Genomic DNA, 56,383 nt, shown 5'->3' with positions numbered 1-56,383 from the left:
GCAGGCGGTAGGCGTTGCGCAGCCGGTGCTGGCCCTCCTTGTCGAGCCCGCGCCGGCGCAGGCCGACGATGTTGAGCCCGTGCAGCCGCGCGCGGTTGCCGATCACCGAGCCATAGGGGATCACGTCCGCCTCGACGCCGGAGGCGCCGCCGACCATCGCGCCGGTGCCGATCCGCACGAACTGGTGGATCGCGGTGGCGCCGCCGATGATGGCGCGGTCGGCGATCTCGACATGGCCGCCCATCACCACGTTGTTGGCGATGACGATGTTGTCGCCGAGCGCGCAGTCATGCGCGACATGGACCACCGCCATCAGCAGGCAGCCGGCGCCCACGCGGGTGATGCCGTGCCCGGTGACGGTGCCGCGATGGATCGTGCAATGCTCGCGGATGGTGCAGCCCGGGCCGATCACCGTTTCGGTCGGCTCGCCCCGGTATTTCAGATCCTGCGGCGCGAGGCCGATCGTGGCGAATGGGAACACCTTCGTTCCCGCGCCGATCCGCGTGTGGCCGTCCGCCACCACGTGGGAGACGAGTTCGACGCCGTCTTCGAGGACGACGTCCGGGCCGACGACGCAGAACGGGCCGACATTGACCCCCGCGCCGAGCGAGGCCCGCGGATCGACTGACGCTGTGGGGTGGATCATCCCTCGCCGGCTTTCTTGTCCATGATCATCGCGGCATAGGTCGCCTCGGCGACGGCGACGCCATCGACCCGCGCGACGGCGTTGAACTTCCACACATTGCCGCGGTTGCGCTCCTTCGCGACATGGATGCGCAGCACGTCGCCCGGCACCACCGGGCGGCGGAATTTCGCGCCCTCGACCGACATGAAATAGACCACCTTGCCGGCTTCCTCGGGGCCGAGGGTTTCCACCACCAGCACGGCGGCGGTCTGCGCCATGCTCTCGATGATGAGCACCCCGGGCATGACCGGGTGGCCGGGGAAATGGCCCTGGAAGAAGCTCTCGTTGACGGAGACGTTCTTCACCCCGATGGCCGAGACGTTCGGCACCAGCTCGACCACGCGGTCGATCAGCAGGAACGGGTAGCGGTGCGGGATCGCGCGCATGATGCCGGCGATGTCGACCGTCCGTCCTTCCGCCTGTTGCGCGCTGGTGTCCGTCGAGGTTCCGTCCATGTCAGAGCGTCCGCGTCCCGTTCCTGTTGTGAATGATCCGGTCAGGATTCCGCATCCCGCTCCGGCTCCGATTGGGCCGGAGAATGCCTCAAACCGCCGCGCCGTGCAAAGCGCCGCACCGCCGCGACCTCGCGCATGAAGTCCTTCGCCGGCTGGGCCGGGCTGCCGAGCATGTCGATCCCCGGCTTCACGTCCGACATCACGCCGGCCTGCGGGCCGATGCGCGCGCCCTTGCCGAGCGTGACGTGGCCGGAGATTCCGGCCTGGCCGGCGAGGACCACGAAATCCTCCAGCGTGGTCGAGCCCGATATGCCGACCTGCGCGACGATCACGCAGCAGCGGCCGATGCGCACGTTGTGGGCGATCTGCACGAGGTTATCGATACGCGTGCCGGCGCCGATCACGGTGTCCTGCGCCGAGCCGCGGTCGATCGTGGTGTTCGCGCCGATATCGACGTCGTGCTCGATGATGACCCGGCCGAGCTGCGGGACGGAGAGAAACCCCTGTTTCGTGGTCGCGAAGCCGAACCCGTCCTGGCCGATGCGCACGCCGGGGTGGATCGTCACCCGGTCGCCGATCAGGGCGAAGCCGATGCTGGCACCCGCGCCGACGCTGGTTCCCGCGCCGATCTCGACGCCGGGGCCGATGACGGCGTGCGGGCCGATGCGGCTGCCGGCGCCGATGCGGCTGCCTGCGCCGATCACCGCAAAGGGGCCGATCTCGGCCGAGGGGTGGATCTTCGCGGCGTCGGCGATCACCGCGCTCGGGTGGATGCCGGGTACCGCCTCGGGCGCGGGGTGGAACAGGGCGCAGGCCCTGGCCCAGGCCTCGTAGGGCGCGTCGGTGGCCAGCGTGGCGGCGCCGGCGGGGGAAGTGGCCGCCATGTCGCCGCGCAGGATGACCGCGCCGGCCTTCGTCGCCGCGAGGAGGGGCAGATATTTGCGGTTGTCGAGAAAGCTGACATCCGCGGGGCCGGCGGTTTGCAGCGGGGCGACGCCGGTGAGCTCGCGCGCGGCGTCGCCGGCCGGCTCGGCCCCGGTCGCGGCGGCAAGCTCCGCCACCGTGAAGGGGCCGCGACGGGCGAAGAAGCGGGGGTCGCCCGGCCGCGGGTCCGCCGTGCCGCTCATCCGGCCTACTTCTTCTTCTCGCCCTTCGACAGGTTCGGCACCACGGAGGGCGGCACCGCGACCGAAGGCAGGATCTTGTTCAGCTGCTCGGTGACTTCCTTGGTGATGTCGAAGGCGTTCACGTTCAGCGCGACCTGCGAGCGGTGCAGCACCAGGTTCATGCCGTGCGCCTGCGACACCTGGCGGATCACCGCGATCAGCGAGCTTTCGATCTTGCCGAGCGCCTTGCGCGCCGAGAGCTCGATGGCGACGTTGCGGTTGTGGAAGTCGACCTGCGCCTGCTCGATCTCGGCCTGCAGGTGCTGCTCGCGCGCGGCGAGCGTGGCCTTGGAGAGCTTGCCCTTCTCGGCGGTGATGGTGTGCTGCTCCTGCTCCCAGCGCTTCTGGTCGGCCTGGGCTTCCTCGGCCAGCTTCTTGCGCCGGGCGTTGATGATCTTCTCGACACCCTGGGCGGCGGTCGAATTCTGCATGACGTCGGGCACCGAGAGCACGCCCATCACGGCGGCGGGCGGCGACTTTTCCTTGGGCAGCGGGGCGAGCTGCGGGATGGGCGGGAGCTTCTCGGGCGGAATCTGCTGCACGCCGGGCTGGCCGACGGGCGCGGGCTGCGGCTTGGGCAGCGGCGCGTGGATCGGGGCGGTGTGCGGCGCCTCGGCCTTCGGCTTCGGGATGAAGTAGCCCTTGCCGTTCTCCGACTGGGCGTGGCCGACGCCGAGGCCGGCGCCGAACGCCATGATCAGGGCCGGAAGCGCCAGACCGGCGCGGATTTTCGCGATGCGTGTCACGTGATCAGAACCTCGTACCGAAGGAAACGCGGAATTGCTCGACCTGGTCGTATTTGTATTTCTTGATCGGCTGGGCATAGGACAGGTCGATGAGCCCGAACGGGGTGTTCCAGGCCACGCCGACGCCGGCGGAGATGCGCGGGGCCGCATTGTCGTAGACCCCGAGCGTCTGGCCGTTCACCGTGATCGGCGAGACGCCGGTCAGGCTGCCGATATCGGTGAAGGCGAAGCCGGAGACGCCGAGATCGGGGCTGACGGGCAGCGGGAAGTGCAGCACCGTGTCCTGCGTCCAGATGAAGTTGCCGCCGATGCTGTCGCCATATTGCGTGTCGTGCGGGCCGGCGCCGCCGGTCTGGAAGCCGAGCATGCTGTCGCCGCCGAGGAAGAAGCGGTCGGCCAGGGTGGTGCGGTAGCCCTCGATGCCGAAGATCTTGCCGACATGGCCGTCGAACTCCAGCACCCAGGCCTTGTCGCCGAAATAGCGCTCGAGCGGGATGTAGTAGGCGCCGCGCGCCTCGAGGCGGATGTATTTCGCGGTGCCGCCGAGACCGGCGAAGTCGCCGGACAGCGCGAGGATCTCGCCGCTCGAGGGATCGATGCGGTTGTTGCGGTAGTCGAAGGTGAGGGTGGTGCCGAGCTGCGAGAGCGTGGTCTTGCCCTCCTCGCTCAGGATGTAGAGGCTCGCCGAGCTGGCGATGTTGTAGATGTCGCGCGTGCTCAGCGTGTAGGTGAAGGCCTGGCTGACATGGTCGTTGTAGCGGAAGCCGAGCCGCAGGTCGCCGCCGATCGAGCGCTCGCTGAACACGTAGGCGGTGGAGTTGTAGGTGTCGGTGCGGAAGAGGTCGAAGCCGGCGATCAGGTTGCGGCCGAGGAAATACGGGTTGGTCACGCCGAGATTGAACTGCGTGCCCTTCTGCGCCAGCAGCGCCGAGATCGAGGCGCTGATGCCGGTGCCGAGGAAGTTGTTCTGGCTCAGCCCGATATTGGCCAGCGCGCCGAGATCGGTCGAGTAGCCGCCGCCCAGCGAGAACTGGCCGGTCGCCTGCTCGGCGACATCGACATCGAGGTTGACGCGGTCGGGCGTGCTGGTCGGCGAGGTGGCGATCTTCACCCCGTCCTGCTTCTTGAAATAGCCGAGATTCTCGAGGTTCTGCTTCGACTGGTCGACCGCGTCCTGGTTGTAGGCATCGCCGGGGGCGAGTTCGACCTGGCGGCGGATCACCTGGTCCTCGGTGCGGGTGTTGCCGCGGATCACCACGTCGTTGACGTAGACCTTCGGCCCCTCGACCACGCGGAAGGTGAGGTCGATCGTGTGGTTCGCGTGGTTCTCGTGCACGTCCGGCACCACCTGGGCGAAGGCGAAGCCACGGTTCTGCGCGGCCTTCGAGATGTTCTTCACCGCGGTCTGGATCGCGTCGCCGTCGAAGATGTCGCCCTTCTCGATCGGCACCAGCGCGCGCAGCGACTTCGCCGAAAGGTTCGTCACGCTGCTTTCCACCTTCACCGAGGCGATGTGGTAGCGCGGCCCCTCGTCGACGACGAAGGTGAGGAAGAAGGACTTGCGGTCCGGCGCGAGCTGGGCGGTGGCGCTCTTCACCTTGAAGTCGGCATAGCCGTGGTGGAAGTAGAAGCGGCTGAGCAGCGCCTCGTCGTATTTCACCCGTTCGGGGTTGTATTCGTCGCTGCTGGAGAGGAAGCGGAACCAGGCGTTCTCGCGGCTCGAGATCACCTCGCGCAGGCGGGTCTGGCCGTAGTGGCGGTTGCCGATGAAGTCGATCCGGCTGATCAGCGTCTCCGGCCCGTCATGGCAGCGGAACACCACGTTCACCCGGTTTTCCGGCAGCTTCACGATTTCGGGGGTAACGGTCGCGCTGTAATGGCCCTGCTTGGCGTACTGGTCGAGGATCGTCCGCGTGTCGGCCGCCGCCGCCGCCGGGGTGAACACCGAGCCGGGCTTGAGCGAGACCACCTTTTTCAGGTTGGCGTCGGTCAGCACCGAGTTGCCGCGGAAGAACACCTGGTTGACCACCGGGTTCTCCTGCACGTCCACCACCAGGTCGTTGCCCTGGCGGGTGAGCGAGACGGTGTGGAACAGGCCGGTGGCGTAGAGCGTCTTCAGGCTCAGGTCCATCCGCCGCTGGCTGAAGCGGTCGCCGGGGCGGAGCAGGATGTAGGAAAGGATGGTGCTCGCATCGATGCGCTGGTTGCCGCGCACCTCGATGGCGGCGATGCGCCCGCCCGTCGCCGCCGCCGCGCTGTGCGGCAGGGTCGCGGCCGGGGCGACCGGAGCCAGGAACACCGGAGCGAGGCACGCCGTGGTCATCAGAGCCAACCGCAGTCGCCGCAAGGACTGTCTCCCCATCACACGAAGTCACCAACCGGACGCGGGCCTCTCCCGCATCCGCACAGACAAGCGGCCTAGCCGCAACCGCTCCGCGCCGCAAGGGCAGCGCCGGGCTAGCGTCCGGTCCATCGCGCCTCGATGACGCGCGCGCCGGGCGGAATCGGCATGTCCGCCACCTGCCTTTCCTCGCTCTTGCGGACGGCGTGCAGCAGCACGAAGAGCACGGCGGTGTTCAGCATTCCCGGCGGAATCCACTGGATGATGCCGCCCAGCATCTGGTCCTTCATCGGCGAGACCGAGGGGTAGAGCCGGCCGCAGAGATCGTAGAAATTGTAGAGATTGGTCGAGGTCAGCGCGATGTAGGACGAGGCGGCGATCTGCGGGAACATCGGCAGGAAGCCGGCCGCCATCCGCGTGAGGTAGGAATAGCCGGCCTCGGCCCGGGGCCGCGGGTCGAGCACCACCAGCCAGAACAGCAGGCCGGAGAGGATCATCGCGATGTTCATGAAGGCGTAGAGCGGCGGATTGATCATCGAGGCGAAGTTCACCCCGGGGATCAGCCAGACATCCGTCGTCACCAGCATGATCACGATGGCGACGGGCGGAAAGCGCAGCGCCCGCAGCGCCGCCCGCGCGGCCGGCCGCTCGCAGAGGCGGATCAGCCCGGCCGGCACGCCGGCGGCGAGCACGTCGCGCGGCCAGGAGAAGGCGATCAGGAACGGCGCGAACACGCCGAACGTCGTCTGCTGCACGCGGTTGAGGAAGAACATGTGCTGTGCCGCGTATTCGAACCGCGTCTGCCCGACGAAGTAGATCGCCGCCACCCCGGCATAGAAGGCGAGGATGCGCCAGCGCGCCGGCCGCGTTTCGCACCGGGCGAGGCCGCGGCCATACCAGAAGGCGGCGAGCAGCGTTCCGGCGAAGATCGGGGCGTTGAAGATGTAGGGCGCGAGATAGGGCAGGCCGGCGGGCACCATCCGCTCCGCGAGATCGAGGGCGGCGCCGAGCACGGCGATGGCGATCAGCCCGCGCGCGTCGGTGCGGTCGAATTCATGCCGGGTCGTGTTCATGCGCCGGGTATGGTCTCAGATCGGCACCCCGGCAAGCACCTTGCTGGTGCGGATGGTCTGCAGGGTCTGCACGCGGGTGACGTTGGGGGCGGCGGTCAGCCGTTCGGTGAGCTGGTTCTCGTGCGCGGCGTCGCGCGCGACCATGCGCAGCAGAAAGTCGCCGCCGCCGCGGATCATGTGGCACTCGCGCACTTCCTCCCAGCCGCCGACCAGCGCCTCGAACGCGTCGAGCACCGCCTGGCGCTGGCTGTCGAGCCCGACGATGGCGAAGAGCTGGATCTGCCAGCCGAGTTTCAGCGCGTCGGTCTCGGCGTGATAGCCGCGGATCAGCCCGGCCTCCTCCAGCCGGCGCACCCGGCGCAGGCAGGGCGGCGGCGAGATGCCGGCGCGGCTCGCCAGCTCCACGTTGGTCATCCGCCCGTCGGTCTGCAGCTCGGCGATGATGCGGCGGTCGATGTCGTCGAGGGGAGGGGCCTCGGCGGCGGAACGCGGCAGGGGCTGGCTGGCCGGGGCATGCGGCATGGATTTCACCGGTGGAAAGAGTTGATCGCGTGACAGAGATAAACGGGTAATATAATTGCATTGCTTCGGAGTGTGAATGCGGTGCGACGAAAGGTGGAATTCCCGCCATCGCGCCCTTAACTCCGCATCAGAGGTGCATGAAATGGCGGATCAGGCTACGATCGAGACGAAACTGCTGATCATCGGCGCGGGGCCGGCCGGCTACACGGCGGGGATCTACGCCGCGCGGGCGAACCTCGCCCCGGTGATCGTGGCCGGGCTGCAGCCGGGCGGGCAGCTCACCATCACCACCGATGTCGAGAACTATCCCGGCTTCGCCGACGTCATCCAGGGCCCCTGGCTGATGGAGCAGATGCGCGCCCAGGCCGAGCATGTCGGCACCCGGATCGAATACGACATCATCACCGAGATCGATCTCTCCGCCCGCCCGTTCACCGCGCGCGGCGATTCCGGCGCGCTCTACCGCGCCGACGCGGTCGTGATCGCGACCGGCGCGCAGGCCCGCTGGCTCGGCCTGCCGTCCGAGCGGCAATACCAGGGCGCCGGCGTCTCGGCCTGCGCGACGTGCGACGGGTTCTTCTATCGCGGCCGCGAGGTCGCCGTGGTCGGCGGCGGCAACACCGCGGTCGAGGAGGCGCTCTACCTCACCAACCACGCCACCAAGGTCACGCTGATCCACCGCCGCGACGCGCTGCGCGCCGAAAAGATCCTGCAGGACCGGCTGTTCGCCCATCCGAAGATCGAGGTGATCTGGGACCATACGGTGGAGGAGATCATCGGCGCGGGCACGCCGGCCGTCGTCACCGGGGCGCGGCTGCGCGACGTGAAGACCGGCGCGGAGCGCACGATCGCGGTGGAGGGCGTGTTCGTCGCCATCGGCCACGATCCGGCGACGGCGCTGTTCCGCGGCAAGCTCGACATGGACGAGGAAGGCTATATCCGCACCGTGCCGGGCACGGCGCAGACCTCGGTGCCCGGCGTCTTCGCCGCCGGCGACGTGCAGGACCGCGTCTACCGCCAGGCGGTCACCGCCGCCGGCACCGGCTGCATGGCCGCGCTGGAGGCGGAGAAATTTCTTGCGCACCACGCGCAAATCGAACAACAGGCTGCATGAGACGATATAAAAGACGGCCCCGAACGCGGCCGGGAAAGGGAAGCTCACCGTGACAGGCAATCACATGGACTGGGACAAGTTGCGCGTGTTTCACGCGGTCGCCGAGGCGGGCAGCTTCACCCATGCGGGCGATGTGCTCAACCTCTCGCAATCCGCGGTGTCGCGGCAGATTTCGGCGCTGGAGGAGGCGCTGGCGGTGCCGCTGTTCCACCGCCACGCGCGCGGGCTGATCCTCACCGAGCAGGGCGAGCAGCTCAACCGCACGGTGCGCGACGTCTTCGCCAAGCTCGCCATGACCGAGGCGCTGCTGGCCGAGAGCAAGGAACGCCCGGCCGGGCGGCTGAAGGTGACGACGACGCACAGTTTCGGCGTGGTCTGGCTCGCCCCCCGCCTGCGCGCCTTCCTCAAGCAGTATCCGGACGTCAGCATCTCGCTGCTGCTCGACGATGTCGATCTCGACCTCGCGATGCGCGAGGCGGATGTCGCGATCCGCATGCATCCGCCCCGCCAGCCCGACCTGGTGCAGCGCAGCCTGGGCGAGATTCGCTGGCAGATCTTCGCCTCGGAGGACTATCTGCGCGAGGTGGGCAAGACCCCCGAGCGGCCGGAGGATCTCGACGATCACCGCCTGATCCTGTTCGGCGACCGCAAGCCGCCGGTGGCCGACGTCAACTGGATCGCCAGCATCGGCCGGCCGGATGGCGCCGCCCAGCGCGCCGGCGCGCTGGAGGTGAACTCGCTGCAGGCCATGCTGGTCGCCATCCGCAGCGGCATCGGCATCGGCGCGGTGCCGGACTACCTGACGGAAGACACCACCGGCCTCGTCCGCATCCTGCCGGAGGTGAAGGCGCCGAAGATCGACATGTATTTCGTCTATCCCGAGGAATTGCGGAACTCGAAGCGCGTCTCCGTCTTCCGGGACTTTCTCGTCACCGAGATCGGCCGCCGCTGAGCGCGCCGCCGCCCGCCGCGCGCGGGCGGCGGGCCATTGTCCTGGCCTCATGGGTGGGGCGCAAGGCGGGAACTGGCGGGATCTTCCGCCCGGTGCCAGAGTTTCCGCCATGCGAATGGCACCCGACCTGACGTTTCTACCGGCATGTTCATGAGGGTCCCGCGCCAGGCGGCGGCATCGCGCTGGGCCTTGCTCGCGCTTGCGACCGTGGCGCTGTCCCTTCTGCTGGCGCGGGTGGGGGTGCCTTCCGCGGCGCTGTTCGCGGCGCTGTTCGTCGCCACCGCGCTTGCCCTGGCCGGGCTGGCGCCCGAGGGCGTGCCGCGCGGCGCGACGCTCGCGGCGCAGGCGGTGCTCGGCGTCGTCATCGGCGCGCTGGTCCGTGCCTCGACGCTGCGCGCGCTCGCCGCCCATGCGGTGCCGGTGGTGATCGTCACCTTCATCACATTGCTGGTCTCGATCGGCGCCGGGCTGCTGATGGGGCTGCGCCGCGATGTGGACGCGACGACGGGGGCGCTGGCGCTGACCACCGGCGGCGCCTCGGCCGTCGTGGCGCTGGCCGCCGAACTCGGCGCCGACATCCGCATGGTCGCGGTGGTGCAGTATCTGCGCGTCGGCTTCGTCACCGCGACGATGCCGCTGGTCGCCGCCTTCGTGTTTCATGCCGCCGGGCATCCGGCGGCGGCGCCGCGGCCGGCCGGGCTGGCGGGGCTTGCCCTCGTCGCCATCGCCGCGCCGGCCGGGCTGGTGCTGGCGCGCCTCACCCGCATGCCGGCCGGGCCGCTGCTCGCCCCGCTGATCGTCGCCGCCGGGATCACCCTCACCGGCCGCACCGGCGGCGCGAGCGTGCCGTTCCCGATCGTCGATCTCGCCTATGCGGCGATCGGCTGGCAGGCCGGGGTGCGCTTCACCCGCGGCCGGCTCGCCGAGATCGGCCGCGCGCTGCCGACGGCGCTGGCGCTCATCCTGCTGGTGAACGTGATCTGCGCCGGGCTTGGCGTTCTGCTCGCGCATCTCGCCGGCGCCTCGGATTTCGACGGCTATCTCGCCACGCTGCCCGGCGGCATCTATGCCGCGCTGGCGATGGCGATCGCCGCCCGGACCGACGTGACCTTCGTGCTCGCCGTGCATGTGCTGCGGGTGGTGCTGGTGATGTTCACCATGCCGCTCTTCGCCCGCCTGCTGCGCCGCCGTGCCGGCTTGAGCGGCTGACTATTCCGCCGCCGCCGGCAGTCGCGGCGCGGCTGCCGGGGCCGGCGCGATGAAGGCGGCCTCGCGCTCCGCCCAGCGTGCCCCGGCGGCGGCGAGGTTGCGCGCCTTCACATGGCCGAAGCCGCGGATCTCGGCGGGAATCGCGGCCAGCGCCAGGGCGGCGGCGAAGTTGTCCTCGGCCAGCATCAGCGCGATCCGCCGCGCCGTGGTCTCGTAGCGGCCGATCAGCGCGCGCTCGCCCCGCCGCTCGGCGCTGTGGCCGAACGGGTCGAGCACCGTGCCGCGCAGCACCTTTAGCGGCGCCAGCGCGGCCAGCGCCTTCAGCATCCAGGGGCCGTATTCGCGCTTTTGCGGCAGGCCGGTCACCTTGTCGCGCCGGGCGAGCAGCGGCGGGGCGAGGTGCAGGCGGATATCCCGCGTGTCGGTGAAGGTGCGCGCGAGCTCGGCGCGGAATGCGGGACGGGAATACAGCCGGGCGACCTCGTATTCGTCCTTGTAGGCCATCAGCCGGTGCAGCGTGCGCGCCACGGTTTCGGCGAGTTCCGTCGAGTCCGGCCGCACCGCCCGCTCGGCCTCGCGCACGGCGGCGACCGTCTCGGCGAAGCGCGCGGCGTAGCGGCGGTTCTGGTAGGCGGCGAGATCGTCGCGCAGCATGTCGAACAGCGCGTCGAACCCGGAAGGCTCGGCCCCCGGCGGTGCCGCCACCGCCGCAACGGTGCTGCGGTCATGCGCCGCGGCGCGGCCCCAGGCGAAGGCGGCGAGGTTGAGGGCGACCGCCCGCCCGTTCAGCTCCACCGCCTGCGCGATCGCCGCCCGGCTCACCGGCACGAGCCCGCGCTGCCAGGCATAGCCGAGCAGGAACAGGTTGGTCGCGATCGCGTCCCCCATCAGCGCGGTGGCGATGGCGGTGGCCTCGATCGTGTCGAGATGCGCCTCGCCCACCCGGCGCGCGAGGCTCTGCCGCAGCCGCGCCATCGGCAGCGAGAAGGCGGGGTTGCGGGTGAACTCCCCGGTGATCGTCTCGTGCAGGTTGACCACCGCCCGGGTCTGTTCGCCGAGGCAGTCGAGCGTCTCCCGCTCGCCGGCGACCAGCGCGTCGCAGCCGAGCAGCAGGTTGGCCCGGCCCGCCGGCACCCGCAGCGCCTGCGCCGCCCCGGCCGCCGCCCCGAAGCGCAGATGCGAGACCACGGCGCCGCCCTTCTGCGCGAGGCCGAGCACATCGACCACCGAAACCGGCGTGCCGTCGAGATGCGCGGCCATGCCGAGCAGCGCGCCGATCGTCACCACGCCGGTGCCGCCGATCCCGGCCACCACCATGTCCCATTCCGGCGGCGGCAGCGCGGGTTCGGGCAGGTCATCGGGCGGGGCGGCGCGGGTCGCCTCCGGCCGCTTCAGCCCGCCGCCATGCACGGTGACGAAGCTCGGGCAGAACCCCTCGACGCAGGAGAAATCCTTGTTGCAGGCGGATTGGTCGATCGCCCGCTTGCGCCCGAACGGGGTTTCCACCGGCACCACGGCGATGCAGTTCGACACCAGCGAACAGTCCCCGCAGCCCTCGCAGACGCGCTTGTTGATGAAGGCGCGCTTCGCCGGGTCGGCCATCGTGCCGCGCTTGCGGCGGCGGCGCTTCTCGGTCGCGCAGGTCTGGTCGTAGACGATCGCGGTGACACCGGGGATCTCGCGGATGGCGCGCTGGATCGCGTCCAGCTCGCGGCGATGGGATACGGTGACGCCGGGCGCGAGATCGGCAACACCCTGGTATTTTTCCGGCTCGTCGGTGACCACCTCGATCCGCTTCACCCCCTCGGCGGCGAGTTCGCGGGTGATCTGCGGCACGCTCAGCGGCCCGTCGACATGCTGGCCGCCGGTCATCGCCACCGCGTCGTTGAACAGCACGCGATAGGTGATGTTCACCCCGGCGGCGATGGCGGCGCGGATCGCGAGCAGGCCGGAATGGTGATAGGTGCCGTCGCCGATATTGGCGAAGACGTGCCGCTCGGTGGTGAACGGCGCCTGGCCGATCCAGGCCGCGCCCTCGCCGCCCATGTGGGAATAGACATCGGTCGCGCGGTCCATCCACGTCGCCATGAAATGGCAGCCGATGCCCGCCATCGCCCGCGAGCCCTCGGGCACTTTCGTGCTGGTGTTGTGCGGGCAGCCGGCGCAGAAATGCGGCACCCGGTGGGCGCCGAAATCGAGCGCGTGGCCGGCCTCGATCGTCGCGGCGAGGTGCGCGAGCGCCGCCTCCCGCGCCTCGTCCGGCAGGAGGCGCTGCGCCCGCCGGCCGAGCCCGAGCGTCACATCGGCGGCGGAGAGGTCGCTCTCGGCGCGGAACAGCGTGGCCCCGGTCTCGTCGCGCTTGCCGACGATGCGTGGCGCGCCGGCCATGCCGTAGAGGATCGCCCGCAGCTGGTCCTCGATCACCGGCGCCTTTTCCTCGACGACGACGATCTCCTCCAGCCCGCGCGCGAACTCCCGCACGATCCCGGGCTCGACCGGCCAGGTCATGCCGAGCTTGAGCACGCGGGCGAAGCCGAGCCCGAGATCGGCCCGCGCCTGCTCGACATCGAGAAAGGATTTCCCGGCGGTGACGATGCCGAGCCGCGCGCCGGGGGCGGGTTCGACGATGCGGTTGATCCGGTTGGCGGCGACGAAATCCATCAGCGCCGGCCGGCGCAGGCCGAGCACCCGCGCCTCCTGCGCAAGTACCGGCTCGTGCAGCCGCATCGCGACGCTGTCGGGGTCGATGTCGGGCAGGATGATCGGGACATCGAGGCCGGTCTCGACCGAGGCGGTGCAGTCGATGATCTCCTCGACCGTCTTGAACCCGACATAGAGGCCGGAATGGCGCGAGGCCGCCCAGCCATAAAGCCCGAGTTCGAGAATGTCCGCCACCGAGCTCGGCGCCAGCACCGGCACGCCGGCGGCGATCAGCGCCGGCTCGCTCTGATGCGCGACGGTGGAGGATTTCGCCGCGTGATCGTCGCCCGCGACCACCAGCACGCCGCCGTGGCGCGTGGTGCCGGCGTAATTGGCGTGCTTGAGCGCGTCGCCCGAGCGGTCGACGCCCGGCCCCTTGCCATACCACATGGCGAACACGCCCTGGTGTGTGGCGCCGGGGAAGAGCGGGACGATCTGGGTGCCCCAGATTGCGGTCATCGCCAGGTCCTCGTTCACGCCGGGGCGGAAGACGATGCCCTCCGCCGCCAGCACCGCGGCGGCGGCATGGGCCTGGATGTCCACCGCGCCGAGCGGCGAGCCGCGATAGCCGGAGAGAAACCCCGCCGTGTTCAGCCCCGAGGCCGCATCGCGCCGGCGCTGCGCCAGCAGCAGGCGGATCAGCGCCTGGGTTCCGGTCAGGATCACCCGTCCGGGGCCGGGGCGGTAGCGGATGTCGAGCATGGTGTCGGCGGTCTTCATGCGGAATTTCCCCCGCCCGGCCTTTGCGCCGGGCTTTTTATCCGCCGCGAACTATGCGCCGCGTGATCGAAATTTGCGAGCAAAATCAGGTTTTTGTCCGGATCGTAACGGCTTGCCGATCGCTGCGCGCGGCGGCGCCGCGCGGCCATCCCGCTGCCCTCGCGCCGCGTGGATCGCGAAATTTTATTGCGCGGGGGACGAGGCGGCCCGGATGCCGCGCCGCATCATCACGGAAACGTGATTTCGTCCGCGCCGCGCGGCGCGGGGGCAAAACGTCAGTGGCCGATCGCGGCGGGTTCGGCGTCGGCCTCGTCGGTGTCGGTGCCGTCGGTTGCCACGGTTTCGCGCAGCGGCGTGTCCTCCACCCGGATAGCCGCGACGAGGCCGAGCAGGGCGAAGCCGGCGGTGATCAGGAACGCCGCGTGGAATGCCGCCGGCAGCGCCGGGTTCGCCGCCATCGCGCGTTCGGCCGCGGCGCCCGGCGCGTCGATCTGCCGGCCGAGGCGCAGCAGCAGCACCGCGCCGGCGATGGTCGCGCCGAACGCGCCGCCCATCGCCCGCAGCAGCAGCAGCGTCGCGGTCGCGGCGCCGACATCGTGCCGGGTCGCCGCATTCTGCACCGCGACGAGGTTCGAGGGCAGGACGAAGCCGATTCCGAGCCCCATGACGAAGCAGTTGAAGACGACGAGGCCGAGCGGGGTCGCACGCGGCAGCAGGCCGAGCAGGACGAAGCCGGCGGTACCGACGACGAGGCCGCCGATGAGCAGCTTGCGCGTCCGCCCGGTGCGCCGCGCCACCTGGCCGGCGGCGTAGGCGCCGATCGTGCTCGCGATCATGAACGGCATGATGTCCCAGCCGGACTGCGCGGCATTGGCGCGGTAGACCAGCTGGAAGAACAGCGGCAGCAGGAAGATCGCCGAGAACATCGCCAGCGCCGTGAGGAACCCGATCCCGACCAGCCGCACGAAGGAGGCGCTGCCGAACAGCCGCATCGGCAGCAGCGGGACGGCGGCGCGCGCCTCCCACCGCCAGAGGGCGGCGATCAGCGCGAAGCCCGCCGCGAAAATGCCGATCACCGGCGCCGAGAGCCACGGATAGTTCCGCCCGCCCCAGGACAGGCCGATCAGGAAGGCGGTGACGGCGCAGGTGAGCAGGGCCGCGCCCTCGTAGTCGATCCGCCCGCCGCGTGCCACCGTCCTGAGCTGGCGCAGCCCGATCTGGCTCAGCACCAGCGCGGCGAGGCCGAGCGGCACGTTGAACCAGAAGATCCACTGCCACGAGAGATGATCGGTCACCCAGCCGCCGACCACCGGCCCCGCGGTCGAGGCGACGCCCCAGGTCCCGGCCATGTAGGCTTGGTACTTGCCGCGCTCGCGCGGGCTGACCACGTCGGCGATCGCCGCCTGCGCGATCGCCATCAGCCCGCCGCCGCCCACCCCCTGCAGCGCCCGCCCGGCGATCAGCCAGGGCAGGGTTTCTGCCGTGGCGCAGACGCAGGAGGCGAGGACGAACAGCGCGATCGAGGGGATCAGGGTCTGCCGCCGGCCGAACTGGTCGGACAGGCGGCCGTAAAGCGGGGTCGTCGCCGTCGAGGTCAGCAGATAGGCCGTCACCACCCAGGAGAGATGGGAGAAGCCGTGCAGCCCCGCCGCCATCGCCGGCACCGCGGGGATCACCACCGTCTGGTCGATCGCCGCCAGCAGGATGCACAGGATGATACCGGAGATGACCTGAAGCCGTTGCCTGTGCGTGTATTCCATGGGTCCGTTCGGGTGGCGCCGGGAGGGGCGATGAAAACGAGGCGCGACAGATTGCGCCGGTCTCGCGCGGCAGACAACCGCGCGCGAGGGGCAGCAACCCTGTCATGCATCGCGCCGGAGCATTTGCAAGCCGTCCGGGCAGCGCTTAACCTATTCGTCAACATCGAGATCAGGGAAAGTTTTCGCTCCATGCCCCTCAGCCATGCCGAATCCCGGCAACTGCTCCACCTGCGCGACATCGCGATCCGCGGCTATCTGCGCGCCGACGGCCTCGTGGACATCGAAGCCCACATGAAGGACACCAAGACCTACAGTTTCGGCAATCACGACCGCGGGCGGATCAACGCCGGCGAGGCGCTGCACGGGATGGGTCTGCGCCTGACGATCGACGACAAGCTCACCGTCGTCCGCGCCGAGGCGGCGATGGACGACACGCCGCACGCGATCTGCCCCGGGGTGGCGCCGAACTTCGCCGCGCTGGCGGGGCTGACGATCGGCAAGGGCTTCCTCAAGGGGGCGATGGAGCGCGTCGGCGGCACCGCCGGCTGCACCCATCTGCGCGAGCTGCTCCAGCAGGTCGCCACCACCGCGATCCAGACGATGTTCTCGATCCGCGCCCACAAAGCGGCGCGCGAGGGCGGCACCACCGAGGACCGCTGGGACATCCCGAGCGCCCTGCTCAATTCCTGCCACGCCTATAACGAGCAGGGGCCGCTGGTCGCCAAGGTTCGCGCCCGGGCGGAGGAGCGCCGGCGCGAGGCCGAGGCGGCGGCCGAATAGAGCGATGCACGCCGTCATCTTCGAGGTCAGGCCGAAGGACGGCCGGCTGGACGACTATTTCGGCCATGCCCGGCTGCTGCGCCCCGAACTCGAAGGGATCGACGGGTTCATCGAGAACATCCGCTATCGCAGCCTGACCCGGCCGGGCTGGCTGCTCTCGGTCTCGCTCTGGCGGGACGAGGCGGCGCTGATCGCCTGGCGCCGCCACGCCCTGCATCACCGCGCCCAGGAAGAGGCGCGGCGCGCGCTGTTCGCGGATTATCGCCTGCGCGTCGGGGTGGTGGCGGAGGCGGACTCCGCAGGCGTTTCGCTCCTCACCGCGCGGCGCGAGGGGGCGGCGGGCATGACGGCGGAGGCCCTGGCCCGCGACCTCGGGCTTGACCCCGCGGTGCCTGGCCTCGTCGGCTGGGACGTGTTCGAGGCCGTCCTCACCCCGGGCGATGTTTTGCTCCTCAGGAGCGGAACGGGAGCCGGGGCGGGCGAGGGGGCGTCGCACCGGCTGGTGCGCGTCATCCGCGACTATGGCATGACCGACCGGCGCGAGGCGCCGCAGCATTTCCCCGACGAAGCCGGCCGGGCCTGACGGCGGGGAAGGGAATCAGACCCCGAATTTCGCCCGCACCGCCGCCTGCTGCTCGGGCGTCAGCAGCCGCGGGTTGAGCCCGCGGGTGAGCAGATGCAGCTTCGCCGTCTCCTCCAGCTCCTCCATCGCGAACACCGCCGCCTGGAGCGACGTGCCGGCGACGACCGGGCCGTGATTGGCCAGCAGCACGGCGCTGTGCTTGCCGGCGAGCCCGCGAATGGCATCGCCCACCGCCGGGTCGCCCGGCACGTGGAACGGCACCAGCGCCACCTTGCCGACGCGCATCATCACATACGGCGTCAGCGGTGGCAGCGCCTCCGCCGGGTCGATCTCCGGCAGCATCGAGACGGCGACGGCGTGGGTCGAATGCAGATGCACCACCGCGCCCGCTTCCGGCCGCGTGTCGTACAGCGCGTCGTGCAGCGGGATTTCCTTGGTCGGCTTGTCGCCGGAGACGAGCCGGCGGTTCGCGTCGAGCCGGGCGATGCGCGCGGGGTCGAGAAAGCCGAGCGAGGCGTCGGTCGGCGTGCAGAGCCAGCCGCCATCCTCCAGCCGCACGCTGATATTGCCCGAGGAACCGGGCGTCAGCCCCCGCTCGAACAGCGACCGGCCGAAGCGGCAGATCGCCTCGCGCAGCGCGCTCTCGCTCATTCCGCCCGTTTCACCCCGTTGGCCTCGGCGATGAAATCGGCCAGCATCGGCACGAAATCGTCGCCCCGCCCGGCGCCCACCGCCTGGGCATAGGAATTGCGCACGGCGGCGGCGAGCGGGTTGGCCGCGCCCTGCGCCACCGCGAAGGCGTTGAGATAGGCGGTGTCCTTCAGCGCGTTGTTCAGCGTGAACTTGTGGGCGTTGCGGTCGCGCCCGACCACGTATTGCATGAAGGTCTGGTAGAAGCCGCAATCCATCCGCCCGCCGGCGATCACGCTGTGGAAGGTCTCGGCCGAAAGCCCGGCCTTGGCGCCGAGCATCAGCGCCTCGGCATAGAGCGCGCCATAGCCCATCGAGAGGAAGTTGTTCAGCAGCTTCATCGTGTGGCCGGTGCCGGTCTGCCCGGTATGGATCACGCGCTGGGCGAAGGTGTCGATCACCGGGCGCACGCGGGCGACATCCTCGGCGGCGCCGCCGATCATCACGTCGAGCGTGCCTTCCCAGGCGTCCTTCGGCGTGCGGCCGAGCGGGGCGTCGAGCAGGGTGATGTTGCGCGCAGCGAGGCTCTCGGCGAGCGGCACCGTGACCGACGGATCGGAGGTCGAGCAGTCGACGATGGTGAGCGTCCGGCCGGCGGCGGCGAGGCCGTTTTCCCCCTCGGTCACGGCGCGCACCTGCGGGCTGCCGGTGACGCAGAGGAACACGATGTCGCTCGCCTCGGCGATCTCGCGCGGGGTTTTCGCTTCCTTCGCGCCGCGGCCGATCAGGTCCTCGACCGGGGCGCGGTTGCGGTGCGCCATCACCGTGAGGGCGTAGCCGGCCTCGACGATGTTCTTCGCCATGCCGTGGCCCATGAAGCCGACGCCGATGAAGCCGATGGAGGGTTTTGATCCGCTGCCCGACATTCCTGTTTCTCCCGATATCCGACCGCTCCTGTATAGGAGCGGCGCGGTGGTAGCGCAACCAGGTTCTGACAGCGCTACCATCTTGCATGGGACGCCGATCTCCGCGATAGTCGCGGCATGAGAGGAACCCGCGCACGCGGTGCCACGGCCGATGAAGCGAAACAGGCGACGGGCGAGGCCTGCGCGGCGCCGCGCCGCACCCGCCGCCGGCGCGCCGCCGTGACGCTGAACGAGGTCGCGGCGGGCGCGGGGGTTGCGCCGATCACCGTCTCCCGCGCGCTCAACAATCCGGCCTCCGTCTCCCCGGCCCTGCGAAGCCGCATCGAGCAGGCGGTCGAGCAGCTCGGCTATGTGCCGAACCGCATGGCCGGCGCGCTCGCCTCGGCGCGCACCCGCGTCATCCCGGTCATCGTGCCCTCGCTCTCCAATGTCGTCTTCGTCGAGGTGATCGAGGGCATCCAGGAAGCGGTCGAGGCGCAAGGCTACCAGATGCTGCTCGGCAGCACCGGCTACGATCTCGGGCACGAGGCGGCGCTGGCCGCCACCCTGCTTGGCTGGGCGCCGCCGGGCATGATGGTCGCCGGCCTGCGGCACGAGACGCGCACCGCGACGCTGCTGCGCAACGCCGGCATCCCCATCGTCGAATTCATGGAAACCGGCCGCGCGCCGATCGACATGAATGTCGGCCTCTCGCATGTTCGGGCCGGTGCCGCGATGGCCGAGCACCTGCTCGCGCGCGGCTACCGGCGCATCGGCTTCGTCGGCCTGCGCATGAAGGACGATTACCGCGCCCGCCAGCGCTATGACGGGTTGCGCCGCCAGCTCGCCGGGAAGGCGGCCGTCGTGCTGTTCGACCGCGAGGGCGGGGCCGGGCAGGGCGGCGGCCAGCAGGTCGGCTGGGACGCGCTGCCGGACCTGCTCGCCATCACCCCGGCGCTCGACGCGCTGTTCTTCGCCAATGACGAAATGGCCGTCGGCGCCCTGCTGCGGGCGCGGCGCGACGGGACCGACGTGCCCGGCCGCATCGCCATCGCCGGCTTCAACGGCCTGCCGATCGCGGCGCTGACGACGCCGACGCTGACCACCATCGTCTCGCCCCGCAAGCAGATCGGCCGCGAGGCCGCCGCCATGCTCCTTGCCCGGATCGCCGGGCGGGAGCCGACCACCCGCCGCCTCGATGTCGGTTTCACGCTCGAGGCGGGCGGCAGCACATGAGATTCAGGAGAACGGCATGACCATCGCTTCAGCGGACGGACGGCAATGAGCGCGGGCGAGGGCAGGGCGGCCGCCGTCATCGGCCTCGGCTCGATGGGGGGCGGCATGGCCGCCGCCCTGCTGCGCGCCGGATTCTCGGTCCGCGGCTTCGACGTCGTTCCCGCCAATCTCGAGCGCCTCGCCGCCGCCGGCGGTGCGCCGGCCGCATCCCCCGAGGCCGCCGCGCGCGGTGCGGAGATCGTCGTCAGCGTCGTCGTCAATGCCGAGCAGACCGAGGCGGTGCTGTTCGGCGCGGCCGGCTGTGCCGCGGCGATGGCGCCGGGCGCGGTCTTCATCTCCTGTGCGACGATGGCGCCGGAGGCCGTCCGCGCCCTGGCCGCCCGGCTGGAGGCGATGGGCATCCACTATCTCGACGCGCCGATCAGCGGCGGCACCGCCCGCGCGGCGGAGGGAAAACTCACCATCATGGCCTCGGGGAGCAAAGCGGCCTTCGCCGCTGCCCGCCCCGCGCTCGACGCGATGGCCGCCACCATCCACGAGCTGGGCGACGAGCCGGGCACCGGCGCCGGCTTCAAGATGGTCAACCAGCTCCTCGCCGGCGTGCACATCGCCGCCGCCTGCGAGGCCGTCGCCTTCGCCGCCTCGATGGGCCTCGACCTGCGCCGCGTCTACGAGGTGATCACCGGCTCCGCCGGCAACAGCTGGATGTTCGAGAACCGCGTCCCCCACATTCTCGATGCCGACTACGCCCCGCGCAGCGCGGTGGACATCTTCACCAAGGATCTCGGCATCGTGCTCGACATGGCGCGGCGCGGCCGGATGCCGGTGCCGATGGCCTCCGAAGCGCTGCAACTCTTCCTGATGACCGCCGCCGCCGGCATGGGGCGGGACGACGATGCCTCCGTCGCCCGGCTCTTCGCCCGTATCGCGCCGATCTCGCTGCCCGAACCGTCCTGACCCCATCTGCCTGATCCGGAGGGCCCCATGCCCCGCTTCGCCGCCAATCTCTCGATGATGTTCAACGAGGTTCCGTTCCTCGACCGCTTCGCCGCCGCCGCGGATGCGGGGTTCGATGCCGTCGAGTTCCTCTTTCCCTATGAACACCGGCCGGAGGAAATTGGCGCCCGCCTCGCGAAGCACGGGCTGACCCAGGCGCTGTTCAACCTCCCGCCGGGCGACTGGGCGGGCGGCGAGCGCGGCCTCGCCGCACTGCCGGGCCGCGAGGAGGAGCTTGCCGCCGGCACCGCCCGCGCGCTCGACTATGCGGCGGCGACGGGTGTGACCCGCCTGCACCTGATGGCCGGGATCGCCGACCCCGCCGACCCCGCCGCCCGCGCGCGCTATCGCGACGCCGTCATCCGCACCGCCGAGACGCTGGCCCATCACGGCATCGACCTGCTGCTGGAGCCGATCAACGGGCGCGACATGCCGGGCTATTTCCTCAACGATGTCGACGCGGCGGCCGCGTTCATCGCGGGCCTCGGCATCGGCAATGTCCGCCTCCAGTTCGACATCTATCACTGCCAGATCATCCACGGCGACGTGACGATGCGGCTGCGCCGGCTGATCCGCCAGATCGGCCATGTGCAGATCGCCTCGGTCCCCTCGCGCCACGAGCCGGATGGCGAGGAGCTGAACTATCCCTTCCTCTTCGACGAGCTGGACCGGCTCGGCTATGCCGGCATCGTCGGCTGCGAATACCGCCCGCGCGGCCGCACCGAAGACGGCCTCGCCTGGTTCGCGGGGCGCGGACGATGAGCCTGCGCCTCGCCTGCATCGCCGACGACTATACCGGCGCCTCCGACCTTGCCAACACGCTGAGCCGCAACGGCCTGCGCACGGTGCAGACCATCGGCATCCCCGCCGATGGCCTTGCCCTGCCGGAGATCGACGCCATCGTCGTCGCCTTCAAGATCCGCTCGGTGCCGGCGCGGGAGGCCGCCGCCGCCGCCCTCGCCGCCGCCGAATACTGCACGGCCCGGGGGGCCGGGCATGTCATGTATAAAATCTGCTCCACCTTCGATTCGACCGACGCGGGCAATATCGGCCCGGTGACCGAGGCGCTGGCGGCCCGTGCCGGCGGCCTCTGCGTGCCGGTCTGCCCGGCCTTTCCCGAAACCGGCCGCACCGTCTACCAGGGGCATCTCTTCGTCGGCGCCGTGCCGCTCGCCGAAAGCCCGCTCAAGGACCATCCGCTCAACCCGATGCGGGATTCCAACCTCGTCCGCGTGCTCGCCCGCCAGTCATCCCGCCCGGTCGGCCTCGTGCCGTTCGACACGGTCGAGCGCGGGGCGACGGCGATTTCGGCGGCGCTCGATGCGGCTTTGGGCGAGGGCAGGGGGGCCTGCATCGTCGATGCCATCGCCGAGCGCCATCTCCTCGCCCTGGGCGAGGCGGCGCTGCGCCGCCCGGTCTCGACCGGCGCGTCCGGCCTCGGCCTCGGCCTCGCCCGCGCCATCGCCGGCGGCGCCGCACCGGCCGCCGCCCCCGATTTCCCCGCGCCGGAAGGGCCGGCCGCAATCATCGCCGGCAGCTGCTCGGCGGCGACGCTGGACCAGATCGCGGCGGTGAGGGGGCGGATACCGATCTGCCATCTCGACGCCGACTCCCTGCTCGCGGGCGACATGTCCGCCGCCCTCGACTGGGCCGGTGAACTGCTCGATTCCGGCCCCGTCCTGCTCGCCAGCTCGGCGACGCCGGAGGCGGTCGCGGCGCTGAAATCCGCCCATGGCGCCGAGGTCGGCGCGCGGATCGAAGCCGCCCTCGCCACCCTCGCCGCGGGGCTCGCCGATCGCGGTGTGCGCCGCCTGATCGTCGCCGGCGGTGAAACCTCGGGCGCGATCGTCGACCGTCTCGGCATCCCCGCCTTCGAGATCGGCGCCGAAATCGCCCCCGGCGTGCCGCTGCTGCGCAGCATCGAGCCCGAGCCGCGTCTCTTCGCCCTCAAATCCGGCAATTTCGGTGGCCGCGATTTTTTCCCCCGCGCCCTCGCCGCCATGGGAGTTGCGCCGACGCCCGGCGCGGACTAAATCTCGGCTCGCGCCATGCGGGTATGATGTAATGGTAGCCTGTCAGCTTCCCAAGCTGAACGCGCGGGTTCGATTCCCGCTACCCGCTCCAGTGTCCCGTCTGCCGATGTCTGCCGATGGTTGAAAAATCCGCAGAAATCCGCTATTTTCTGGCAGTTATCGGTTGTCGATGACTGCCCTTGTCTGTCTGCAACTGTGGAAGATGGGGGCCTGAATTGGGGGCCTTGAAAGGCCCCCACCTAATACGAGGCCCCCAAATGCCGCTGACTGATACAGCGATTCGCAATGCCAAGCCCAAGGATAAAGCATACAAGGTAGCCGACTCTCAGGGACTGTACCTTTTGGTCAATCCTGGCGGCAGTAAGCTTTGGAGGGTCAAATACCGCATTAACGGCACAGAGCGTAAGCTCTCGCTGGGGGCATACCCTGAAATCACTCTTGCCGAAGCCCGCACCGCGCGCGATGCGGCGCGCAAACAACTCGCCCATGCCGTCGACCCCAACGCGGCCAAGCGCCAAGCCAGGATTGAGGCGAGTATTCGGGCGGGCAACACCTTTGCCAGCGTGGCTGACGAGCTGATCGAGAAAAAGGGCCGTGAGGGGCGGACTGCTGCGACACTGGAGAAACAACGCTGGCTACTGAAATTGCTGGGGCAGGATTTTGGAAAGAGGCCGGTAGCCGACATTACGCCTCAGGAACTGCTTCACGAGCTGAAAAAACACGAACGGCGCGGGCGGCTGGAAACAGCAAAGCAACTGCGAGCCTTTGCGGGGCAGGTTTTCCGCTACGCAGCAGCAACCGCACGGGCCGAACGCGACCCGGCGCAGCTCTTACAAGGCGCGCTGATCTCCCCGACCGTTAAGCATTTCGCCGCGATTACCGATACTGCACAGTTTGGTGCGCTCTTGCGAGCGATAGACGATTACCAGGGCGACCCCGCTGTAATGTACGCCTTGAAGCTCACGCCGCATGTGTTCCAGCGTCCCGGCGAGATACGCCAGATGGAATGGGTAGAAATCGACTTTAACAAGGCCGTCTGGACGATACCCGAGGCCAAGATGAAGATGCGCCAGCCCCATGTCGTGCCGCTGTCAAAGCAGGCTCTGGCGCTTCTCCGCGAAATGCGTGGGTTGTCGGGGACGGGGCGCTATGTTTTTCCCTCGGTGCGCACCAAAGCCCGACCAATCAGCGATAACACCGTTAATGCTGCACTGCGGCGAATGGGCTACTCCAAGGACCAGATGACGGCCCACGGCTTCCGCACCTCAGCGTCATCTCTACTCAACGAATCAGGAAAATGGAACCCTGACGCGATTGAACGCGCCCTGGCCCACATGGTTCCGGGCATTATCCGGCGTATTTACAACCAATCGGCTTATTGGGCTGAGCGGGTTGAGATGGCGCAGTGGTGGAGCAATCATTTGGACCAGATGAAGGATATTGAAATTCAATAATGGAAAAAGATCTTAATAAAAACGGCATAACAAAAAATAAAAATTCAGAAGAGGAATGGAGCGGGGAGACAGATGTACTATTAAGGCATGCTTTAGAAACATTCATGCCTGACGATTCGAATGAAAATTATAAAAAAATAGATTTCAAAATCAGAGATATATCAAAAAAATACTATAAATATTTTCTATTGAAGCGTATTATTACCTACTTTGGTTTAATATTGTTGGTTTCATCTGGAGGCATGCTATTTTTATCTGTCTTCTCGGATCCTTCAAAAGAAGGAGAGATTTTGTATTTTACCATTATAATTTCATGTTTTACTTTTATTCCTTCTTTTGTATGGCATATTTATGAATATGGCCTGAAATGGTCCTCCTTACCTTTGAAAATTCCTTACCAATCTGATGATATGTTCGAAAAATTCCTAGAAATTTTGCAAAAAGAACCCAGTGGAAAGGATAAAAAAACAAGAATTTATTCATTTTCTGCTACCGATGATAAACCTATACCGATAGATCGACGAATATTTTACAGTAGGTTCCGATATTTATTATTTTCAGACAATCCAAAGGATCGGCAATTGGTTACCCTACCTACTGGTTTGATAGCGGTCCCGGCGAATATATATATCCACTATGAAGATCTATACAAAATTATACAGCAGGACAGACCGCGTCGCAGAGGAGTTGGGGGACGCTCACTATCACCGAGAAATGCAGAGATGATCGTGAATATGATCGGTGATCCCCGTTTAGAGAGTCTGAATTTAACCAACATAGACATAGCAGTCGGGAACCTGATCGCATGGCTCGTGCAACCGTATCACGAGTCTCCGGGTGAGGATGGCTGGACCCCGCACCCTGATCAAGTGAAATCTTACGCGAAATTAATCTATCAGCGGTTGAAAAGTTTGCGCGATGCAAAGTGAACCGCCCCGGTCAACATTCTTGCGGACGACCGGAGCGATTTTTCTGGGCTAATTTGAGTTTTTGAAGTTCGGTTTTTTGGCCGATTTCTGGCGATTTTAGTTTTTGGACGACACAGCAGTGTCCCCATGCAATTTGACATGCCTCCCCACGATCACTCGGAGGCACTCTTGGAAATTCAACCCCTCGTTCTTTCCGTGGACGGCACCGCACGGGCCCTCGGCATCGGTCGCTCGTCAGTTTACCTACTGCTCAGACGCGGCCAACTCGATGCAATTAAAGTTGGGCGGCGCACTCTGATAACGACTGCGTCGGTTGAACGGTTGGTCTGTGAATCACAGGACCCCCAACACAATCAGTTCGCCAGCCCTGCCGCATCGGTGAACCCGTGACCGCGTCCCGCAATCGAATCCCTAACGACAACCGAAAAATCTGAGGGTCTTGAAAGGACAAACGATGAATCATGCACACCCCACAAAAACAAGGAACAGGGGGCGAATACATCCCGCCGAGGCAGAACCGCGTTTAAAAGCCAGGAGTAGTATACTCATACCCCAGCTCCCCAAACAATATCTGTCATTTTTTTGCCTAGCTGCTTCGCAGCCAGGCAAGGGTATACAGACACACCGCACGCACTGGCCTGCGGCTGAACTGCTCGACTTTTCGCGGATGCGATCCGGGTGCGTGTGTAATCCGCGTTCGATATCGCGCGCCACGCCTTGGCAGGCTGAGGATGCGCGCCGGATGCGGGGGGAGTATGGGCTGTGAAGTTCGTTCAGCACTCGGTGCGCCTCCCTTTAGTGCTCGATAAGGCATTGCGGAGCGCCGCCCAAAGCCGCCAGACGACCCCCTATGCGCTATTGCAACAATGCGTGCGGGCCGGACTTGCCTCCCTCTCCGGCGCGCAGACATCGCCGGAGAGGGAAGCCGAGCTTGTCCAAGAGATCGGTGCGCTGACCGTCAGGCTGGCCCAGGTCGAGCGCCTGACGGAGCGGGCCTTATTTGTCGCCTGCGCCGCCTACACCTATGCACGCGCCACGGCCGGTCCCCGCGTTGATGAACCCGCCCTAACGGCCGAAATCAACGCCGCTTTTGCGCGGCAGCTTAAGCAAGCCGGAGTTCAATAATGTCAAACTACACCAAACTGGCGCATGCCGGGGCCCGCCTCACTCGCAAGCGCGAGATCGACCGCAACAAATTTTACGCCAGCGTCGGCGGTCTGCTCGCGAGCGCGCTGATCGGCGCCGCCGCTGCTGGATACTTGATGACCTCGCCGACACAAGCGGTTCAGGTTGTTGACTATATGGCGGCCGACGTCGCTGCCAATCTTATGAAGTTCGTTCCCATCAATCCGGAAATGACAATCGAATGGCGTGGTCGATCCTACCGTACCGGAGTGAAAGAGTGGGCTGCGTTTCCGCCCCTGCGAGATCAGACGTTTGACGCTCTTGAGAATCTAGCGGCAGGCGGAGCAATTGGATTAGCAGCGGGTTGGGTCGGCTTGTGGCTGAGTGCCGGGAGGCGCCGCCGCCAGATGGAGGCCATACTGGCTGATAGGGTCGTGCGCGGCACAAAGCTCGTTACTGAAGCCGAACTAGCGAGACTAAATGCTAATCACGCAACAAAGCCTCTCCTAAAATTCGGCAGCGTCACTCTGCCAAGTCAATTGGAAAATCGGCACATTGCCATCATCGGCACGACCGGGGTTGGCAAGACGACGGTGCTCCGGCAGCAACTGGATGTGATCGAGGCCAGGGGCGAGGCAGCGTTGGTGTACGACACCAGCGGCGAGTTCTTGGCGAATTATTACAATCCGGCACGCGGTGACATCATTTTGAACCCGTTCGATCAGCGAGGGGTGTTTTGGAGTCCCTTCGCCGAGATCATCCACCCGGCCGACTGCGACCGGATTTCCCGTTACCTTATCACTGAGACCGGCGATGAGGATAAGGACATCTGGCTGGAAACATCCCGAAACCTGGTTGCCAATATGATTCGCAACCTGTGGCGGGAAGGGAGGGGCACGCTGGAAGCCTTGCTGAACGCGCTCCAGGCGATGCCGCGCCAGGAACTGGAGCGCTGGCTCGCCAACACATCATCGGCCCGTACTTTCGAAAAGGATGCCGAGCGCGCGACCGCCAGCGTGCTGTTCATGTTGGTCAAGGCCGTCAACATGCTCATGTTCCTGCGCAAGGCGCCTCGCGATGGTGAACTTGCCTTTTCGATTTCGAGTTTTTTTAAGCATATCGGCCAAAACAAAGGACGCAAGCCTTGGATATTCGTCCCCAGAAAGGAGGATTATTTCGAGTCCATGAAGCCTTTGATGGCGTTGTGGCTGGAATGTGCGGCCAGTGCCATGCTTGGCTTGTCAACCAGCCCCACCCAAAGGGTCTGGTTCCTGCTGGATGAGTTGGCCGACCTTCCGCGTGTCCAGAACCTCGAACGCCTCTTGCCGCAAGGGCGCAAATTCGGCGCTTGTGCCGTCCTCTCCTTCCAGTCCATCGGCCAAATGCGCGCTCGGTACGGTCACGATGGTGCAGAGGCGCTGCTAGGCTGCTGCAACACGAAGCTATTTCTGCAAATGAGCGACCATGCGAGCCGGGAATGGGCAGCCGCGAACATCGGCAAGGTCGAGGTCGAAATTCCATTGATGACGGAAACAGTCGATCCCGAAACCGGTAAGTTGCAGCAATCCTTCACGACCGCCCGCGAAACTAGGCCGGCTGTTATCGAGAGCGATCTGCGCTTGCCCAAACATACCGGCTATCTGATGTTACCTGACGGTTTGCCGGTGGCGCGGATCAAGCTGACGAATGACCATATTGTCGCGCGCGGCCCTGCCCGCCAGCTAGACTTCATCCCCGCCGATATTGCGGAAGCGTTCTGGGGCGTATTGCAGGAGGCCCAGAAGGCCAAGACGGCCGAAAGGCTTGAGGCGCCCATCCAAGGTACAATTCTTGGACCGGGGCCGGTATAATGGTGGCGACAATCTCCGCCCTGACCAGCGCCGGGCAGGCCGCCAGCTATTACGAGGCCGACGAAGCCTATTATGCCGAGGGTGGTCTCGCCCCCTCGGAATGGCTTGGCCAAGGCGCGCAAGCGCTGAATTTGGCCGGGGGCGTTGACCATGAGCAATTCGCGCGTCTGCTGGACGGGCATGTCGCTGGGCAAAGCTTAGGCACCATGCGCGAGGGCGATTGGGAGCACCGGCCCGGCTGGGATATAACCTTCAGCGCGCCCAAATCCGTATCGATCATAGCCGAGGTGGCAGGCGACCGCCGCCTCATTGCCGCTCACGAGTACGCGGTGAAAATCGCGCTGAGGCTAGCAGAACAGCATTTTACAGCTACTCGCATTCGGGAGGATGGCAGCATCCGACGGCAGGGAACGGGCAATCTGGTTATCGCGTCCTTCAGGCATGGCACAAGCCGGGCGCTCGATCCGCAGTTGCATACGCACAATGTAATTCTCAACATGACCCGCGACAGGGCCGGGCAATGGCGCAGCCTCGAGCCGAGAGCATTTTACCAGATGCAAAAGCAGTTAGGCGCCATCTACCGGCAGGAGCTTGCCGCCGCGGTGCGGCGCCTGGGCTATGAGATTGAGTGCGGCAAGGGTTCTACCTTTGAAATTGTCGGTATTAGCGTGGAAACGATGGAGGTGTTCAGCCAACGTAGCGCCGCGATTGAGGCTAGGCTGGCGGACCGGGGCAAAAGCCGGGAAGATGCCAGCGCGGCCGAAAAGCAGATTGCGGCGCTGGATACGCGGCTAGCCAAGGAGCCGGTGCCCCACGCAGAACTGATTTGCGACTGGCGGAAAACTGCTGATGCGGCCGGATGGGATGAACAGACGCGGCGCGAGTTAATCGTCCGAGCTGAGGCGCGGGCGGCGGCCGCTGCAAATACAGCAGATCAAGAATTTGCCCGCGAGTTGGTGGCTGACCGTGCCGTTGCGCAGGGGGCGGCGATGTTGGCGGAGCGCCAATCGGTGTTTTCCACTACCGCCTTGCATGAAGCGGCTGGACGGTTTGGCATGGGCCACATAGGCCAAGAGGATATTTTCGCCGCCATTGTCCGTGCCGAGAAAGGTGGTGCGCTCGAAGCGCGCGAGTGCCTTGACCGGCGCGGCGTGGCATTTGAAGGCTTCACTACCGCCGGCGCTATCGCCAACGAGACCAAAATACTGCGGCTGGAGGAGCAAGGTCGTCAGCAAGTGAAGCCGATTTTGTCCCCTATCGCCGCCGCCCGCGCAGTTGCGGAGGCGGAGCGGCGCAGCGCCCAGCATGGATACGCCTGGACTGATGAGCAGCGGGCTGCAGCCCAACAAATTTTCAGCAGTAGTAATCGTATTATCGGCTTGCAGGGTGCAGCGGGTTCCGCAAAGACCTCGACCGTTCTGGCAACCATCGCGAAGGGGGCAAAGGCGCGGGGCATTCAGATTACCGCCCTCGCCCCCACTGCGTCGGCGGCGCAGGTGTTGGCCGACGCGCTCGGTACGCGCGCTGACACCCTGGCCCGTCATATATTAGCCCCTGGACGCCCCACAACCAACGAGCACCTTTGGATTGTTGACGAAGCCTCACTGATCTCGGCGGCGGATGCCGCCAAGCTGCTGAGCTTAGCCGAATCCCACCGGGCGCAGGTTCTGCTGGTGGGTGACACAGCGCAGCTTGGATCCGTGGCGGCCGGCGCGGCATTTGCTCAACTTCAGAGGGCGGGCATGGAAACCGCGCGGCTAACCCAAATTCTGCGCCAGACCAACGAGCACTCTAAGGCGGCGGTAGAGGCCAGCTTGGCAGGCGATGCCAAGAAGGCCCTCGCCGCGCTGGATGCGGGAGGCGGGCGCGTTTTGGAGTGCGACACCCGTGAGGCCCGATTCGCCCAAATCGCACAAGATTACGCCCAGTTGGGCACCAAAGAGAGGCACAAGGCACTGGTGATCGAACCTTCCCGTGAAGGGCGGGACGCGCTGACCGTGGAAATCCGGAAACGTCTGGCGGAAAATGGCGTTCTGCATGGTCCCGCCATTGAGGCCGTCAGGTTGGTGCCCCGCGACTTGACGCGCGCCGAGACCAAGTACGCGCACAGCTACGCCGTCGGTGACATGATCCGGTTCGCAAAGGATTACGCCGATAAGGGGGTGTCAAAGGCACAGGCCTACCGCGTGGTGAAAATTGACGCGGTTAAAGCCGCCATTACGCTTGCCGATCAATACGGCAGGATCGTAGATTGGCGGCTTCAGCAATGGGGCGCGTCGAACGCCCAGGCCTTTACCACCGAGGTGATCGAGCTGCGGGCGGGGGACCTGTTGCAGTTCACCCGTAATGACCGAGATGTGGGCCGAATCAACGGGCAAAAGGGGGAAATATTGGCCGTTGACCCAATGTCACGGGAAGCCAAAATCCGGGTTGACAAGGGTAAGATATTCTCGCTGTCTTTGGACAACCCGCGTGACCAACATATCGCCCATTCTTATGTTGCCACTACCTTTGCCGCCCAGGGGCGTACAACCGAGCACACGTTTATTCACGCAGACAGCGCCGCTTCGAACTTGGTGGATCAGAAGAGCTTCTATGTCGCACTATCCCGCGCCAAGGCCACCACCGCCATATACACCAATGACCGTGACAAATTGGTTGCCGCAATAGCCGAGCGCACAGGTGAGAAACAGACCGCCCTTCAGGCTGGTGCCCTCGCCATTAGGGAGGTGAGCAATACGGCCGCCTTGCCCGATGGCATGGCGCTGTAGACGTGAACTGTATAACCTTATTTTGCTATGAGACAGTACATGAACGCGATTCCAGCTATAAGCATGAAGGCTCCAGGCCACCTTGGCGGGGCGATTAAGGCGGAGATCTTGAACTCGTTTTGCTTTCCCATCACGGCGGCCGCTCCGCAATTGGCGGTACGCCGGCTGCGGTTCCAACCGCTTTGAGCTAGAACGCATGGCTCTCCGATGACATCGCCACGGGATGAAAAAGGCATTGATTGTGCGGATGGGTGCACTTATGCGGGTGCAGAACAGGCGCGATATCTGTCAGATTATAAAGCGCTCGAGGAAACTAAAGTAGCGACCCGTTCAAGTGCAAGACAACGGAGCCGCACACAGTGGCCTGACCAGACATGAGCCTTATCAAATCAAAAAAGCGCGTTGCTGATCATGGAGAGGTGTTCACCCCCCCCTGGCTCGTTGAAAAAATGCTCGACCTTGTGAAAGGCGAGACGGAGCGGATTGACGCCCGCTTTCTCGAACCAGCTTGCGGCAGCGGCAATTTTCTTGTGCCGATCCTACAACGTAAACTTGCCGCTGTGGAGATCAAATACGGCAAGTTCAACTTTGAGCGGCGGCACTATGCCTTGTTTGGGCTGATGTGCTGCTATGGCATCGAGCTATTGCCAGACAATATCGCCGAGTGCCGTGCGAACATGATGGAAGTGCTCGCTGAATATCTGAATATCACCAGCGATGATGAGGTGTATCGCGCCGCCCTTTTTGTGCTGTCGCTCAATCTCGTTCACGGCGATGCCATGACCATGCGCGACGGGACCGGCGCACCGATCAGCGTGGTGGAATGGGGCTATCTCGGCAAGGGTAGGTACCAGCGGCGCGATTTCCGGCTTGATGTTCTGACAGGCATGGCCAGCTTCCACGCCGAAGGTTCATTATTCGCCGGACTTGGCAGGCACGAAATCTTTACGCCGACCTCATCCTACCCGCCAATGACGCTACACGACTTAGCGGATTCCACGACAAGCGACGATTCTGGGGGGGGCAGATGAACGAACAGGCCGGTTTTACGCTGCGGGGGCGAAACCCCGATGTTCTTAACTGCATTGCCAACCTGTCCAACGATGAGGTTTTCACGCCGCCCGAGTTTGCCAACCGGATGCTGGATACGCTGACGGAGGCATGGGCGGCCAGCAACGGCGGTGCGAATATCTGGGCCGACAGAGCAGTCAAGTTCCTTGACCCTTGCACCAAGTCGGGCGCGTTTCTGCGCGAGATTACAACGCGGCTGATCGCTGGGTTGGCAGATGAAATCCCTGACCTGCAAACGCGCGTCGATCATATCCTGACGCGGCAGGTGTTCGGCATCGGTATCACCACCTTGACCAGCCTTCTCACCCGGCGGAGCATCTATTGCTCGAAACACGCTAACGGCGAACATTCGGTCACCAAGAATTTCGCCCACGATGAGGGCAATATTTGGTTTGAGCGCACCGAGCACACTTGGGAAAAGGGCCGATGTGTGTTTTGCGGGGCCAGCAATGTGACGCTTGATCGCGGCGTCGGATTGGAGACTCACGCCTATGCGTTCATTCACACCCATGACATAAAAGCCCGCCTCAGCGAGCTTTTCGGAGGCGAAATGCAGTTCGACGTTATTATTGGGAATCCGCCATATCAGATGACTGGCGGCGGCGGGGGAAACAATGATTCACCCATCTATCAAATGTTCGTTCAGCAAGCCGTGAAATTAGAGCCTAATTTTCTTTGCATGGTTATTCCTTCCAGATGGATGGCTGGCGGTCGTGGCCTTGGCGACTTTCGTGCCGAGTTTCTTGGCGACCAGCGTATCCGCACTCTTGTTGACTACGAGAACGCGAAGGATGCTTTCCCCACTGTGGGCATCGGTGGCGGCATTTGTTACTTTCTATGGAACCGTGACAATCCGGGACTATGCGAAAGCACCTATCATCGTAATGGAGTGACGATTGGACCGCATCCGCGTGTTTTGGACGAGTTTGATGTATTCGTCCGTGACAATCGAGCCGTCGTTATTTTGCAAAAGGTGTTGGCGGCTGGGGAGCGCTCCTTTGAGGAGCTTGTAAGTGGTGATACACCTTTCGGTTTAGCCACGAACTTTACGGGCTATATCCGGGGTGCGATTCCGAACGATAAGCAGGTGATGCTCTACGCCAATGTGGCGACAAAACGTGTCCGTGGCGCAATGAAGCGCGAAGCGATTACGAAAAATTCCCAATTGATTGATGTTTGGAAATTGTTTCTCCCTGTTGCCGGTTCAGGGCGTGAGCGCGAAAGAAGCGGCGTGGACATCGTTCTAGGGCCGCCAATCATCGGCGAACCGGGGTCCGTATGCACCCAAACTTATCTTGTCGCCGGTCCCCTAAACTCAATGGATGAAGCGGAGAGTATCGTATCATATCTACAAACAAGACTAGCGAGGTTCCTCGTCTCGCTTCGCAAGCCAGCACAGCACGTTTTCCGTGGTATGTATCGCTGGGTTCCGGTCCAACAGTGGAGTAAGAAATGGACCGATGCAGCGCTATATCAAAAATATGGCATCACCGATGATGAGGTAGCCTTTATTGAGCAGATGATTCGCCCAATGGGGGGAGGTCGTGAATAAGCCCACCATCGAGGACATCCTCCCCCCGAAACCAGAGAGGCGCCCGCGCATCTACGCCTACGCCATAGCTGACGCGGCGCATGACGGCTTGCTCAAGGTGGGTCAGACCACCCGAGACGTAAAGCAGCGTGTCGCCGAACAGCTCCAAACACCCGCCATCACGAATTATACTATAGAGCTTGACGAGAGCTCGGTGCGTAACGATGGCGGCATCATCACGGACCACGCCGTGCGCGACGCGCTGCGGCGCAAGGGCTTTCTCAATCCGCAGCGCGAATGGATGCAATGCACGGTTGCCGACGTGAAGACCGTCTTGGCCGAACTGCGCAACGGCCAGATTTTCACCGGCACACATCACGAGAATTTCCCGCTACGTGACGAGCAGGCCCGGGCCGTCGAGCAGACCTATGCCTATTTTCAATCACGCTGGCAGGAGGATCCCAATGCCGCTCCGCGCTTCCTCTGGAACGCCAAAATGCGATTTGGCAAGACCTTCACAAGCTACCAGCTTGCCAAGAAGCTGAATGCCAAGCGCGTTCTGGTCCTGACCTTCAAACCCGCCGTAGAGGACGCCTGGCAGACCGACCTCGAATCCCACGTCGATTTCGATGGTTGGCGATACCAGTCGAGAAACGTCGATGGTGACCCACGCGAGGTGCCATTAGAAACGCCGCTGATCTATTTCGGCTCGTTTCAGGACCTGCTGGGGCGCGATCAGGCAGGCAACATCAAACCGCGCAACGAATGGATACACACAATCAACTGGGATTTGGTGGTCTTTGACGAATACCATTTCGGTGCGTGGCGTGAGACTGCGAAGGAATTGTTTGAGGGCGAAGATACAGCGGTTGTGAAGGCAGTGACCAAACTCGAAGCCGATTTAGATGCGGTGAACGAGGACTTGGGGGTACTTTCGCAAAGCGAGACCGAGTTCCTGCCGATCACCACGCGGGCCTACCTTTATCTCTCCGGCACCCCCTTCAAGGCGCTCGCTGCCGGCGAGTTCATCGAAGAGCAGATATTTAACTGGACCTACACCGACGAACAGCGCGCCAAGGCCGAGTTCGCCGCAGAGTATCCCAACAAACGCAATCCCTACGGCGCGTTGCCGCAAATGCGGCTACTGACTTATCGGATGCCCGACGAGCTGCTGGCGATCGCCAGCGCCGGAGAGTTTGACGAATTTGACCTCAACGCCTTTTTTGCCGCCACCGGCACCGCGGGAACCGCGACGTTCAAGCACAAGACCGATGTGCAGAAATGGCTGGACATCATCCGGGGCGGCTACGCGATGCAAACCTCCGAGAGTCTGAAAGCCGGCACTCGGCCGCCGTTTCCCTATTCGGACGTGCGCCTCCTGCCATACCTCCAGCATTCGTTCTGGTTCCTTCCCAATGTCGCCGCCTGTCACGCGATGGCGAACCTGCTAGCAGAGCGGCAAAACACTTTCTGGCGCGATTACACGGTCGTGGTGGCCGCGGGTACGTCGGCAGGGATCGGATTGGATGCCTTGCCTCCCGTTCGGCAGGCTGTCGGCAGCGGCTTTGATACGAAAACCATTACGCTGTCCTGCGGCAAGCTGACGACCGGGGTGACGGTGGCGCAATGGTCGTCGATCCTCATGCTGCGCAACCTGAAATCCCCGGAAACCTATTTTCAGGCCGCGTTCCGGGTGCAGTCGCCCTGGTCGATCAAGAACCCCAACGGCAACAATCCGAACGAGGAAGAAATCCTCAAACCCGTTTGTTTCGTGTTCGACTTCGCCCCCACGCGGGCTTTGCGGCAATTATCCGAATACGGCATCGGACTGTCACCAGGCGAGGCTAACCCCGAAAATGCCGTGCGTGAGCTTGTCTCATTTCTGCCCGTGCTCGCGTATGACGGCGCGAACATGACGCAGATCGATGCAGGCGGTATCCTCGACATTGCGATGGCAGGAACATCGGCCACATTGTTGGCGCGCAAGTGGGAGTCCGCTCTACTGGTCAACGTGGACAATGACACGTTGCGCCGCATTATCGACAATCCCGAGGCGATGGCAGCCGTCGAACGCATCGAAGGTTGGCGCGCACTGGGCGATAACATAATCGAAACGATCATTAATAAAAGTGAGAAAGTAAAGGAGCTCAAGAACAAGGCGAAGAACGGCGAGCTGACGCCGAAGGAGAAGAAGGAGCTGACGAATGAGGAACGGGAATATAAGTCCAAGCGCAAGCTCGTTCAGGAAAAGCTCATTAAGTTTGCGACGCGCCTCCCGGCGTTCATGTATCTCACCGATTTCCGTGAAAATACATTACAGGATGTTATCACCAAGCTGGAACCGGACCTATTTCTTGCAGTAACCGGCTTAACCGTAGCTGACTTCCACTTGCTGGTTCGCCTTAAAGTTTTCAACACTGAGCGGATGAACGAAGCCGTTTTCGCGTTCCGCCGCTATGAGGACGCATCGCTGCGCTACACTGGGATCGAAAGCCATGAGGGGCTGACCCATTACGGGCTTTATGATACGGTTGTTGCAAGGGAATGAGATGCACTCGAGCCGAGAGCACAAATCACCTATTCGCCCTATGTGTTGTGAGGCAGAGCGGAGGCCAGCGCGCGGTCTGCGCCCCTATGGCGGACCTGCGGGGGGGGGGGGAGTCTAATCGCGTTGCGATGTGCGGCTGATACGGATGTATGCGGGGTACACTTCGACTTTCGCTGGGAGAAATAGAGCGTTCGGCCTTCGGCCCGAATCGCTCGAAAGGTTGGTTCGTTTTTTGTTCAACCTTGAGCCGAGCGAGTTGTTACACTAAAGCTTGGTGATAAAAGACAAAAAGGGGAGATCATGCCCGAAAGCGGGCTAACACAAGTGGCCTTGGAGGTTGGGTTTGCCACCGTTTTACGTGGGGCAAAGCGCTTCAATGACCGGAATGTGAGCCTGACATACAGAGGACAGGTCCAGCTGGAAGACGGTTCAACAAAAAATGTGATATTGAAGGACCTCGGGTCAAAAGAGTTGTCGAATGAACTGTTGAGCACCGTAATAGCTCAGCTATTGGGCTTACCCACCCCTAGGGTCTATTTGGCTCTTGTGCCGGATGGCGTTCTTCCAATTGTTCACGCTCCACAAATTAATGGCGGTGGTCATGTGGTTTTTGCGAGTGTTGACGTTCAGGTGCCTAATCTGACCTACCAGCTTCATCACCTCGCGGGTGGCATGCCTGCGCTGATAAATGAGATTACGGCATGGCAGCACCTTGGGCAACTATACGGTTTTGATACGTGGACCGCCAATGTTGACCGACATACAGGGAATTTGCTGTTCGACGGAAAAGGCGAGATTTGGTTAATCGACCACGGCTACTGTTACACTGGTCCGAGTTGGCAGGTGGACCACTTGGTTCCAACCGGCCAATACCGAAATCGGCTCTCTGAATGGCTCACTCAATCTTTAACAGATGCTCAGAAGCATGCGCGCGCGGTTGAAGTGGATCAATTTGCAACCCAAATCGCAGAGTTGAATGTCGCAGAGGTTATTGCGAGAAGCCGTATTAGAGCTTTGTTACAGCAAAGTGACGTGGATGCGCTTGAGGCATTCCTGGCGCAACGGGTGGTAGCTATGCCAAGGCAGGCAAAAAATGCGCTTGGAGTGCTCGTGTGAGCGATTTTGCACTACACAAGTCGATGTTTCCTTCGGTCGAGAGGCTTATTCAAGCCCGGTGGGCTCCCGTGTTGCTTGAGCCCATAGTTGGGTCATACGAGCGCTTAGTGGTAGGTGTAGCGGTCGTGTCCGGAAGTGGGTTCCATGTTGAATCGGCTAATGCATTGGAGCGGCTGAGTTGTTTATTTGCCGACAATGCCGAAAGGTTGATTTTCGCTATCCAGATGTCCCTGGAACATTTGCCGGGGGAACTCGCCCGGGTTGGCTTTGACGGGCTGCCGCAGGTGCGGACGGCTACGTCGAACATAACCCTCGGAGAATGGCGAGAAGCTGAGGGAGCTAGTTTAAGGCAAATAGGCATCGATTGGCTGCGAGCCTTGTCTTCTCTGCATCGCGAGGACAGCGAGTCGGTCTCGTTGGCTCTGGAATTGGCGGCATACGACGACGAAAGCGCTGTAACTAGGAGGCGCGTACCCGACAGCCTGCCAGCACTCGTTTTTGGGTATGTAGAGCAGCATCGTATTGATTTGGCAAATTTTTTTAGCTCCGATATCCGTCGAGGCGTGCAGCGCAGGTCTTCAACCCGCGCCCATGAAGTTGTCATTGATTTCTCTGGAGCCCACCTCACTGCGAACTTTGGGACTCTCAAAGGCAGCCAAATTGGTACCTCTGTGGGTCAGATAAAACGCAGGTTGTGGGACCTAAAAGTGGATCGAGATCGCAACAGAGGCATTGCACGATCTCATGAGATGATCCTTCAGGTGCCCTACCCTGGCGATCCCCAGTTCACGGGGCGTCAACATCGTCAAATTGAGTCGGCTCTCCATGCGCTCGAGGGCCAAGCTGACCAGGAAGAATTGCGTTTGCGCCCTCTGCGATCCGTAGAGGAGATTGGAGCATTTCTACTGGAACGCGAGGCCGCTTAGTATCGTCCAGCGGTATAGCCTTTTGCCATTCTTAGCTCAAACCAGTTGGTTCAGTGGAGGAAGTGGTTTGCAACCCCTCCGTCCAATCCATTTGGGGGCTCTTTCGGGGGCTCCTTAGATGTGGACATAATATCAATATGTTGTTTCATAAAGAAATTATTCTCTTTGTTCGATTCCCGCTACCCGCTCCAGCGCGATCCCCTTGCTTGCTGCTCGAATTGCCGCCGCTGTGATGATCCGGCTTGTTTCGGGTCGCGACGCGTGCTGCCGGGCGCTCCATTGTCCGTTCGGTCGCGGCGGAAAGACCGGGTCGTGAAATGGCGTCTGAAGCGCGCCGCGCCGAGCCGTGCGAGGCCGGTGCTCGGGATGTCGTCATGGGTCGTGCCGGCTTCGGACAGCGTCGTGGCGCCGGCAAGACCGTTCAGCGCCGCGAAGGGCGCTTGCAGGTGATCGTCCTGTAGATCGCGGTTGGCGTCGGTCCGGCACGATAACGGCAGCGGCGCTCCCGGAGCACGATCCGACCGTTCCGGATCTGATCGTGCTCAATGATGTTGATCATCAGAGTGTCTTTATCCGATCGGATGATGCTCCAGGACCAGAAAGGCCGCGCGCTCCGCGATTCACCGCTGCACGTATAGCCGTCGCATCAATCTGTCTCTCCGAATGAGCCCACCTTTCGGCGATCCGGTTCGCGCAGGCAAGACGCGGCGCGATTCGGGGGTTTCCGCGCTACTGACGGACCGTTTGCCATTCTGCCCAATCGGCTGGTATTGTCATTTGCATTAACGTTACCGCGGAAAGCCACTCCGCCATTTCACGACGGCCGGCACCAGGCGGGCCCGAAGATATTTGGAGTTCGAGATGCCGGACCTGTTGCCGGGCCATGTCTTCCGCATGCGGATCGATTTCGGTTCGTCGCGGCCCGACGCCCGTCGTTTGTTCCTTGTCGCGGCATTCGTGTTTCTCAGCGGCTGGTGCGGATTGCGCCTGGTCTATGCGACCCCGATGGGCGAGGTGGCGGACGAGCCGTCGCATATCGCCCGGGCCGCGGGGCTGCTCGATTTCGACATTCTTGGTCACCGTGCGGTCATCGGCCATACGCAGGTCTCGGGTCTTTTCGTGAATGACGGGGTCCTCCGCGCCAGCCTGTCGGAATTCCGCCCGCTCCGGCATCGGCTCCTGACCCCGGCGGACCGCGCTAGGGCGGCGGCGATACCCTGGTCTTCCGGCCCGCCCGTCTATTTCGTGGCGAGCGGGAGCATCGAATATCTCCCGGTGCTGTACATGCCCGGCGCGCTGGGGATCGCGGCGGGGCGGCTGATCGGGCTGCGTCCGCTCGGCGCGCTTTATCTCGGCCGCGTCTTCATGCTGCTGGGTTATCTCACGCTGGGCGCGCTCGCCCTGTTCATCGCGCGGTTCGGCGCGGTGTTGCTGTTCGCGCTGCTCAGCCTGCCGATGACGGTTTCGCTCGCGGCGTCCTTCAACCAGGACGGCATGATCATCGCCACCTGCGCGCTCGCCGGCGCCCTGCTCACCCACGACCCGGCCACGCGGCCGGCGTTCCGCTGGCTGGCGGCGGGGCTGCTCGCGATCATGGTCTGCTCGAAGCCGCCCTATGGCCTGCTGGTGTTCTGCGCCGCGATGCCGGTGATGGAGCGCGGCCTGTGGCGGCGGCTCGTCGCGGCCGGGCTGTGCGGGATTCCCGCCACGATCTGGCTTGCCGTGATGATGCGGACGAGCTTCGTGCCGCGCGACGTCACGCCCTACCCGGCCGGACCGCTCTGGCCCGGCCGTCCCGGCCAGATGTTCGACAGCATCGACGTGATGGCGAACCTGCATGTCCTGCTCGCCCACCCGGCGCAGATCGTGGCGATACCGGTCCGCTATGTCGAGACCTATTTCAATGTGCTGGTGGCCGAGTTCATCGGTGATCTCGGCTGGCTGAACGTTCCGATTCCATCCTGGCTGCGCGAGGCCTGGCTGGTCGCCCTGCTGCTGGCCTGCTGCGCCGTGCCGCTCATGCAGCGCCGCGGGGCGCGGCGCTGGACGCTGCCCGATGGCGGCTTCACCCTGTCGCTCGTGCTGGCCAGCGTGATCGCGGTCTGCCTGTCGCTGTATGTGTCATGGACGCCGGTCGGCGCGACGATGCTCATGGGCGTCCAGGGGCGGTATTTCCTGCCGCTGGTTCCCTTCGTTCCGCTGCTGGTTCCGCGCCCGTCGCCGCGATGGCGGGCATCCGCCCTGCCGGCGCCGCTCGCGGCCGCGCTCGGGTTCGTCCTGGTCGCCCCGGTCCTGATCCTGTCGGCCGTCGACATCGCCGTGCTGCCGGCGGTGATCCGGCACAGGTTCTGGTAGGCGGCATCCCGTGGCCCACACTCCACGAGATCCGGCATGATGGACAACCGGCCGCAGGAGCCGCTCCGGTCGCGATCGCCGGGCCCGCCGCCGCCGCGGGTGGCGCGGATCGCCGTGGTCATTCCGAGCTATCGCGTGACCGCGCATATCCTCGACGTGCTGGCGCGGATCGGCCCCGAGGTTGCGGCGATCTATGTCGTCGACGACCGCTGCCCCGACCGGTCGGGGGATTTCGTGCAGGCGCATTGCGCCGATGCGCGGGTGAGGGTCATCCGCCGCCAGGATAATGGCGGGGTCGGCCTCGCGACCATCACCGGCTACCGTCAGGCCATGGCGGATGGCTGCGACATTCTCGTGAAGATCGACGGCGACGGCCAGATGGACCCGCGCCTGCTGCCCCGCTTCGTGCGGCCGATCCTCGATGGAACCGCCGACTACGCGAAGGGCAACCGCTTCTTCAATCCCGAGGACGTGCGGTCGATGCCGGCGGTGCGGCTCGCCGGCAATGCGGTGCTGTCGTTCATGACCAAGCTCTCGTCCGGCTACTGGAACATCTTCGACCCGACCAACGGCTACACCGCGGTCCATGCGCGAACGCTGGCGCAGCTTCCGCTGGAGCGCATCGCCCCGCGCTATTTCTTCGAATCCGACCTGCTGTTCCGGCTCGGCACGATCAGGGCGGCGGTGATCGATATCCCGATGACGGCGGTTTATGGCGAGGAGCGCAGCCATCTGCGGATATTCCGCGTGATTCCCGCCTTCCTTGCCGGGCATGCGCGCAACTTCGCCAAGCGGATCGTCTACAACTACGTCCTGCGCGACTTCTCGATCGCCACGCTCGAACTGGCATTCGGTGCGCTGATCCTGGTGTTCGGCGTGATCTTCGGCGCGTGGAACTGGGCCATCAACGCCTCCCGCGGCATCATCACCAGTTCGGGCACGGTCATGCTGAGCGCGCTGCCCATCATCGCCGGACTGCAGATGATCCTGTCCTTCATCAATTACGACATTCTGTCGGTGCCGCGGCGCGCGCTCCACCCGTTTCTGTCCGCAGGCGAGGACGAAGGTGATCGATAACCTGATTCTGCTGCTGTTCACGCTGCTGATGGCGAGCGGCCAGTTGCTGTTCCGCAAGGTGGGGCTGGACCTGCGCGGTCATTCCCTGGCCAGCGGCGTGCCCGTGCTGCTGCGCGCGCCGGCGCTCTACGCGGCGCTCGCGCTTTACGGCATCGCGACGCTGATCTGGATCTGGATCCTCTCGCGCGTGCCGCTCAGCCGGGCCTATCCCTATGTCGCGCTGGGCGTCGTCCTGGTTCCGCTGGCGTCGCGCGCCGTCTATGGCGATGCGATCCGCCCGATCTTCTGGCTCGGCGCGCTGCTGATCGTGGCCGGCATCCTGGTGACGCAGCTCGGCAGCTCCGGCTGATCGCGCCTTCGCCTATCCCCAGTCGCCGAGGTTCACCGCGCGCGCCCTGCGGATGACGAAGCCGGCCCAGAGCGCGAAGGGGAGCAGCGGCGCGAAGACCACCAGCGGCTTCCACGCCGTCGCCGCGTTGAGGAACCCGATCACCACAACGCCGCCGAACGCCGCGAACCCCCAGTAGACCACCGCGACGATCCGCGGATCGACCCCGGCGCGGTGGGCGACCTGATACAGATGCCCGCGATGCGCCCGCGCGAGGTTCCTGCCGGCCAGGGCCCGCCGCGCGAGGGTGAAGCTCACATCCAGCAGCACGCCCGAGAGCAGCAGCGGCACCACGAGGAACGAGAGCGGGACGTGCTGGTAATGCGTCGCCGCGAGCCCCAGCACCGCCAGCATGAAACCGCAGAACTGGCTGCCGACATCGCCCATGAAAATCCGCGCGCGCGGCCAGTTGAACGGCAGGAACCCGGCCACGCCGCCGGCCAGCAGCAGGGCCGTGGTGTAGACGAAGAAGCCGCCATGCAGCCCGGCGATGCCGGCGAGGAACAGGCAGGTGACCAGCGTCGTGCCGGCCGCGAGACCGTCCAGCCCGTCGATGAAGTTCATCGCATTGGTGACGAACAGGATCCAGCCGACCGAGAGCACCGGCCCCGCCGCGCCAAGCGCCACCCCACCGATCAGCGGCAGGTCGAACCGCACCGCCGAAATCCCCGATCCCACCGCGACCACGGCGGCGACGCACTGCGCCCCCAGCTTCACCGCGAAGGGAAAATCCTTCAGGTCGTCGAGCAGCGAAACGGCCGCGATGAGCGCGGCCGCCGCGATCACCCCGAGAAACACCGGAGCCGCGAGGCGCGAGACATGGCCGTAGCGGTACAGCAGCAGGATGCCGAGCATGAAGGCGCCGACGATGCCGACGCCGCCGGATTTCGGCATCACCCTGGTGTGCGCCTTGCGGGCGTCCGGCCGGTCGGGAACGCCGATGGCGATCATCAGCCGCACGACAAAGCCTGAAAACAGCGCGAGGCCGGCGAACAGCGCGAGATGGCGCGGCAGGGCGAGTGTCGCAATGCCCGGATGGGCGAAATAGGGAACCGTGTTCATGCGGCGCGGACCATGACCGAAGTTCGGGCCGGCATCAATTGCGTCCGCTCACCCGCTGTTTGCGGCCGCCCCGGTGCCGGGCATGAACGCGGCGCCGTTCTCCCGCAGGAAGCCGAGCAGCGTGGCCGAGGCGGGCATCGTCGTCCGTTCCGCGAGATGCACCGCATACCACTGCCGCACCACCGGCGTGCCCCGGATGTCGAGCCGCGCCAGCCGGCCGTCGCGCAGCTCGGCGTCGACGGTGTGCGCCGAGAGGAACGCGATGCCGAGTCCGGCCATGACGGCCTGCTTGATCGTCTCGTTGCTGCCGATCTGCATGCCGATGCGCGGCGAAATGCCGGCGGCGGCGGCGTAATCCTCCATCAGCCGGCGCGTGCCGCTGCCGGCCTCGCGCACCAGCAGCACCTCGTCGTTCAGTTCCGCCGGCGGAATGTCGCGCCGCCCCGCGAGGCGGTGGTCCGGTGGGGCGATCACCACATGCGGATGGTCGCCGATCAGGTCGGCGATCACCTTCATGTCGGTCGGCGGCCGGCCCATGATCGCGAGATCGACGTCATGCTGCGCGAGGCCGGCGATGATCTCGTCGCGGTTGCCGACCGTCAGCTTGAGCTCGATCCCCGGATGCGCGGCGGCGAAGGCGGCGAGGGCGCGCGGCGCGTAGTATTTCGCCGTGCTGATGATGCCGACATGCACCGCCCCGCGCTCCGCCCCGCTCAACGCCGCGATGCCGGCCTCGGTCTCGCGCAGCACCGCCTCGATCCGCGCGGCCGACTCGGCGACGATCCGCCCCGCCGCGGTCAGCGCCATGCCGCCGGTCGAGCGCTCGACCAGAGGCACGCCGAGCTGGTCCTCGATCGCCTTGATCTGCAGCGTTACCGCCGGCGGGGACACATGCAGGTCGCCCGCCGCCCGCGTCACCGAACCGTGGCGGCCGAGTGCGGCGACGGCGCGCATCTGCCGAAGCGTGATGTTCATCATCCGATGAAAGTAACGCTTAATTTTTCCTCCGGCAAATTAAGTGTTTCAAATTTTTGCTCTTTCGCCATCCTGCTTTAAGGCGGGCGCTTCGGTTGGTGCCCTGGGAGCGGGAATGCGGCAGTTCGACGTGATCATTCTGGGCGCTGGGGCCGCCGGGCTGATGGCCGCCATCGCCGCCGGGCGGCGCGGCCGCCGCGTGCTGGTGCTCGACCATGCGCCGGAAGCGGGCCGCAAGATCCTGATTTCGGGCGGCGGGCGCTGCAACTTCACGAACATCCATACCGCGCCGGACCGCTTCTTCTCGGAGAACCGGCGGTTCTGCGCCTCGGCGCTCGCCGGGTTTTCGCCGCGCGACTTTCTCGCCATGGTCGAGGCGCACCGCATCGCCTGGCACGAGAAGACGCTCGGCCAGCTGTTCTGCGATGGGCCGGCCCGCGCCATCGTCGCCATGCTGCTCGCCGAATGCGCGGCCGCCGGCGTGGAAATCCGCACGCTCTGCACCATCACCGAGGTCGGCGGCGGGCCGGGCTTCCGCCTCGACACCTCGGCCGGCCCGTTCGCCGCCGGATCGCTGATCCTCGCGACCGGCGGCCTGTCGATCCCGAAACTCGGCGCGACCGGCTTCGCCCACGACCTCGCCGCCCGCTTCGGCCTTCGCATCGTCCCCCCGCGCCCGGCGCTGGTGCCCTTCGTGCTGGAGGGGGAGGAACGCGCCCGCGCCACCCCGCTGGCCGGCGTGTCGCAACCGGTCGTCGCCGCCTGCGGCCGTGCCCGCTTCCGCGAGGCGATGCTGTTCACCCATCGCGGCCTGTCCGGCCCCGCGATCCTGCAGGTCTCGACCGCCTGGCGCGAGGGGATGACGGTGGGGATCGATCTGCTGCCCGACGAAGGCCCGGATTTTCTGCTCCGCCGCAAGCGCGAGGCGCCGAAATCCGCGCTGCGCACGCTGCTCGGCGGGGTGATGCCGCAGCGCATGGCGGATGCGTTCATGCCCGCCGCGTTGCCTCCCGGCCCGGTCGCGGCCATCGCCGACCGCGCGCTGCTCGACCTCGGCGCCCGGCTCAAGTCCTGGCGGATCGTTCCCGCGGGAACGGAAGGCTATGTGAAGGCCGAGGTCACCGCCGGCGGGGTGGACACGGCCGGCCTGTCGCAGCGGACCCTGGCGGCGGCGGGCGTGCCCGGCCTTTTCGTGGTCGGCGAGGCGGTGGATGTCACCGGCTGGCTCGGCGGTTACAATTTCCAGTGGGCGTGGGCGAGCGGCTGGGCCGCCGGCAACGCCGCCTGACGGTCAATCAGGCCGGAATTCGTGCGGGCCCCCGCAGGATCGGCCCGTTGCCGGCGCCGGTTATCTTGGCCGTGCGCGGCGCTGCGGGGGCGGTTGCCGGGGCGGTTGCCGGATCTGCGGGTGCGGTGGGTGCCGCGCGGCGCGGCTGGTGCGCAGCCGCGAGGGCCCGCAGATCCGTCGCCACCCGGCAGAGCACCTCGGTCCAGTCGCCCTGCGTGCGCTGGCGATAGATCCGCATCGTCGGGTACCAGGGGGTATCCTCGCGATCCTGCATCCAGCGCCAGCAGCCGTCCCGGCGGGACAGCATCCAGACCGGCTTGCCCATCGCGCCGGCAAGATGGGCCACCGAGGTATCGACCGCGATCACCAGGTCGAGCTGCGCGACCAGCGCCGCGGTATCCGCGAAATCCGCGACCCCACCCATCAGGTCGACCGCGTCGAGCTCCGCGGGCAACCCGGCGCGGTCCTTTTGCAGGTTGTAGAACCGCACCCCTGGCACCTCGGCGAGGCGCGACAGCAGGGCGGGATTGCCGATCGAGCGCCTGCGGTCGATGACCTCGCAGTCGATATCGTCGGGGCGTGCTCCGCCGGCCCAGACCAGCCCGACGCGCAGGCGCGGCTCGTCGCCGACCCGGGTCGCCCAGGCGGTCCGCAGCGCGTCCGGCGGGGCGAGATAGGGCAAGGTCGCCGGGATGGTCTGTACCGTGGTGCCGAACAGCCAGGGCAGGCTCATCAGCAGGCAGTGCGTGTCGGTGGGCGCGCTGGCGCCGCGCGGAACCACCTCGGCAACGCCGGGCACCGAGCGCAGCAGCCGCTCCAGCCCCGGCTGGGCTTCGAGCACGACCGTGGCGCCCCGCGCGGCGACCAGCGGCGCGTAGCGGACGAATTGCAGCGTGTCGCCCAGCCCTTGTTCGGCCACCAGCAGGATGCGGCGGCCGGCGGGATCCTCGCCGCGCCAGAGCGGCCCGGCCTGCGGGGCCACCGGCTCGCGCCGGCGCCATTCATGCTCGGCCCAGCCGCGTTTGAAATCGCCCGCCGCCAGCATCGCGAGCGCGCGGTTGTAGCGCCAGGTCGGGTTGTCGGGCTCCAGCCGATAGCAGCGCTCGTGCATCACCAGCGCGGCGTCGACCTGGCCGAGGCAGTGCAGCGCGTTCGCCAGATTGTTGAGCACGCCCGCATGCAGGGGATCGAGCGCCAGCGCCTCGCCATAGAACCGCGCCGCCTCGGGGAATTCGCCGAGATCGAAATGCTTGCCGGCGAGGCAGATCAGCGTGTCGACATCGCGGGGCATCCGCGCTGCGGCCTCCTGCGCCATGGCCTTGGCGTCGTCGAACATGCGGAGGCCGCGCAGGGCTTCCGCCAGGGCGCAATAGACGGGGGCGAAATCGGGGGCCATGCGCACGCAGGTCAGATAGCTCTCCACCGACTCGATCAGCCGGCCAGCCTTCTGCAACGCGTTGCCGCGATTGTACAGCGCCTCCACCCGGTCCGGCTCGCGCGCGAGGCAGGACGCGAAGGCCGCCGCCGCATCGTCGTACCGGCCGGCGTTGAAGGCGGCGTTGCCTTCGTCGAACATGTCTCTGGCGTGTGAATCCATCGGCGGCGGACCCTCTTGGTCTTTCGCCGCGAGATTCGCATGAAAGCCTTAACGCGAGGTTTCCGGCGCGACTTCCGCCTGCCTGATCCAGCCGGTCTCGCCCTGCTGCCAGTAGGTCAGCGCGTGGCCGGCGGCGCGCGCGGCCTTCCAGCGGGCGCGCGCGGCGGCCACCGCATCGGGGTCGTTGCCGTCGAACAGGTCGAACACCCGCTCGAAGCGGGCGAGATCCGCCGTCGCGCCATCCACCAGGAACAGGAACCGCGCGTCGTTCGGCACGTCGTCGCCGGTGGTGAGCCAGACCGGCTGGTCGGGGCCATGACCCATCGCGGCGGTGCCGTGCGGCAGCCAGTCCACCCCCGGCGCGAGCCAGAGGGCGGCGTCCAGCGCCTCGATCCGGGCGGGATCGGTGCCGCGCACCACCGCCCGCGCGCCGGCGGCGAGGGTGCGGGCGAGCAGGGCGGGCAGGGCGGCCTCCAGCCCGGTGCGCGTCAGGTGGTAGAAGCCGAGCTGGGCCATCGTCTCATTCGATGACGATGCGCGGCCCGCGCGCCGGCCCGGCGCCGTCGAGCCCCGCCGCCACCGCCGTGGCCACCGCGGCGAAGGCGCGCCCGGCCTCGCTCTCCGGCGCGCTGGCGGCGATCGGCGTGCCGGCATCCGAGGTCTCGCGGATCGGTGCCAGCAGCGGCACCGCGCCGAGGAAGGGCACGCCGAGCCGCTGCGCCTCGGCCTCGGCGCCGCCATGGCCGAAAATCTCGGTCCGCGTGCCGCAATTCGGGCAGCAGAAGAAGCTCATGTTCTCGACCACGCCGAGGATCGGCACCCGCACCTGGCGGAACATCGAGATGCCGCGCCGCGCATCGAGCAGCGAGATGTCCTGCGGGGTGGAGACGATCACCGCGCCGGCGAGTTTCAGCCGCTGGGCGAGGGTGAGCTGCACGTCGCCGGTGCCGGGCGGCAGGTCGAGCACCATGACATCCAGCTCGGGCCAGGCGACCTGCGTCATCAGCTGGGTCAGCGCGTTGAGCACCATCGGCCCGCGCCAGACCATCGCGGTTTCCTCCTCGACGACATGGCCGATCGAGATCGCCTTCAGCCCCCAGGCCTCGATCGGCACGAGCTTGTTGCCCGCCATCTCGGGCTTGCCCTTCGTGCCGAGCATGCGCGGCAGCGAGGGGCCGTAGATGTCGGCATCGAGCAGGCCGACGCGCTTGCCCTGCCGCGCCAGCGCCACCGCGAGATTGACGGCGACGGTCGATTTCCCGACCCCGCCCTTGCCCGAGGCGACCGCGACGATCGAGCCCACCTGGCCGAGCAGCGTGCCCGGCTCCTGCGCCTGCGCCTGTGGCTGCGGGGCGGCGGCGCGCGGGGCGGTGAACATCACCGTCGCGTTGCGCACGCCCGGCATCGCGGCGAGATCGGCCTCCAGCGCCCGGCGCATCGGCTCCTGCCGCGCGGCATCCGCCTTCGCCACCATCAGCGCCACCTGCACCAGCCCCTCGCGGGTGGCGACGCTGTCCACCATGCCGGCGGGAATGCCCGCGCCCTCCGCCGTCCGGAAGGCGCCGATGCGCGCGCGCACCGCAGTTTCGTCTATCGCAGCCATGAATCTGTCCTTGTCAGCCTCTGGGTCAGCCTGTGGTCGGGTTTACGCCACGCCGGCGCGTTGGGAAATCTGGCCGCGCAGCAGCGCCGGATCGCTCACCGGCAGCGAGCAGACCTGGGCGCGGCAGACGAAGGCGGCGGGTTCGGCGGCACTCTTGCCATGCGCCGGGTGGCCGTCCGGCAGCGCGGCGGCATCGCTCACCGGCAGCACCACCACCGCCGGGTCGAAATGGGCGAGGGCGGCGCGGTGCAGTGCGGCGAAGCGCGGATCGGCCGCATCGCCGACGATGACGACGCTCGCCCCCTCCTCCAGCAGCGCCGCCGCGCCGAGCAGGGTGGGGAAGGCGGAAAGGGCGCGCCGCTCGCCGGTATGCGCGCCGATCAGCGCTGCCGCCGCGTCGCGATGCGCGGCGCTGCCGGTCAGGTGATGCAGGATCGCCAGCCCCTCGGCGAACAGGCCGGCGCCGGAGGGGGTCGCGTTGTCGAATGAGGCGCGGGGGCGGATGCCGCCCGGCAGGTCGGCCGCGTCCGCGGCGGTGAGATGAAGCCCACCCTGGCCGTCGCCGAAGGCGGCCAGCGTCGCCGCGGCGATAAGCTCCGCCTGGTCGAGATAGGCGGCGCGCCCGGTCGCCTGGTAGAGGGCCAGGGTGGCGCGCAGCATCGCCGCCTGGTCGTCGAGCAGGCCGGAGGCCGAGATCCTGCCCCGGCGGATCGCATGGTCGAACCGCCCGTCCTCGCGGCCGAGCAGGGCGGTGACCGCACCGTGCGCCGTGATGGCGAGATCGAGCCAGTCCGGCCGGGCGAAGACCGCGCTCGCCCGCGCGAGGGCGGCGATGGCGAGGCCGTTCCAGTCGGCCAGGATCTTGTCGTCCCAGCCGGGGCGGACCCTGCCTTCGCGGGCGGCGAACAGGCGGGCGCGCAGGGCGGCGAGGCGCGCCTCTGTCTCGGGGTGTTCGGGGTGCGTGGCACGGGTGAGGATCAGCTTGCCCTCCCAGTTGCCGGCGGCGGGGCAGGGGTAGTGATCCTCGAACAGCGCCATGTCCGCCCCGAGCACGGATGCGATCTCGTCGCGCGTCCAGACATAGAACTTGCCTTCCTCGCCCTCGGAATCGGCGTCTTCCGAGGCGGCGAAGGCGAGCGTCCCGTCCGGCGCGGGGTCGTGCCGCGCCCGCATGTCCCGCCGCAGCCACTCGACCAGTTCGGCGGCGCGGGCGGCCAGCAGCAGGTCCGGCTCGGCGGCATGGGCGAGGGCGAGCAGGTCGAGCAGTTGAGCGTTGTCGTAGAGCATCTTCTCGAAATGCGGCACCAGCCAGCTTTCATCGGTGGCGTAGCGGGCGAAGCCGCCGCCGAGATGGTCGCAGATGCCGCCCTGGGCCATCCGCGCGAGCATCAGCGCGACGACCGCACCCGCCTCGTGCCGGCCGGTGCGGGCATATTCGCCCCAGAGGAAGCGGAAGATCGGCGCGTTGGGGAATTTCGGCGCGCCGCGCAGCCCGCCTTCCTCCCAGTCCATCATGCCGAGGAACCGCTCGGTCACCGCCGCGAGGTCGCCGGGGGCGATCGGCGCGCCGGGCTTCAGCTCGGCATGGGCGGCGATGCGCCTGAGCAGCGAGGCGCCGCTGCGGGCGAATTTCTCGCCGTCCTTTTTCCAGGCATCGGCGACCATTTCCAGCACCTGCCGGAACGAGGGCCGGCCCCAGCGCGGCTCGGGCGGGAAATAGGTGCCGCCGAAGATCGGCGCGCCATCCGGCGTCATGATCACGGTGAGCGGCCAGCCGCCCTGCTCGCCCATCGCCTGCACCGCGGTCATGTAGATGCCGTCGATGTCCGGCCGTTCCTCGCGATCGACCTTGATGTTGACGTAGAGCCGGTTCATCAGCGCCGCCGTCGCCGGGTCCTCGAAGCTCTCATGCGCCATCACGTGGCACCAGTGGCAGGCGGCATAGCCGATCGAGAGCAGGATCAGCCTGTTCGCCGCCCGTGCTGCCGCCAGCGTCGCGTCCGACCACATCTGCCAGTGGACCGGATTGTCGGCGTGCTGGAGCAGATAGGGCGAGGTGGCGTCGGCGAGGGTGTTGCGGTCGAGCGTGCTGGACATGGAGCTGCGGACTTTCTGAAGCGTTTCTGCTCCGGTAGATAGCAGTCCGGCGCCCGAACGCGAGGGCTCTTCCCGAGATTGATATGAAAGCTGAACGACATGAATGATGTTCCGGCGCAGCCTCCGTATTTCGCCCATCACGTCTTCGTCTGCGGCAATCACCGCCCGGAGGGACATCCGCGCGGCTCCTGCGGCGGCAAGGGATCGGAGAAACTGCGCGACTACATGAAGGCCCGCGCGAAGGAACTCGGCCTGCAGGGCGTGCGCATCAACGCCGCCGGCTGTCTCGACCGCTGCGAGCACGGGCCGACCGTGGTGATCTACCCGGCAGGGCGCTGGTATCGCGTGCCGGACCGCGACGCGGTGGACCGCATCCTGACCGAGGATTTGCAGGGCGGCCGCCCGGTCGCCGAGCTGATGCTGCCGGGCGAGGTCGCGCCGGCGAAATGAGTCTCGCTCCGTCCGACGTGATCTTCGCGCCGGCGAGCGGCGTCGGCGGCGCCATTTCGCTCCTCCGCCTCAGCGGGGCGGGGGTGGCGCGGGTGATCGGGGCGCTGGCCGGCAGCCTGCCGGCGCCACGCCGCGCCAGCCTGCGCAGTTTTCGCGACGGGCGGCGCGGAATCATCGACCGCGGGCTGCTGCTGTGGTTTCCCGGCCCGGCCAGCGTGACCGGCGAGGATTATGCCGAGTTCCACCTGCATGGCGGCCGGGCGGTGCGCGCGGCGATCACCGCCGCCCTGCTCGATCTCGGCGCGCGGCCGGCGGAACCGGGCGAGTTCTCCCGCCGCGCCTTTCTCAACAGCCGGCTCGACCTGCTGGAGGCCGAGGGCATCGCCGACCTGATCGACGCCGAGACCGAGGCGCAACGGCAACTCGCGCTCGACCTCGCGGGCGGGGCGATGAGTCGGGCGGTCGCCGCCTGGCGGGAGGCGCTGATCGGGCTGATGGCGCAGCTCGCGGCGCTGATCGACTTCGCGGATGAAGACCTGCCGGCGGAGGTGGAAGCCGCGATGCTGGCTTCGATGGCGCGGCTGCGCGACGAAATCGTTGCCGCCATCGGCGCCGGGCTTGCGGCCGAGCGGCTGCGCGAGGGGGTGGAGATCGTCGTGCTCGGCGCGCCGAATGCCGGCAAGTCCACCCTGGTCAACGCGCTTGCCGGCGAGGAGGTTGCGATCGTCTCCGACATTCCGGGGACGACGCGCGATGCGATCGGCGTGCGGCTCGATTTGGGTGGGGTTCCGGTCCGGCTGGTGGACACGGCGGGGCTGCGGCGGTCGGATGATGCGATCGAGGCGGAGGGCGTGCGCCGGGCCGAGGCCCATGCGCGCCGGGCTGATCTTTTGATCCTTTGCGGTGCTGCGCCCGATTTCGTAGTTCCCGACGCGCCTGCGGATGTGCCCGCGCTGCGGATCGCCACCAAGGCGGATCTGGGCGGCGCGGTACCGGCGGCGATGCTGGCGGTGAGTGCCCGGACAGGCGCGGGGCTGGCGGATCTGCTGGCCGCGTTGCGCGCGCGGGTGGAGGCGCTGGTCGAGCGCGGCGCCGGGCCGGCGCTGCCGCGGCCCCGGCAGATCGCCTGCCTGCGCGACGTGGCGGCGGCGCTGGACCGGGCGCTTGCCATCGACGTGCCGGAATTGCGGGCCGAGGAGATGCAGGCGGCGGCGGTGGCGCTGGCCCGGCTGACCGGGACGATCGGCGTCGAGGACGTGCTCGACCAGGTATTTTCCAGCTTCTGCATCGGCAAATAGCCTTCCCCTCGGCAAATGGTGCTATAGGCCCGCGCATGACGAGCTTGCGCGAGATGTTCGATGTTGTGGTGATCGGCGGCGGCCATGCCGGCACCGAGGCGGCGGCGGCGGCGGCGCGGATGGGGGCGCGGACTGCGCTGCTGACCCACCGGCGGGACCGGATCGGCGAGATGTCGTGCAATCCGGCGATCGGGGGGATCGGCAAGGGGCATCTGGTGCGCGAGATCGATGCGCTGGATGGCGTCATGGGCCGGGCCGCGGATGCCGCCTGCATCCATTTCAAGATGCTCAACCGCAGCAAGGGGCCGGCCGTGTGGGGGCCGCGCGCGCAGGCCGATCGGGGGCTGTATCGCGCGGCGGTGCAGGCGCTGCTGGCCGCGCAGGATGGGTTGACGATCCTCGAAGGCGAGGCCGCCGATCTTGAGTTGACGGCGGATGGCGCGCTGGCCGCGGTGATTACCGGCGCGGGCGGGCGCATCGCCTGCCGGGCGGCGGTGCTGACCACGGGCACCTTCCTGCGCGGTGTGTTGCATTTCGGCGAGCGCACGGAGGAAGGCGGGCGGGTTGGCGATGCGGCGTCGAACGCGCTGTCGGCGCGGCTGCGCGGGCTGGGCCTGGCGCTCGGCCGGCTCAAGACCGGCACGCCGGCGCGGCTGGACCGGCGCTCGATCGACTGGGAGGCGCTGCCGGAGGACCGGGGCGAGGCGGAGCCCGCGCCGTTCAGCCTGCTGACCGGGCGGATCGCCAACCCGCAGATCTCCTGCCGGATCAGCGAGACGACGCCGGAGACCCATGCGATCATCAACGCCAACCTGCACCGCTCGGCGGTGTATGGCGGGCGGATCGACGGCGCGGGGCCGCGGTATTGTCCCTCGATCGAGGACAAGGTGGTGCGCTTCGCCGAGCGGCCGCGGCATCAGGTGTTTCTGGAGCCGGAGGGGCTGGAGGACGAAACGGTCTATCCGAACGGGATTTCGACCAGTCTGCCGGAAGAGGTGCAGGAAGCGTTCATCCGCACAATGCCGGGGCTTTCCCGCGCCGTGCTGCTGCGGCCGGGCTATGCGGTGGAATATGATTATGTCGACCCGCGCGAGCTCACCCATGCGCTGGCGCTGAAGAAGGTGCCGGGCCTGTTCCTGGCCGGGCAGATCAACGGCACCACCGGGTATGAGGAAGCCGGCGCGCAGGGGCTGCTGGCCGGGGTGAACGCGGCGCTGGTCGCGGCCGGACGGTCGATGGTCACGGTGCGCCGGCACGAGGGGTATATCGGCGTGCTGGTGGATGATCTGGTCACGCGGGGGGTCAGCGAGCCGTACCGGATGTTCACCTCGCGGGCGGAGCATCGGTTGAGCCTGCGGGCGGACAATGCCGATCTGCGGCTGACGCCACGCGGGCTGGACTGGGGATGTGTGGGCCCGGCGCGGCAGGCGGCGTTCGCGGCGCTGGCGGCAGCGGTTGCCACGGTCCGCGACGGTGGAGCCGGGAGCGAACAGGCGGCGGCGATCGTCGCGGCGGACCGGCTCTACGAGGGATATCTGACTCGGCAGGAAAGCGAGATCCGCGCGCGGGCCAAGGATGACGCCGTGCTGATTCCGCCGGATTTCGATTTTTCCGTGGTCGGCGGATTGTCGGCGGAGATCCGCGCCCGGCTCGAACGGGTCCGCCCGGAGACGCTGGGGGTCGCCGGGCGGCTTGAGGGCATGACGCCGGCGGCCCTGGGCGCGCTGTTCGCCGCCCTCCGCCGGCCGCGGCCGCTCGCGGCATGAGCGGCGGGGGCGGCGCGTCGGCGGGCGATGTTTCACGTGAAACACGGGAGCGGATCGAGGCGCTTGTTTCACGTGAAACATTGTCGCGGCTCGAAGCCTTCGCGGCGCTGATTCTTCGCTGGACCGCGCGAATCAATCTGGTCTCGCGCAAGGATGCCGCGCCTGCCGAAATCTGGAACCGACACATTCTCGATTCGCTCCAGATGCTGCCGCTCGTCCCGCAGGGTGCCTTCCGCGCCGCGGATCTCGGCTCAGGCGGCGGATTGCCCGGGCTGGTGCTGGCGATCGCCCGGCCGGAGATCGGTTTCACCCTGATCGAATCCGACCGGCGCAAGGCCGCATTCCTGCAAACCGCGATCGCCGAGCTGAAACTGAACGCCACCGTGCTGCCGGTGCGAATCGAGCAGGCCCGGCTCGAGCCCTCGCCGCTGGTGACGGCGCGTGCCCTGGCGGCTTTGCCCGTGCTGTTCGGCTATGCGGCGCCGCTGCTGGCCCCCGGCGGGGTTTGCCTGTTCCTCAAGGGGCGTGGCGCCGATGCCGAATTGACCGCGGCCGCCGAGGGCTGGCAGATGAGGGCGGAGCGGTTCCCCAGCCAGACGGATGCGGGTGCCGCGATTCTCCGGATCAGCGAGTTACGCCGTGCAGCCTAAGATCATCGCGATCGCCAACCAGAAAGGCGGGGTGGGCAAGACCACCACCGCGATCAATCTCGCGACGGCGCTGGCCGCGACGGGTGAGCGCGTGCTGCTGATCGATCTCGACCCGCAGGGCAATGCCAGCACCGGTTTCGGCATCGGCACCGACGAGCGCGGGATCGGCAGCTACGCGCTGATGACCGGCGAGGCGCCGGCGGCCAGCCTCGTGCTGCCGACCGAGGTGCCGGGCCTGCTGATCATTCCCGCGACCGAGGACCTGATCGGCGCCGATATCGAGTTCGCCGGCGCCGAGGGGCGGGAACATCTGGTGCAGCGCGCGCTGGACGAGCCAGGGTTGGCCGGGCAGTTCGGCTATGTGTTCATCGACTGTCCGCCCGGCCTCGGCCTGCTGACGCTGAATGCGCTGGTGGCCGCCTCCTCGGTGCTGATCCCGCTGCAATGCGAGTTCTTCGCGCTGGAGGGAATCAGCCAGCTGATGCGGACGATCGATCTGGTGCGCCACTCGCTCAATCCGGGCCTGGCGCTGGAGGGGGTGGTGCTGACCATGCTGGACCGACGCAACAATCTCGCCCAGGCCGTGTCGGACGACGTGCGCGCCTATTTCGGCGGCCGCGTGTTCGACACCGCGATCCCGCGCAATATCCGCATCACCGAATCGCCGAGCCATGGCAAGCCGGTGCTGCTCTACGATTTCCGCTCGGTCGGCGCGCAGGCCTATGTGGCGCTCGCGGCTGAATTCCTGCAGCGGCAGAAGCCGGTGGAGGCTGGCGTATGAGCGCGCGGGAGACGCCGCGCCGGCTCGGCAAGGGGCTGGCGGAGCTGCTCGGGCCGGGCACCGTCGCGGCGGCCGGGCAGGCGGCCATGGGCGAGGGCGTTCGGCATGTGCCGGTCGCGGCGCTGCATCCCGGGCCGTTCCAGCCGCGCCAGGCGATGGACGAAACGGCGCTCGAGGAACTGGCCGCCTCGCTCAAGGCGCAGGGTGTATTGCAGCCGCTGCTGGTGCGGGCGGTGCCCGACAAGGCCGGGCAGTATCAGATCATCGCCGGAGAGCGCCGATGGCGGGCGGCACAGCGGGCGGGGCTGCACGAGGTGCCGGTGCTGGTGCGCGCCCTCTCCGACAGCGACGCGATGGCCGCGGGGCTGGTGGAGAACCTGCAGCGCCAGGATCTCGACCCGATCGAGGAGGCGGAAGGGTATCGCCGCCTGGTCGAGGAGTTCGGCCTGATCCAGGAGGAACTGGCGCGCGTGGTGGCGAAATCGCGCCCGCATGTCGCCAACATGATGCGGCTGCTCAACCTGCCGACCTCGGTGCAGAAGGCGTTGCGCGGCGGCGACCTGAGCGCCGGCCACGCCCGCGCCCTGTTGCAGCACCCCGATCCCGAAGCGGCGGCGCGGGCGATCGTCGCGAAGCGGCTGACGGTGCGGCAGACCGAGGCAATGGTGCAGGCGGCGCTGGTGCCGAAGCCGGGCCGGTCCCGCCGCGAGGCGACAGAGAACAGCGTGACGCGCAGCCTCGAAACCGAGCTCACCGCGTTGCTCGGCCTTCGGGTCAAGGTGACATTCGATGGCAAGGGCGGGTCGGTGTCGCTCGCCTATCAGGATCTCGACCAGCTCGACGGCATCCTCGCCCTGCTGCGCGGCGGCCAGTAAGCCGCCGCGGCGGGCGGCATCAGCCCATGTCGAGAAAGCCCGCCATCTCGCGGATCGGCCGCGCGGCGGCGAGCGATTCGATGTCCGGCACCGGTCGGGAGAGTTCCGGTCCCATTGCCGCGCCCATCGCCTCGATCGCCTTCGCGGTCTCGATCACCGCGCGGTCGCCGTGGCGGCGCCCGATGATCTGCACG

The 56,383-nt window shown here is 66.5% G+C and carries 50 protein-coding genes and 1 tRNA gene (2 of these 51 running past the window's edge); 32 read left to right on the top strand and 19 right to left on the bottom strand.

Going from position 1 to position 56,383, the window contains the following annotated elements; translation table 11 throughout:
• The 7 genes from lpxA to ACRY_RS14705 form a co-directional block, all read right to left on the bottom strand.
• Positions 1 to 646, bottom strand: the 5' portion of a protein-coding gene (lpxA, locus tag ACRY_RS14735) for an acyl-ACP--UDP-N-acetylglucosamine O-acyltransferase (protein WP_007423397.1). Its footprint begins 161 nt before the window's first position; only the first 646 of its 807 coding nucleotides appear in the window; it begins with the start codon at positions 644 to 646; the stop codon falls past the left edge of the window.
• The gene (gene fabZ / locus ACRY_RS14730) at positions 643 to 1,140 is read right to left on the bottom strand and encodes a 3-hydroxyacyl-ACP dehydratase FabZ (protein ID WP_007423396.1); all 498 of its coding nucleotides are present in this window, start codon (positions 1,138 to 1,140) and stop codon (positions 643 to 645) included. The genes lpxA and fabZ overlap by 4 nt, the downstream gene beginning before the upstream one ends.
• A 41-nt stretch (positions 1,141 to 1,181) precedes the next feature.
• Positions 1,182 to 2,267, bottom strand: coding sequence for a UDP-3-O-(3-hydroxymyristoyl)glucosamine N-acyltransferase (gene lpxD / locus ACRY_RS14725; protein ID WP_012040069.1), 1,086 nt, complete (start codon positions 2,265 to 2,267; stop codon positions 1,182 to 1,184).
• Positions 2,268 to 2,272: 5 nt separating this feature from the next.
• A complete protein-coding gene (locus ACRY_RS14720) occupies positions 2,273 to 3,052 on the bottom strand; it encodes an OmpH family outer membrane protein (RefSeq protein ID WP_012040068.1) in 780 nt (259 codons plus the stop codon).
• 4 nt (positions 3,053 to 3,056) lie between these two features.
• Positions 3,057 to 5,375, bottom strand: a complete 2,319-nt coding sequence (gene bamA, locus ACRY_RS14715) for an outer membrane protein assembly factor BamA (RefSeq protein WP_007422944.1) — start codon at positions 5,373 to 5,375, stop codon at positions 3,057 to 3,059.
• A 134-nt stretch (positions 5,376 to 5,509) separates the two neighbouring features.
• Positions 5,510 to 6,466: a cytochrome c oxidase assembly protein gene (locus ACRY_RS14710; RefSeq protein WP_231295280.1), complete on the bottom strand. Its 957-nt coding sequence runs from the start codon at positions 6,464 to 6,466 to the stop codon at positions 5,510 to 5,512.
• A gap of 15 nt (positions 6,467 to 6,481) precedes the next feature.
• On the bottom strand, positions 6,482 to 6,988 hold the full coding sequence (locus ACRY_RS14705; protein WP_012040065.1) for an Lrp/AsnC family transcriptional regulator: 507 nt from the start codon (positions 6,986 to 6,988) through the stop codon (positions 6,482 to 6,484).
• 142 nt (positions 6,989 to 7,130) lie between these two features.
• On the opposite strand from ACRY_RS14705, the gene trxB reads away from it, so the two are divergent.
• From trxB to ACRY_RS14690, 3 genes are all read left to right on the top strand, one after another.
• Positions 7,131 to 8,102, top strand: coding sequence for a thioredoxin-disulfide reductase (trxB, locus tag ACRY_RS14700; protein WP_196796272.1), 972 nt, complete (start codon positions 7,131 to 7,133; stop codon positions 8,100 to 8,102).
• Positions 8,103 to 8,166: 64 nt separating this feature from the next.
• Positions 8,167 to 9,054 carry a LysR family transcriptional regulator gene (locus ACRY_RS14695; RefSeq protein ID WP_007421320.1) on the top strand — a complete coding sequence of 296 codons (888 nt, stop codon included), beginning with the start codon at positions 8,167 to 8,169 and terminating at the stop codon, positions 9,052 to 9,054.
• 150 nt (positions 9,055 to 9,204) lie between these two features.
• Entirely contained in the window at positions 9,205 to 10,263 is a 1,059-nt protein-coding gene (locus tag ACRY_RS14690) for an AbrB family transcriptional regulator (RefSeq protein WP_231295279.1), read from the top strand.
• On the opposite strand, the gene ACRY_RS14685 is transcribed toward ACRY_RS14690, so the two are convergent.
• Positions 10,264 to 13,683, bottom strand: a complete 3,420-nt coding sequence (locus tag ACRY_RS14685; protein WP_012040061.1) for an indolepyruvate ferredoxin oxidoreductase family protein — start codon at positions 13,681 to 13,683, stop codon at positions 10,264 to 10,266.
• Between ACRY_RS14685 and ACRY_RS19790 the strand changes: the two genes are divergently transcribed.
• Positions 13,664 to 13,924, top strand: a complete 261-nt coding sequence (locus ACRY_RS19790) for a hypothetical protein (RefSeq protein WP_155856385.1) — start codon at positions 13,664 to 13,666, stop codon at positions 13,922 to 13,924. The two genes, ACRY_RS14685 and ACRY_RS19790, sit on opposite strands and share 20 nt — an antisense overlap.
• 34 nt (positions 13,925 to 13,958) lie before the next feature.
• Here ACRY_RS19790 and ACRY_RS14680 read toward each other — a convergent pair whose 3' ends face one another.
• On the bottom strand, positions 13,959 to 15,443 hold the full coding sequence (locus tag ACRY_RS14680; protein ID WP_012040060.1) for an MDR family MFS transporter: 1,485 nt from the start codon (positions 15,441 to 15,443) through the stop codon (positions 13,959 to 13,961).
• Between the two features lie 189 nt (positions 15,444 to 15,632).
• Between ACRY_RS14680 and ACRY_RS14675 the strand changes: the two genes are divergently transcribed.
• Complete coding sequence (locus ACRY_RS14675; protein WP_012040059.1) at positions 15,633 to 16,223, top strand: DUF2889 domain-containing protein; 591 nt, start codon at positions 15,633 to 15,635, stop codon at positions 16,221 to 16,223.
• 4 nt (positions 16,224 to 16,227) lie between these two features.
• Positions 16,228 to 16,806, top strand: coding sequence for an antibiotic biosynthesis monooxygenase family protein (locus ACRY_RS14670; RefSeq protein ID WP_012040058.1), 579 nt, complete (start codon positions 16,228 to 16,230; stop codon positions 16,804 to 16,806).
• A gap of 15 nt (positions 16,807 to 16,821) precedes the next feature.
• Here the strand turns inward: ACRY_RS14670 and ACRY_RS14665 are convergent, their stop codons facing one another.
• A complete protein-coding gene (locus ACRY_RS14665) occupies positions 16,822 to 17,457 on the bottom strand; it encodes an aldolase (RefSeq protein ID WP_012040057.1) in 636 nt (211 codons plus the stop codon).
• Complete coding sequence (locus ACRY_RS14660) at positions 17,454 to 18,362, bottom strand: NAD(P)-dependent oxidoreductase (RefSeq protein ID WP_007423222.1); 909 nt, start codon at positions 18,360 to 18,362, stop codon at positions 17,454 to 17,456. Before ACRY_RS14660 ends, ACRY_RS14665 begins: the two co-directional genes overlap by 4 nt.
• A gap of 117 nt (positions 18,363 to 18,479) precedes the next feature.
• On the opposite strand from ACRY_RS14660, the gene ACRY_RS14655 reads away from it, so the two are divergent.
• The 16 genes from ACRY_RS14655 to ACRY_RS19775 all read left to right on the top strand — a co-directional run bounded on the left by ACRY_RS14655 (position 18,480) and on the right by ACRY_RS19775 (position 37,927).
• Positions 18,480 to 19,577: a LacI family DNA-binding transcriptional regulator gene (locus ACRY_RS14655; RefSeq protein ID WP_012040056.1), complete on the top strand. Its 1,098-nt coding sequence runs from the start codon at positions 18,480 to 18,482 to the stop codon at positions 19,575 to 19,577.
• Between the two features lie 45 nt (positions 19,578 to 19,622).
• Entirely contained in the window at positions 19,623 to 20,534 is a 912-nt protein-coding gene (gene ltnD / locus ACRY_RS14650; protein ID WP_012040055.1) for an L-threonate dehydrogenase, read from the top strand.
• Positions 20,535 to 20,561: 27 nt separating this feature from the next.
• Positions 20,562 to 21,335, top strand: a complete 774-nt coding sequence (gene otnI, locus ACRY_RS14645; RefSeq protein ID WP_012040054.1) for a 2-oxo-tetronate isomerase — start codon at positions 20,562 to 20,564, stop codon at positions 21,333 to 21,335.
• Positions 21,332 to 22,606, top strand: a complete 1,275-nt coding sequence (gene otnK, locus ACRY_RS14640; RefSeq protein WP_012040053.1) for a 3-oxo-tetronate kinase — start codon at positions 21,332 to 21,334, stop codon at positions 22,604 to 22,606. Before otnI ends, otnK begins: the two co-directional genes overlap by 4 nt.
• 17 nt (positions 22,607 to 22,623) lie before the next feature.
• A tRNA-Gly gene (locus ACRY_RS14635) sits at positions 22,624 to 22,697 on the top strand.
• Between the two features lie 166 nt (positions 22,698 to 22,863).
• Complete coding sequence (locus tag ACRY_RS14630; RefSeq protein WP_012040052.1) at positions 22,864 to 24,060, top strand: tyrosine-type recombinase/integrase; 1,197 nt, start codon at positions 22,864 to 22,866, stop codon at positions 24,058 to 24,060.
• A complete protein-coding gene (locus ACRY_RS19785) occupies positions 24,060 to 24,989 on the top strand; it encodes a hypothetical protein (protein WP_012040051.1) in 930 nt (309 codons plus the stop codon). Before ACRY_RS14630 ends, ACRY_RS19785 begins: the two co-directional genes overlap by 1 nt.
• A 126-nt stretch (positions 24,990 to 25,115) precedes the next feature.
• Positions 25,116 to 25,379 (top strand): helix-turn-helix domain-containing protein, encoded by a 264-nt coding sequence (locus ACRY_RS20600; protein ID WP_419465245.1) that lies wholly within the window; start codon positions 25,116 to 25,118, stop codon positions 25,377 to 25,379.
• 372 nt (positions 25,380 to 25,751) lie between these two features.
• The gene (locus ACRY_RS14620) at positions 25,752 to 26,114 is read left to right on the top strand and encodes a hypothetical protein (protein WP_043509229.1); all 363 of its coding nucleotides are present in this window, start codon (positions 25,752 to 25,754) and stop codon (positions 26,112 to 26,114) included.
• A complete protein-coding gene (locus tag ACRY_RS14615) occupies positions 26,114 to 27,964 on the top strand; it encodes a type IV secretion system DNA-binding domain-containing protein (protein ID WP_012040050.1) in 1,851 nt (616 codons plus the stop codon). The genes ACRY_RS14620 and ACRY_RS14615 overlap by 1 nt, the downstream gene beginning before the upstream one ends.
• Positions 27,964 to 30,735 carry a MobF family relaxase gene (mobF, locus tag ACRY_RS14610; protein WP_012040049.1) on the top strand — a complete coding sequence of 924 codons (2,772 nt, stop codon included), beginning with the start codon at positions 27,964 to 27,966 and terminating at the stop codon, positions 30,733 to 30,735. The genes ACRY_RS14615 and mobF overlap by 1 nt, the downstream gene beginning before the upstream one ends.
• Before the next feature lie 374 nt (positions 30,736 to 31,109).
• Complete coding sequence (locus ACRY_RS14605) at positions 31,110 to 31,766, top strand: N-6 DNA methylase (protein ID WP_012040048.1); 657 nt, start codon at positions 31,110 to 31,112, stop codon at positions 31,764 to 31,766.
• Positions 31,763 to 33,358 (top strand): Eco57I restriction-modification methylase domain-containing protein, encoded by a 1,596-nt coding sequence (locus ACRY_RS14600; RefSeq protein WP_012040047.1) that lies wholly within the window; start codon positions 31,763 to 31,765, stop codon positions 33,356 to 33,358. The genes ACRY_RS14605 and ACRY_RS14600 overlap by 4 nt, the downstream gene beginning before the upstream one ends.
• Positions 33,351 to 35,885, top strand: a complete 2,535-nt coding sequence (locus ACRY_RS14595; RefSeq protein WP_012040046.1) for a GIY-YIG nuclease family protein — start codon at positions 33,351 to 33,353, stop codon at positions 35,883 to 35,885. Before ACRY_RS14600 ends, ACRY_RS14595 begins: the two co-directional genes overlap by 8 nt.
• A gap of 300 nt (positions 35,886 to 36,185) precedes the next feature.
• The gene (locus ACRY_RS19780) at positions 36,186 to 37,001 is read left to right on the top strand and encodes a HipA family kinase (RefSeq protein WP_012040045.1); all 816 of its coding nucleotides are present in this window, start codon (positions 36,186 to 36,188) and stop codon (positions 36,999 to 37,001) included.
• Positions 36,998 to 37,927: a hypothetical protein gene (locus tag ACRY_RS19775; protein ID WP_155856384.1), complete on the top strand. Its 930-nt coding sequence runs from the start codon at positions 36,998 to 37,000 to the stop codon at positions 37,925 to 37,927. The genes ACRY_RS19780 and ACRY_RS19775 overlap by 4 nt, the downstream gene beginning before the upstream one ends.
• A 421-nt stretch (positions 37,928 to 38,348) precedes the next feature.
• On the opposite strand, the gene ACRY_RS19770 is transcribed toward ACRY_RS19775, so the two are convergent.
• Positions 38,349 to 38,486 (bottom strand): hypothetical protein, encoded by a 138-nt coding sequence (locus tag ACRY_RS19770; RefSeq protein ID WP_155856383.1) that lies wholly within the window; start codon positions 38,484 to 38,486, stop codon positions 38,349 to 38,351.
• A gap of 302 nt (positions 38,487 to 38,788) precedes the next feature.
• Between ACRY_RS19770 and ACRY_RS14590 the strand changes: the two genes are divergently transcribed.
• From ACRY_RS14590 to ACRY_RS14580, 3 genes are read left to right on the top strand one after another with little or no spacing between them, the layout of a single operon-like run.
• The gene (locus ACRY_RS14590; RefSeq protein ID WP_012040043.1) at positions 38,789 to 40,282 is read left to right on the top strand and encodes a DUF2142 domain-containing protein; all 1,494 of its coding nucleotides are present in this window, start codon (positions 38,789 to 38,791) and stop codon (positions 40,280 to 40,282) included.
• Between the two features lie 36 nt (positions 40,283 to 40,318).
• The gene (locus tag ACRY_RS14585) at positions 40,319 to 41,359 is read left to right on the top strand and encodes a glycosyltransferase family 2 protein (protein WP_007422534.1); all 1,041 of its coding nucleotides are present in this window, start codon (positions 40,319 to 40,321) and stop codon (positions 41,357 to 41,359) included.
• The gene (locus ACRY_RS14580) at positions 41,349 to 41,708 is read left to right on the top strand and encodes an EamA family transporter (protein ID WP_012040042.1); all 360 of its coding nucleotides are present in this window, start codon (positions 41,349 to 41,351) and stop codon (positions 41,706 to 41,708) included. Before ACRY_RS14585 ends, ACRY_RS14580 begins: the two co-directional genes overlap by 11 nt.
• A 12-nt stretch (positions 41,709 to 41,720) precedes the next feature.
• Here the strand turns inward: ACRY_RS14580 and ACRY_RS14575 are convergent, their stop codons facing one another.
• Together ACRY_RS14575 and ACRY_RS14570 are read right to left on the bottom strand one after the other, a co-directional pair.
• Positions 41,721 to 42,809, bottom strand: a complete 1,089-nt coding sequence (locus ACRY_RS14575) for an MraY family glycosyltransferase (protein ID WP_007422536.1) — start codon at positions 42,807 to 42,809, stop codon at positions 41,721 to 41,723.
• 48 nt (positions 42,810 to 42,857) lie between these two features.
• The gene (locus ACRY_RS14570) at positions 42,858 to 43,784 is read right to left on the bottom strand and encodes a LysR family transcriptional regulator (protein WP_231295278.1); all 927 of its coding nucleotides are present in this window, start codon (positions 43,782 to 43,784) and stop codon (positions 42,858 to 42,860) included.
• 115 nt (positions 43,785 to 43,899) lie between these two features.
• Here ACRY_RS14570 and ACRY_RS14565 point away from each other — a divergent pair, with 115 nt between their 5' ends.
• Positions 43,900 to 45,072 carry an NAD(P)/FAD-dependent oxidoreductase gene (locus tag ACRY_RS14565; protein ID WP_012040040.1) on the top strand — a complete coding sequence of 391 codons (1,173 nt, stop codon included), beginning with the start codon at positions 43,900 to 43,902 and terminating at the stop codon, positions 45,070 to 45,072.
• A 7-nt stretch (positions 45,073 to 45,079) separates the two neighbouring features.
• Here ACRY_RS14565 and ACRY_RS14560 read toward each other — a convergent pair whose 3' ends face one another.
• From ACRY_RS14560 to ACRY_RS14545, 4 genes are all read right to left on the bottom strand, one after another.
• Positions 45,080 to 46,648, bottom strand: coding sequence for a tetratricopeptide repeat protein (locus tag ACRY_RS14560; protein ID WP_231295277.1), 1,569 nt, complete (start codon positions 46,646 to 46,648; stop codon positions 45,080 to 45,082).
• Positions 46,649 to 46,717: 69 nt separating this feature from the next.
• Positions 46,718 to 47,185 carry a DNA polymerase III subunit chi gene (locus ACRY_RS14555; RefSeq protein WP_012040038.1) on the bottom strand — a complete coding sequence of 156 codons (468 nt, stop codon included), beginning with the start codon at positions 47,183 to 47,185 and terminating at the stop codon, positions 46,718 to 46,720.
• A 4-nt stretch (positions 47,186 to 47,189) separates the two neighbouring features.
• Entirely contained in the window at positions 47,190 to 48,272 is a 1,083-nt protein-coding gene (locus ACRY_RS14550; RefSeq protein ID WP_012040037.1) for an Mrp/NBP35 family ATP-binding protein, read from the bottom strand.
• A 42-nt stretch (positions 48,273 to 48,314) separates the two neighbouring features.
• The gene (locus tag ACRY_RS14545) at positions 48,315 to 50,369 is read right to left on the bottom strand and encodes a thioredoxin domain-containing protein (RefSeq protein ID WP_043509227.1); all 2,055 of its coding nucleotides are present in this window, start codon (positions 50,367 to 50,369) and stop codon (positions 48,315 to 48,317) included.
• Positions 50,370 to 50,468: 99 nt separating this feature from the next.
• Here ACRY_RS14545 and ACRY_RS14540 point away from each other — a divergent pair, with 99 nt between their 5' ends.
• The 6 genes from ACRY_RS14540 to ACRY_RS14515 are packed head-to-tail and all read left to right on the top strand — an operon-like array spanning position 50,469 to position 56,189.
• Positions 50,469 to 50,819 carry a (2Fe-2S) ferredoxin domain-containing protein gene (locus ACRY_RS14540; RefSeq protein WP_007424351.1) on the top strand — a complete coding sequence of 117 codons (351 nt, stop codon included), beginning with the start codon at positions 50,469 to 50,471 and terminating at the stop codon, positions 50,817 to 50,819.
• Entirely contained in the window at positions 50,816 to 52,117 is a 1,302-nt protein-coding gene (gene mnmE / locus ACRY_RS14535; RefSeq protein WP_012040034.1) for a tRNA uridine-5-carboxymethylaminomethyl(34) synthesis GTPase MnmE, read from the top strand. The genes ACRY_RS14540 and mnmE overlap by 4 nt, the downstream gene beginning before the upstream one ends.
• A 35-nt stretch (positions 52,118 to 52,152) precedes the next feature.
• On the top strand, positions 52,153 to 53,883 hold the full coding sequence (mnmG, locus tag ACRY_RS14530) for a tRNA uridine-5-carboxymethylaminomethyl(34) synthesis enzyme MnmG (protein ID WP_012040033.1): 1,731 nt from the start codon (positions 52,153 to 52,155) through the stop codon (positions 53,881 to 53,883).
• Positions 53,880 to 54,533 (top strand): 16S rRNA (guanine(527)-N(7))-methyltransferase RsmG, encoded by a 654-nt coding sequence (gene rsmG / locus ACRY_RS14525; protein ID WP_012040032.1) that lies wholly within the window; start codon positions 53,880 to 53,882, stop codon positions 54,531 to 54,533. Before mnmG ends, rsmG begins: the two co-directional genes overlap by 4 nt.
• On the top strand, positions 54,523 to 55,314 hold the full coding sequence (locus ACRY_RS14520) for a ParA family protein (RefSeq protein ID WP_012040031.1): 792 nt from the start codon (positions 54,523 to 54,525) through the stop codon (positions 55,312 to 55,314). Before rsmG ends, ACRY_RS14520 begins: the two co-directional genes overlap by 11 nt.
• Entirely contained in the window at positions 55,311 to 56,189 is an 879-nt protein-coding gene (locus ACRY_RS14515; RefSeq protein WP_007424357.1) for a ParB/RepB/Spo0J family partition protein, read from the top strand. Before ACRY_RS14520 ends, ACRY_RS14515 begins: the two co-directional genes overlap by 4 nt.
• A gap of 19 nt (positions 56,190 to 56,208) precedes the next feature.
• On the opposite strand, the gene ACRY_RS14510 is transcribed toward ACRY_RS14515, so the two are convergent.
• Positions 56,209 to 56,383, bottom strand: partial view of an amidase gene (locus ACRY_RS14510; RefSeq protein WP_012040030.1) — the 3' end only. The gene runs 1,304 nt beyond the window's last position; 175 of the gene's 1,479 nt are visible here — the last part of the coding sequence; its start codon lies off the right edge, out of view — the gene reads right to left on this strand; its stop codon occupies positions 56,209 to 56,211.

It is taken from the genome of Acidiphilium cryptum JF-5 (assembly GCF_000016725.1).
GTDB lineage: Bacteria > Pseudomonadota > Alphaproteobacteria > Acetobacterales > Acetobacteraceae > Acidiphilium > Acidiphilium multivorum.
The sequence above is the reverse complement of the archived record's forward strand: the minus strand, read 5'-3'. Positions and strand labels throughout refer to the sequence as shown.

Bases quoted from the DNA above. Each gene is read 5' to 3' on its own strand.
- ACRY_RS14675 (WP_012040059.1), top strand. From the start codon at position 15,633: ATGCCCCTCAGCCATGCCGAATCCCGGCAACTGCTCCACCTGCGCGAC.
- rsmG (WP_012040032.1), top strand. From the start codon at position 53,880: ATGAGCGGCGGGGGCGGCGCGTCGGCGGGCGATGTTTCACGTGAAACA.
- mobF (WP_012040049.1), top strand. From the start codon at position 27,964: ATGGTGGCGACAATCTCCGCCCTGACCAGCGCCGGGCAGGCCGCCAGC.
- ACRY_RS14680 (WP_012040060.1), bottom strand. From the start codon at position 15,443: ATGGAATACACGCACAGGCAACGGCTTCAGGTCATCTCCGGTATCATC.
- ACRY_RS14570 (WP_231295278.1), bottom strand. From the start codon at position 43,784: ATGAACATCACGCTTCGGCAGATGCGCGCCGTCGCCGCACTCGGCCGC.
- ACRY_RS19790 (WP_155856385.1), top strand. From the start codon at position 13,664: ATGGTGTCGGCGGTCTTCATGCGGAATTTCCCCCGCCCGGCCTTTGCG.
- ACRY_RS14515 (WP_007424357.1), top strand. From the start codon at position 55,311: ATGAGCGCGCGGGAGACGCCGCGCCGGCTCGGCAAGGGGCTGGCGGAG.
- ACRY_RS14560 (WP_231295277.1), bottom strand. From the start codon at position 46,648: ATGTTCGACGAAGGCAACGCCGCCTTCAACGCCGGCCGGTACGACGAT.
- ACRY_RS14630 (WP_012040052.1), top strand. From the start codon at position 22,864: ATGCCGCTGACTGATACAGCGATTCGCAATGCCAAGCCCAAGGATAAA.
- mnmE (WP_012040034.1), top strand. From the start codon at position 50,816: ATGAGTCTCGCTCCGTCCGACGTGATCTTCGCGCCGGCGAGCGGCGTC.
- ACRY_RS14705 (WP_012040065.1), bottom strand. From the start codon at position 6,988: ATGCCGCATGCCCCGGCCAGCCAGCCCCTGCCGCGTTCCGCCGCCGAG.
- ACRY_RS14585 (WP_007422534.1), top strand. From the start codon at position 40,319: ATGATGGACAACCGGCCGCAGGAGCCGCTCCGGTCGCGATCGCCGGGC.
- ACRY_RS19780 (WP_012040045.1), top strand. From the start codon at position 36,186: ATGCCCGAAAGCGGGCTAACACAAGTGGCCTTGGAGGTTGGGTTTGCC.
- ACRY_RS14600 (WP_012040047.1), top strand. From the start codon at position 31,763: ATGAACGAACAGGCCGGTTTTACGCTGCGGGGGCGAAACCCCGATGTT.
- ACRY_RS20600 (WP_419465245.1), top strand. From the start codon at position 25,116: ATGCAATTTGACATGCCTCCCCACGATCACTCGGAGGCACTCTTGGAA.
- ACRY_RS14660 (WP_007423222.1), bottom strand. From the start codon at position 18,362: ATGTCGGGCAGCGGATCAAAACCCTCCATCGGCTTCATCGGCGTCGGC.
- otnK (WP_012040053.1), top strand. From the start codon at position 21,332: ATGAGCCTGCGCCTCGCCTGCATCGCCGACGACTATACCGGCGCCTCC.
- ACRY_RS14550 (WP_012040037.1), bottom strand. From the start codon at position 48,272: ATGGCTGCGATAGACGAAACTGCGGTGCGCGCGCGCATCGGCGCCTTC.
- ACRY_RS14670 (WP_012040058.1), top strand. From the start codon at position 16,228: ATGCACGCCGTCATCTTCGAGGTCAGGCCGAAGGACGGCCGGCTGGAC.
- ACRY_RS14665 (WP_012040057.1), bottom strand. From the start codon at position 17,457: ATGAGCGAGAGCGCGCTGCGCGAGGCGATCTGCCGCTTCGGCCGGTCG.
- mnmG (WP_012040033.1), top strand. From the start codon at position 52,153: ATGACGAGCTTGCGCGAGATGTTCGATGTTGTGGTGATCGGCGGCGGC.
- ACRY_RS19785 (WP_012040051.1), top strand. From the start codon at position 24,060: ATGGAAAAAGATCTTAATAAAAACGGCATAACAAAAAATAAAAATTCA.
- ACRY_RS14545 (WP_043509227.1), bottom strand. From the start codon at position 50,369: ATGTCCAGCACGCTCGACCGCAACACCCTCGCCGACGCCACCTCGCCC.
- lpxD (WP_012040069.1), bottom strand. From the start codon at position 2,267: ATGAGCGGCACGGCGGACCCGCGGCCGGGCGACCCCCGCTTCTTCGCC.
- otnI (WP_012040054.1), top strand. From the start codon at position 20,562: ATGCCCCGCTTCGCCGCCAATCTCTCGATGATGTTCAACGAGGTTCCG.
- ACRY_RS14575 (WP_007422536.1), bottom strand. From the start codon at position 42,809: ATGAACACGGTTCCCTATTTCGCCCATCCGGGCATTGCGACACTCGCC.
- fabZ (WP_007423396.1), bottom strand. From the start codon at position 1,140: ATGGACGGAACCTCGACGGACACCAGCGCGCAACAGGCGGAAGGACGG.
- ACRY_RS14685 (WP_012040061.1), bottom strand. From the start codon at position 13,683: ATGAAGACCGCCGACACCATGCTCGACATCCGCTACCGCCCCGGCCCC.
- ltnD (WP_012040055.1), top strand. From the start codon at position 19,623: ATGAGCGCGGGCGAGGGCAGGGCGGCCGCCGTCATCGGCCTCGGCTCG.
- ACRY_RS14615 (WP_012040050.1), top strand. From the start codon at position 26,114: ATGTCAAACTACACCAAACTGGCGCATGCCGGGGCCCGCCTCACTCGC.
- ACRY_RS14555 (WP_012040038.1), bottom strand. From the start codon at position 47,185: ATGGCCCAGCTCGGCTTCTACCACCTGACGCGCACCGGGCTGGAGGCC.
- ACRY_RS14695 (WP_007421320.1), top strand. From the start codon at position 8,167: ATGGACTGGGACAAGTTGCGCGTGTTTCACGCGGTCGCCGAGGCGGGC.
- ACRY_RS14605 (WP_012040048.1), top strand. From the start codon at position 31,110: ATGAGCCTTATCAAATCAAAAAAGCGCGTTGCTGATCATGGAGAGGTG.
- ACRY_RS14540 (WP_007424351.1), top strand. From the start codon at position 50,469: ATGAATGATGTTCCGGCGCAGCCTCCGTATTTCGCCCATCACGTCTTC.
- ACRY_RS19770 (WP_155856383.1), bottom strand. From the start codon at position 38,486: ATGATCAACATCATTGAGCACGATCAGATCCGGAACGGTCGGATCGTG.
- ACRY_RS14690 (WP_231295279.1), top strand. From the start codon at position 9,205: ATGAGGGTCCCGCGCCAGGCGGCGGCATCGCGCTGGGCCTTGCTCGCG.
- ACRY_RS14565 (WP_012040040.1), top strand. From the start codon at position 43,900: ATGCGGCAGTTCGACGTGATCATTCTGGGCGCTGGGGCCGCCGGGCTG.
- ACRY_RS14590 (WP_012040043.1), top strand. From the start codon at position 38,789: ATGCCGGACCTGTTGCCGGGCCATGTCTTCCGCATGCGGATCGATTTC.
- bamA (WP_007422944.1), bottom strand. From the start codon at position 5,375: ATGACCACGGCGTGCCTCGCTCCGGTGTTCCTGGCTCCGGTCGCCCCG.
- trxB (WP_196796272.1), top strand. From the start codon at position 7,131: ATGGCGGATCAGGCTACGATCGAGACGAAACTGCTGATCATCGGCGCG.
- ACRY_RS14710 (WP_231295280.1), bottom strand. From the start codon at position 6,466: ATGAACACGACCCGGCATGAATTCGACCGCACCGACGCGCGCGGGCTG.
- ACRY_RS14655 (WP_012040056.1), top strand. From the start codon at position 18,480: ATGAGAGGAACCCGCGCACGCGGTGCCACGGCCGATGAAGCGAAACAG.